This window comes from Streptomyces sp. NPDC051740 (assembly GCF_044453165.1).
Classification (GTDB): Bacteria; Actinomycetota; Actinomycetes; order Streptomycetales; family Streptomycetaceae; genus Streptomyces; species Streptomyces atrovirens.
Genome location: NZ_JBITCL010000012.1, coordinates 190,845 through 236,090 on the forward strand (window position 1 = coordinate 190,845; position 45,246 = coordinate 236,090).

Genomic DNA, 45,246 nt, shown 5'->3' on the forward strand with positions numbered 1-45,246 from the left:
GTTGACGCAGTCCACGACGAGTTTGCCGGCCAGTTCCTCGCGCAGGGACTCGAGCGTCTTGCCGTGGCCGTCCCACGGCACGGCGACGATCACGATGTCGCTGCGCCGGGCGGTCTCGGCGTTGTCGGCGCCCTCGACGCCGTGCCCGAGCTCCTCGGCGGCGTCCCGCGCGCGCTCGGCGGCGCGGGAGCCGATGATCACCTTCTGGCCGGCCTTGGCGAGCCGGTGGGCCAGGCCCTTGCCCTGCGGTCCGGTGCCGCCGAGCACGCCGACGACGAGCCCGGAGACGTCGGGCAGGTCCCAGGGGTCCTTGGCGGGGGCCTTCGCGGGCGGCTGTGCGCTGCCACTGTCACTGTCACTGGAGGTCATGGCCCGACTCTACGTCCGTGACGGCGCCGCACCCGGTGTACGTGAGCCCTGTCACGCGGTCCGGGGCCGTGTCCCCGGTTCGGGCTAATCCGGGCCGAACACCGGGACGGAGAGGCGTGGTTGGGGAAGGATGCGGCGGCATGGACGCGGTACGGGTCGCACTGCTGCGGGAAGTGCTCGCCGGGACGGAGTGGCTGGGCGCCACCCGGCACTTCGCGGGGACGCTGCGCGGGTCGGTGGTCTCGCACGGCGGCGGGCTGCTGCTCGTGGGCACACCGGAGTACGAGCCGTGGCATCTGGCGGCACACCTGTCGGACGAGGCCGCCTGGTCGGGCACCCCGGAGCTGACCCCCACGCTCGTACGGCACGACGCGCGCGCCTCGGACCCCGCGCATCTGGCGGTGGGGCTGGGGCGCCTGGAGGCGGCGCGGCGGGGTGAGACGCTGCTGGTGGTGGCGCCCGGGGAGACGTCCGGGGAGGCCGGGAAGACGCCCGGGGAGGTGTCCGCCCCGCTCCTGGAGCGGGTGTGCGACGCCCGCCGGGCCGGGGCGACGGTGTTGTCGCTGGGCCCCGGTGAGGGGGAGCTCCCGGCGATGGCCCACGAGGTCCTGCCCGTCCCCGACGGCTCCGAGCTGGACCTGGACACCGTGCAGCACCTGGTCAGCGCGGCGGCCGGCGAGAACGTGCTGCCGGCCCGCCGGGGCCCCCGCCGCTTCCGGGACCGCCTGTCGCGGCTGGCCGACCTGCTGACGGCCCCGCCGCCGACGCGCTGGTAGCGCGGGCCCGCGCCGGTGCGGAAGCTCCTGCTGTCCCCCGCTGTCAGTCGTCGCCCCGCTCGCCCGCGGGGGCGTCACGCCACCTGGAGTCGTTCTCCCACTGGAGGTTGCGCTCGCGGGCCGTCTCCATGGCGTGTTCGGCCTCGGCGCGGCCGGCGTACGGGCCGAAGCGGTCCTTGGCGGGGCAGTCGGGCCCCTCCTCGACCTTCTTGTGCTCCAGGCAGTAGTACCACTCGCCCGGCTTTCCGACCGTCCGCTTCTTGAACAGGGGCATGACCGGCTCTCCTCCCACCGTCTCGCCATCTCACCAGGAAGATGGTCCCCCGTCGCCGCTGAATTAGACTCGCCGGCATGTCTGGCCAGTCGCTGCTCGTCCCTGGGGAGCTGTCCCCCACCCGTTCCGTGCCCGGGAACATCCGTCGTCCCGAATACGTCGGCAAGCCCGCCCCGACGCCGTACACCGGTCCGGAGGTGCAGACGCCCGAGACGGTCGAGGCGATGCGCACCGCCGGCCGGATCGCCGCGCGGGCGATGGCGGAGGCCGCGAAGCTGATCGCGCCCGGCGTGACGACGGACGAACTGGACCGGGTGGCGCACGAGTACATGTGCGACCACGGCGCCTACCCGTCGACGCTCGGCTACCGCGGCTTCCCCAAGTCGCTGTGCACGTCCGTCAACGAGGTCATCTGCCACGGCATCCCGGACTCGACGGTGCTGCGCGACGGCGACATCGTCAACCTGGACGTGACGGCGTACATCGGCGGGGTGCACGGCGACAACAACGCGACGTACCTGGTCGGGGAGGTGGACGAGGAGAGCCGCCTGCTGGTGGAACGCACCCGCGAGTCCCTCAACCGTGCGATCAAGGCGGTCAGGCCGGGCCGGCAGATCAACATCATCGGCCGGGTGATCGAGTCGTACGCGAAGCGGTTCGGCTACGGCGTGGTCCGTGACTTCACCGGCCACGGCATCAACTCGTCCTTCCACTCGGGCCTGATCGTCCCGCACTACGACAGTCCGCACGCGACGACGGTGATCCAGCCGGGGATGACCTTCACCATCGAGCCGATGCTGACGCTGGGGACCCACGAGTACGACATGTGGGACGACGGCTGGACGGTCGTGACGAAGGACCGCAAGCGCACGGCGCAGTTCGAGCACACGCTGGTGGTGACGGACACCGGCGCGGACATCCTGACGCTGCCGTGACCGTCCCGCAGACCTGTGGCCCGCCTTCTTCGGAGGGCGGGCTTTCTCGGTACACGTTTGCCGCGACGGCTCCCGTCAGGCCGGCGTCTCGTTCTCCGCGTCGTCGGGGGTGATCGTCATGATCGCGACCGCCGGCGGGTGCGGCTGCGGTGTGTACACGTACACGACGGTCAGGCCCGGCGTCCCCTCGCGCGGTTCAAGTCGGGTTCGGTACACGGTCAAAGAGCCGCTGTCGTGCAGCGGGCCCCGCCGAATGCCGAGCTTGGGGTTGTCCTCCAGCTCCCGCCGCAGCTCTTCGACCGCCTGCCGGGCAACGGGACCGAGCATCTGGAGGCGTTTCGCTGCCGCGGTCGCGACCACGACAACGGCACGGCTCACGCTCGCCCGCCCTTCTTGATCTCGGCGATGAGATCGAGCCCCTCCTGAAGCGCGTCGTCGAACTCGGGGTCACTGTAGGCACGGATACTTCCGGCATACGTTTTGATGACCTCGGCGACCTGATGCAAGTCGGTCGCCGTGGAAGCGTCGAGGGCGCGAGCGAGATCGGCCTCGAAATCCTCCTTGTCGCCCGGGAAGCCGCGGCCCTCGCGCAGGGCGGCCCGGATGTCGGCCACGGTCTTGAGCGGAGGCAGTGGCATGTGCGGTGTCTCGGCGCGCTGCGCACCCATGAGGTCTCCTCGGGACGGGTATGCGATTACGGCCATTATCGCGTCCCCTGATCGATCACGAGCCGGATTGCCGTATTCATCCATCCCCACCCCGCCGTAGCACTCCCCTATCCCCTTGACCCGCCCTCCTTCCAGAGGGCGGGCCTTCCCTTGCCATGGCAGAGTGAGAGTTACCGACAGGTCGTCGGCAAGATATCGACTTAGGTAAGCCTAACCATAGAAGATCTGGATTCATGGACTCCTTCTCGACCCTCATCCGCACCGCCTCCCACGAGCAGCACACGGAGGCGGAGACGTCGACGTTCATGAGCGATCTGCTCGGCGGCCGGCTGGACGTGGACGCGTACGCGCGCTACACCGAGCAGTTGTGGTTCGTGTACGAGGCACTGGAGTCCAGCGCGCGGGACCTGGCGTCGGACCCGGTGGCGGGCCCGTTCGTCCGGCCGGAACTGTTCCGCCTGCCCTCCCTGGAACGCGACCTGGCCCATCTGCGCGGCCCCGACTGGCGCTCGACGCTGACCGCCCTCCCCGCCACGCAGACGTACGCGGCCCGTGTCGCCGAGTGCGCCCGCACCTGGCCGTCCGGCTACGTCGCCCACCACTACACCCGCTACCTGGGCGACCTCTCCGGCGGCCAGATCATCCGCGGCAAGGCGGAGAAGACGTGGGGCTTCGCGAGGAAGGGCGACGGCGTCCGCTTCTACGTCTTCGAGGACATATCCAACCCGGCCGCCTTCAAGCGGGGTTACCGCGAACTGCTGGACGCGGTCCCGGTGGACGACCTGGAGAGGCAGCGCGTCGTGGCGGAGTGCAAGCGGGCGTTCACCCTGAACACGGACGTCTTCCGGGCGCTGGGCGAGGAGTTCCCGCTGTCGGCGTGACCCTGCCGTCCGAACGGCCCGGTCACCGGCCGAGGGGAGCGAGCCCGCGGGGTTCGATGCGCTCCTCCACCGCCCTGCCGCCGACGTTCTCGACCAGGTAGGCGCCCTTGCCGGGGATCTCCGTCACCGCCTCCACCAACTCCGTTCTCCGGTACACCAGACCGACTCCGTCGTCCGTGCAGTGCGCGGTGGGCAGGGTGCCGTCCGCCACGAGCCGGTGGATCAACGGGCGCCGGCCCTCGTCCGAGTCGTAGTGCACGCCGTTGCCGTACGGCAGGAAACCGAGCGCGTCCGTGACCGGGCGCAGCTCCGGCCCGAACGAGTCGGTCGCGCCTCCCCGGAACCAGCACAGGGAACCCGCGCTGACCCCGCTCAGCACGACGCCGGCCTGCCAGGCGCGGTGCAGGACGCGGTCCAGGCCGTGCGCTCTCCACACCGCCAGCAGATTGACCACCGAGCCCCCCATGACCCAGACCACGTCCTGGTCGAGGACCGCGCCCTCGACGTCGTCGACATTGGGCATGGGGAACAGGTGCAGCGGCGTCAGGTCGAATCCCGCCACCCGCGCGGCCTCGGTCATCCGGGCCGTGAAGTGCTCGGCGTCCCCGATGGCGGTGCCGACGTACATGATGCGCGGGCGTCGGCCGTGCACCCCGGAGAGGTCGACCGCGTGGTGCACCAGGGCGTCGAACACGACCCTGGTCCGCCCCCCGACGCGATGTCCGCCGGAGGTCGCGAGGATGGTCGGTTCCGATGCCGTCATGGCGATGATCGTATCGATGGTGTGCCGGCGGGCTCGGCCGCCCCGGGTTCCCCCGCGGACGGGACGCACGGGGCGCCTTCCTCGCGCGGTGGAGCGGTCAGCGTTCCAGGTAGACGCGGCCGCCGATCTCCGTCCAGCCCTCGGGCTGGGGGGCGGTGAGGATCTGGGAGCCCGTGCCCTGGGTGATGTTCAGGGCGCGGCCCAGGCGGTCGGTGAGGAGGAGGGCCGCGGCGCCCGTCGCCTCGTCCTCGTCGATGCCGTCGTCGCGGCCGGGGAAGGCGCGGGCCCGGATGCGGCCGGCCGGCTCGTCCAGCCAGGCCCAGGCGTAGATCCACTCCCCCTTCGGCGGCACGGACAGGGCGTCGACCTCGGCGGCGTTCGCGTACTGGCGCAGGGTGCGCGGCGGCGCCCACTCCGCCCGCGCCTCGATCCAGCAGAACTCCCCGTCCTGCCGGGCGCCCACCACCCCGGCGGGGACGACCAGTTCGGGTACGTCGAGCAGCCAGGCCGCACCGACGCAGGGATGGCCGGCGAAGGGCAGGCGCAGGGTGGGGGTGTAGATGTCGATCACCCCGCGCTCGGGGTCGTCGACGAACACGGTCTCGCTGAACCCGAGCTTCGCGGCGAACTCCTGCCGGTCCTCCGGCTCGGGCATCACCGAACCCTCGCGCACGACACCGAGTTCATTGCCGTACCCGCCGCGAGGTCCGCAGAAGACACGCAGCACGTCGTAGTCAGTCACGAGGGCATTCAAGCACCGCGCGAACGGCGAGGTCGTCCCAGGCGGTGGCAGACCAGGAGTGTTCGCCCTGTCCCGGGCACCCGGCAGACGCCTGGTGCGGCGGCTACTCGTCGTCGACGATGCTCCAGCCGGCCGCGGTCATACGCGTGCGCAACCGCTCGACGACCTCCGGCGCGGGGGCCTTGACGGAGAGGGCCGCCGCTGCCTGGTTGCGTACGAGGTGACGATCGATACCGAACGCCGCCTCGACGACCACGCCCAGGTGTTCGTCGGAGAGCAGCGGGTCGAGGACCACCAGCAGCGGCAGGTAGTCGTCGTGCTCGTCCATACCGGACGGGAAGACGAGCCGGAGCTGCCGCACGACCTCGTGCAACTCCTCCGGGATGTTTCCGGACGGCTCCACACCCTTCACAGGTCCGATCAGCCTCCTATCCATGAGAGGGGCGGGTGGGCGACGGCATGGAAACCTGCTCCATGTGCCGGAGCGCCCTCGCGGACCGCCACCGCACCGCAGGCCGGGCAGCGCCGCTCCGACCGGTCGTCCGGGAAACGGCGTTCGCCCGCGAGCGCCTGGACGTGCCGAGGTCCGAACCGTCTCACGGCGCTTCTCCCCAGGGAGGGCAGGGAGCCCCTGAAGCCCATCTGGGTTCGAAGAACTCCTCGCGGAAGATGTCCACCGCCGCCCTGAGCAGGGTGATGTCGATGTCCGGCCGGATGGAACTCAGCCGTGCCGAGGTGTCGTCCATACGGAATTCGAGCAGTGTCCCACCGGGTGCGCCCTCGACCCACTCCACCACTTCCATGGCATCGAAGTCGTTGTGGTCGCTCAGGACGACGAGTGCGAAGTAGTCGCGCCCTTGTACGGAGAAACGCCTCACAGCCACCCCTCGAACCGCACTTGTCCACCTCGCGTGCCCAACGGCCCGGCAGCCCCGCCCCCAAGACCACCGCCGCCTCCGACTGTCACAGGTTTTCGACGAAGCGGCGGAGGCGCGCTTGATGATCGGCGATCCACCCCTCTTCCAGGGCGATCGGGACGCGGACGGTCACCATGGAGATGGATTCGTCCTCCACGACAACCTCCGGGCAGTCCCGTTCGCCTTCGAGCCGGACGCTCATCGTGGGGCCGCGATCCGACTGCATCCATGTGACGTCCTGCCCCAGGGACAGCGCCTCCAGAGCCTGGCCCCAGGCATCCAGCTTGGATCGGGAGAGGACGAGGAGAGTGCTGCCCTTGACGAACAGGCTGGTGATCCCGATCTCCGCTTCCCAGAAGGCGCCATCCACGGATGACCGCACAACGATCCTGACTTCGTTCTCGAAATCGGTCAGCCGTACGAGCTCGAACGGAAACACACCCGCCCCCCCTTGCCCTGTTCGCTGGATTTTACAGGTGCCGGCTCACCTCGGCTCGTCGTCCGGCCCGGCCCGGCGCTGACGGCCGGCCTCCGGGTCACGGTGTGGCCGCTGGTTCCGGTCCCGGCGCTCGCGCCGTTCCGCGCCCCGGTAGGGTTCGCCTCCGGGAAGGGGAAGGTGAGGGGAACCGGATGAGCAGGGATCTCGGCTCTCGTGGGCTCCGCGGACTCGACAGGTGGGTGCTCGTGGTCGCTCTGTCGGTCACGGCGAGCGGCTGTGTGGTGGTGCACGGTGAGCGCGAGGTGCTCCCGGCCACCACCCGCGCCGAAGCCGCCGAGGCACTGGAGGAGTTCACGGCCGCGTACAACGAGGCCGACAAGGCGTACGACAGTTCCCTGGACGCCGACCACACCACCGGTGCCCTCGCCGACATCGACGGGGCGCGGCTGAAGGCCGGGCAGGTCAACAGCCCGGAGGGCAACGCCTCGCACACGCCGCTGGAGCTGACGGACGCGAAGTTCACCATCCCCAAGAAGGCCGGCTGGCCGCGCTGGTTCCTCGCCGACGCGACCGGCAACAAGGGCGGCGAGTCGCGCTGGCTGCTGGTGTTCACCCGGAACGGGCTGGACGAGACCTGGGAAGCGGCGTATCTGACACTGGTCGCCCCGGACGACATACCGGAGTTCAGGACCGACAAGGACGGGTGGGCCGAGGCCGTACCCGCGAACTCGGCGGAACTGGCGGTGGCGCCGGGCGAGTTGAGCAAGAGCTACACCACGTATCTGAAGGACGGCGGGAACGCCTTCGCCGAGGGCCCGTACACCAGCGCGTGGCGGGCGCAGCGCGGGAAGAAGTCGTCGCGGCCGGGGCTGGCCACGCAGTACATCGACGAGCCGATGACGAACGGCGACTACGCGCCGCTGGCGCTGCGCACGAAGGACGGCGGGGCGCTGGTGTTCTTCACCACGCGCCACTTCGAGAAGCAGACCGCGGCGGCCGGGGCGTCGGTGCCGACGCCGAACAAGGACGTGCTGGCGCTGACGACCGGGGAGATACGGCAGTCGCTGACGATGGAGTTCATCTCCAACGAGGTGGTGCTGGATCCGGCCGGCGACGGTGCGGTGGAGGTGCTGGGGCGGATCCAGGGGCTGACGTCGGCGCAGGGCGAGTAGGCCCCGGCCCGGGTCAGCGGCGCAGGGCGAGTGGGTCCCCGGCCCGGGTCAGTGGCGCAGGGGCCAGGCCGTGGCCGCGTGGTCGGGCTGTTCGTCGGCGTGGCGGGCGCAGGAGTCGGTGAGGACCTCCAGCAGGCTCAGCGGGTCCGGGAGCGGATGCTCGGGGCCGCGTACCCAGCGCACCGACCGGCCGTCGCCGCCGGGGAGGCGGGCGGGCGGGACGAGGACGTAGGAGCCGCGGCAGTGCCAGCGCAGGCCGGGGTGCTCGTCCATGGTCTCCGGGTGGCAGTCCAGCTCGCACGGCCACCACTCGTCCTCGTCCTCGGGGGTGCCGCGGGTGAGGGTGAAGAACAGCAGGCGGCCGTCGTCGCTCTCGGCGACGGGACCGACCTCGACACCGGCGTCGAGGAGGCGGGTGAGCGCCTCGCGGCCGGCGTCGAAGGGGACGTCGAGGACGTCGTGCACCATGCCGGTGGCGGTGATGAAGTTGGCCTGCGGCTGGTGGCGGGCCCAGCGCTCGATCTGGGCGCGGTCGGTGGTGGACTGCGTCTGCCAGGCGAACGACACCGGGTGCCGGGCGGGGGTGGGACAGCCCACACGGTCGCAGGAGCAGCCGTAGCCGGCGGCGGGGTGGGCGGCGGGCGCGAGCGGCAGTCCCGCTCCGGCGGCGGCGAGCAGCAGGTCCTCACGGCCGCCCTCGTCGGCGGCCTGCTCCGGGTTCGGGCGGCGTCCGCGCAGCCACTGGGAGAGCCTGCCCTGTCGGCCGGTCCGGCCGCCGAACTCCGCGCTCATCTATCCCCTCGCCTCGCCGTCGTGCCCAACAGCATGCCCCATGGTCCCACGATCGTGCGCGCCGGGGGGCCGGAGCGCACAATCGGCGCAGGTGGGACGAGGGGTGGTGAAAGGTACACGCGCGGTGCGGGCGCGTACACCGGTTCGGGTGTCGTCGGGCGGTCTGCGGTGATCCACGGACCTACCGTGGTCGTCATGGTCACAAGTGTCGCGTCGACGGGCCTGGCGGCCGTGGCTTCCGTGGTCGCGCTGGCCCTCACGGGCCCTCCGGGGCCGCTGGAGTGGGGCGGCGGGCCGCTGACGGCGGACTCGCTGCCGCGCATCCCGTACGTCGCCCATCGGGGCGGGGCGCGCGAGGTGCCGGAGAACAGCATGTCGGGGCTGATGGCGGCGTTCCGGCGCGGCACGGCGCAGGTGCTGGACTTCGACACGCGGGTGCTGCGGGACGGCACGCCGGTGGTCTTCCACGACGCGACCCTGAACCGCACGACCTTCCTGGGCGGCGAGGTGCGCGGCCTCGACGCCGGGGAGTGGCGGGGCGTACGGCTGCGTCCGCGCGACCGGCTGCCGGGGAGCTGGCGCTCGGAGCGGCCGCCGACGGTCGCCGAGGTGCTGGACCGGTTCGGCGGGCGGATCGTGCTGATGCTGGAGGCGAAGGATCCGCGCGGTGTGGAGCGGCTGGCCGCGCTGATCCGCGCCCGCGGGCTGACCCGCTCGGTGTTCGTGAACACCAACGACCCCGGGGTCGCCCGCCGCGTCCACCGCCTGGGGCTGCTGACCCAGCTGTGGCGCTCGGCCCGCCAGCTGCGCACCGACCGGCCCGGGCGGTGGCGCTCCTACGTCGATCTGCTCGACGTCGACGTCAGGGCGCGGGACGTCGATCTGCGGCGCGCGGTGCGCTCCGGCATCCCCCGGGTGTGGGCCCACACGGTCGTCACCCCGAGCCAGCGCGACCGCGCCCTGGCCCTGGGCTGCAACGGCATCATCACGGACGTGCCGGGGCGGCTGGCCCGGCATCCGGCGCGGGTGCCGGGGAGGGTGAGCGCGGTGCTGGGGCGGTGAGGGCACCGGCCGCCCCGGTCCGGGGCGGTCCGGGGCGGTCAGCGGGGCGCGATGCCGTTGAGGGCGTAGTCGACGAGGGTGTCGGTGTAGTCGTAGGTGATCGGGGCCGTGTACTGGAGCCAGCGCTGGGCGAGGGGGGAGACGAAGAGTTCCAGGGCGATGCGCGGGTCGACGTCGGGGCGGACGTCCCCGGCGTCCTGGGCGGAGCGCAGGCGGTCGACGTAGAGCTGGAGCTGGGGTTCCAGCAGCCTGGTGACGAACTCGCGGCCGAGTTCCTCGTTGACGACGCCCTCGGCGGCCAGGGCGCGAGAAGGGGCCTCGAAGGCGGGGTCGCGCAGTTCGTCGACCGTGGCACGCAGGACGTGCTTGAGGTCGGCGGCGAGGTCACCCGTGTCCGGGAAGGCGTACGGGGCCTGGCCGGCGGCCTGTGCGGCCTGCTCGCCCATGTCGAGGAAGGCTTCCAGGAGTACGTCCGCCTTCGACGACCACCATCGGTAGATGGTCTGCTTGCCGACGCCGGCGCGGGCGGCGATGCCCTCGATGGTGGTCTTCGGGTAGCCGATCTCGGCGACCAGGGCGAGGGCGGCGTCGTAGATGGCCCGCCGGGAGCGCTCGCTGCGGCGGTTGGCGTCGGGGGCGGACTGGTTCGCGGACATGGGTCGAATTTACCAGTTGACAAGACGGTGCGTCTCGCCGGACAGTGGAGACACCCGAAAGCGAGACGATACGTCTCGTTCTGGTGAGAGGAGAGTGTCATGACCCGAGGTGGAGCCGGAAACATGCTGGGCGTCGGCGGCACCCGGCAGCACCTGGGCCGCAAGGCCCTGCGCGGGGGCGGACGCGGGGGCCGGATCAGGGGCGGGGCCGATCCCCGGGCCCAGAAGCGGGAACTGCTGCGCAAGCTGCAGGAGCAGCGGGAGGAGGAGGGCGGCGCGGCGCCGGGTCAGGCGCCGGGTCAGGCGCCGGCGGGCGGCCAGGGGTCGCCCCAGTCGGTGTCACGGGCCGCCCGGTAGAGGTCGCCGTGGCGTTTGGTGACGGTGGTGCGGCGCAGGGCCGGGTCCTTCTCGCACAGGTCGAGGAGGACCTGGCCCTTGCGGATCTGCGGCTTGCGGACGACGCGGGCCGGGGCCGGGGCGACCGGGAGACGGGTGGCGGCGACGTAGCTGAACTTCTCGTCCTCGTAGGCGAGGGAACCGCCCTTGATCTGGCGGTGCAGGGAGGAACGGCTGACCCGCGCGGAGAAGTGGCACCAGTCCGTGCCGGGGGCGATGGGGCAGGCGGCGCTGTGCGGGCAGGGGGCGGCGACGTGGAAGCCGGCGGAGATCAGGCGGTCGCGGGCCTCGATGACGCGGGCGTAGCCGTCGGGGGTGCCGGGTTCGACGATCACGACGGCCCGCGCGGCGTGGGCGGCGGCGTCGACGAGGGCGGCGCGGTCGGGGGCGGTGAGCTCGTTGAGGACGTACGAGACGGTGACGAGATCAGTGCTCTCGATAGTGAGCGCCGATCCGATACGAGAGCGGTGCCAGCGGGTGTCGCGCAGGGCGGGGTTGGCGGCGGCGAGTTCCCGGCCCAGGGCGAGGGCGGGCTCGGCCCAGTCGAGGACGGTCACGGGGCGCCGCCCGTCCCAGGTCGCGCTCACCGCCCAGGCCGCCGCACCGGTGCCGCCGCCGACGTCCACGTGGTCACCGGGCACCCACCCGGGCACGGCGTCCGCGAACGCCTCCAGCGCGGACCGCACCGCCTCGAAGGTCGCGGGCATCCGGTAGGCGGCGTACGCGGCCACGTCCGCCCGGTCCCGCAGAATCGGCGCCTCGGTCGGGGTCGCGCCCCGGTAATTGGCGATCAGCCGCTCGACGGCCTGCGCGGCCTGCCGCGCCGGAATCCCGCCGAGCAGCCCGGCGAGGGCGGTACGGAGGGTGTCGGCGGTGGGCAGCGGAGCGGGGGCGTTCACCCGGCGATTCTACGAGGACGAGAAGGGGACGGAGCACCGCTCGCTTGCGGAAGCACTGCTCACATGCGGAAGCGCCGCTCACATCGAGAGCACCGCTCGCAGGCAGGAGCACCGCTCACATCAAGAGCATTGCTCACATCAAGAGCACCGCTCACATCAAGAGCATTGCTCACCATTGAGAGCAACGCTCACATCCCCCGTACCGCCCGCGCCACCCGCGTCCCCGCCTGCGCCCTCGGCCCGCTGTCCGGTGACACCGGCCGCCGGGGGTGGACCGTGTTCGCCAGGAGGATCACGTACGTGTCCGTGACCCGGTCGAGGACCAGGGACGTACCCGTGAAACCCGTGTGGCCCGCGGCCCCCCGCCCCGCCAGTTCGCCCATGAACCACGGCTGGTCCAGGGCGAAGCCCAGGCCGGGCCGGGTGAACAGCAGGTCCACGTAGTCGGGACCGAGGATGCGGGCGGGACCGTACGAACCGCCCGCCAGCAGCGTGCGGCAGAAGACCGCCAGGTCCCCGGCCGTGGAGAACAGCCCCGCGTGGCCCGCCACCCCGCCCAGCGCCCACGCGTTCTCGTCGTGCACCTCGCCCCGCAGCATCCCCCGGTCCGCCTTGGCCCACGGCCGCCGCTGGTCCTCCGTCGCCGCCGCGGACGGGCACGGCCCGAAGCCGGTCGCCGTCATGCCCAGCGGCCGGGTGATGCCGTCGCGCACGAGGACGTCGAGCGTGCGGCCGGTGACGCGTTCCAGGACGTGCTGGAGCAGCAGCATGTTGAGGTCGGAGTAGCAGTACGTGCCGGGCGCCCCGACGGGCCGCTCCGCGCGCAGCAGCGCCAGCCGTTCCGCGTCGTCGGCGCAGTCGTACAGCGGGAGTTCGGGGCGCAGCCCGGAGGTGTGGGTGAGCAGCTGGCGGACGGTGATCCCGTGCCGTGCCGCCGCCGTGAAGTCCGGCAGGTACGCGCCCACGCGCGCGTCGATGCCCAGCGTGCGCCGCTCGATCTGCTGCACCGCCGCCACCGAGGTGAACAGTTTGGTCAGGGACGCCAGGTCGAAGGGGGTGTCCACGGTCATCGGGACGCGTTCGGCCGGCGGCAGTTCGACCGGGGTGTCCGTCTCCTCGTCGTACGCCGCGTAGCGCACGGCCCAGCCCGCCGCCTCCCGCACGGCGAGCACCGGGCCGCGCCCGACGACCACGACGGCGCCCGCCGCCCAGGGCCGCTCGCCACGGGTCCGGGCGTGGACCTCCCGGACCAGGTGACGGAGTTCCGGTGCGTCGAGCCCGGCCCGTTCCGGTGTGCCGTGGCGCAGTCTGGGCGCGCTCAGATGCCCCCGCCCTTCGCGCCGGCCCACCCGCTGCGCGGACGGCACATTCCCAGGAAGCAGGCCAGCGCCACGAGGGCGGCGACCAGCTGGACGACGGCCATCGGGACGGCGGTGTCCTCCCCGGCGATCCCGACCAGCGGGGAGGCGACCGCGCCGATGAGGAAGGACGTCGTACCGAGCAGCGCCGACGCGGAGCCGGCGGCGTGCTTGGTGCGCATCAGGGCGAGCGTCTGCGTGTTCGGCAGGGTGATGCCCATCGCGGACATCAGCACGAACAGCGCGGCGGCCATGGGCACCAGCCCGACCTCGCCGAACGCGCCCAGCGACATCAGCAGCAGCACGACCGCCGCGACGACCACGACGACGAGCCCCAGGCCGAGCACCTTGTCCAGCCGGACCCGGCCGACCAGCACCTTGCCGTTGACCTGCCCCATGATCATCAGGCCGATGGAGTTGAGCCCGAACAACAGGCTGAAGGTCTGCGGGGAGGCGCCGTAGATCTCCTGCATGACGAACGGGGAGGCCGCGACGTACGCGAAGAGCGACGCGAAGGCGAAACCGCCGGCGAGCATGTAGCCGGTGAAGGCGCGGTCGGCGAGCAGGCGGCGCATCGAGCCGAGCACGTCGCCGATCCCTCCGCCGTGCCGGTCGGCGGGCGCCAGCGTCTCCGGCAGCTTCGCCCAGACCACGGCCGTCAGCAGCGCCCCGACGACGGTCAGGACGACGAACACGCCCCGCCAGTCCGTCACCCGCAGGATCTGCCCGCCGATGAGCGGCGCCACGATCGGCGCGACCCCGGAGATCAGCATGAGGGTCGAGAAGAAGCGGGCCATGGCCACGCCGTCGTACAGGTCACGGGCGACCGCCCGCGCGATGACGATCCCGGCCGCGCCCGCGAGGCCCTGCGCCAGCCGGAAGGCGACGAGGAGTTCGACGGTCGGCGCGAAGGCGCACAGCGCGGTGGCGACGACGTAGACCGCGAGGCCGACGAGCAGCGGCCGGCGGCGGCCCCACCGGTCGCTCATCGGGCCGACCACCAGCTGCCCGAGCGCCATGCCGGCCAGGCAGGCGGTGAGCGTGAGCTGGACGGTGGCGGCGGGCGCGTGCAGGGACTGGGTGACCTCCGGCAGGGCGGGGAGGTACATGTCCATCGCCAGGGGTGGCGTGGCGGTCAGGCCGCCGAGTACGAGCGTGACCAGCAGGCTGGTACGGCGGCCGGTGGTCGCGGTCCTGGTCGCGCGGAGCGCCGCCTCGGCCGCCGTCAGGTCCGGGCCGGCGGCCCCCCGGGCCGGGTCCGGTACCGCCCTGCTTTCCGTGCTTTCCGTCGGGTTCGCTGCCGAGTTCGATATGGACGCCCCACCCTCGGGCATGTGGCCCCTCCCTTTTCATGCCATCGGCTCCCTATGCTCTCAGCTCGTACGGAGTGCTCGGCGTCAACGGCGATGTCATGGGAGCGCTTCCATCGACATTCGTTCACGATGTGACGAACGACACGAACAGGGTGGGACACATGGCAGAGCAGAAGGTGCGCTGGGGGATCCTGGCGACCGGGGGGATCGCCGCGCGGTTCACCGCGGACCTGGCGGACGTGGCGGACGCGGAGGTCGTGGCGGTGGCGTCGCGGTCGGTGGAGTCGGCGAAGGCGTTCGCCGAGCGGTTCGGGATACCGCGGGCGTACGGCGACTGGGAGTCCTTGGCGCTCGACGAGGAGGTCGACGTCGTCTACGTCGCCACTCCGCACACGGCGCACCGCACGGCGGCCGGGCTGATGCTGGAGTCCGGGCGGAACGTGCTGTGCGAGAAGCCGTTCACGCTGAACGTGCGGGAGGCGGAGGAGCTGGTCGCGCTGGCGCGGGACAACGGGCGCTTCCTGATGGAGGCCATGTGGACGTACTGCCATCCGATGGTGCGGCGGCTGAAGGCGCTGGTCGACGACGGCGCGATCGGCGAGGTGCGCCACGTGCAGGCGGACTTCGGCCTCTCGGGTCCGTTCCCGGCGTCGCACCGGCTGCGGGACCCGGCGCTGGGCGGGGGCGCACTGCTGGACCTGGGGGTGTACCCGGTGTCGTTCGCGCAGCTGCTGCTCGGGGAGCCGTCGGACGTCACGGCGCGAGCGATGCTCTCGGAGGAGGGCGTCGATCTCCAGACGGGGGCACTGCTCTCGTGGGAGAGCGGTGCTCTCGCTTCGGTGCACTGCTCCATCGTGGGCGGTACGGCGACCTACGCCTCGATCACCGGTTCGCAGGGCCGCATCGACATTCCGTCCGGCTTCTTCTTCCCGGAGCGGTTCGTGCTGCACCGGGACGGCCGTGACGCCGAGGAGTTCACGGCCGACCCGGTCGACGGCCCCCGCGACAGCCTCCGGCACGAGGCCGTCGAGGTGATGCGGGCCCTGCGGGCCGGCGAGACCGAGTCCCCGCTGGTCCCGCTCGACGGCACCCTCGCGGTGATGCGGACGCTCGACGCGATCCGGGACCGCGTCGGCGTCCGCTACCCCGGCGAGACCCGCTGAGCGGCACCCGCCACCCGGCAGCCGGGGTCCGGGCGGACCGCCCGGACCCCGGCTCGCCCCGCGGGCCGGGCTCCGGGCGCCTCCGGCGAACGGACCCCACAGGACCCCACAGGACCTCACAGGACCCCACACGAGCGAAATTTCAACTTCCGCACCCCTGCGGCCGGTGGCGGACTCATGCTCAACTCCTCCACACCAAAACTTCACATGTGGAGCAGAGGGCTTCCGCAGGCCATATCCAGGGGGAGGCGGCAGCCGTTCCACGCCACCGGGTCGGGGGTGGACCCGCGCGGGACCGCGGGTACGCGCCGGTGGGTGCAACGGCTGCCGCGTGAACCGGCCGACCGCCACCCCCACCACCCCACAGCCGCTCCCCCTACCGGCCGAGGATCCGCTCGACCTCGGCCATCTGCTCGCCGTTCAGCGCCCCCTTCCGAAGCGCCCCCGCGTTCTCCTCCGCCTGGGCGACCGACCGGAAACCGGGGATCGGCACCGTGCGCGGGCTGCGGGCCCACAGCCAGGCGAGGGCGCCCTGGGCGAGGGTGCGGCCGTCGCTGGTGAGGATGTCCCGGAGCGCGTCGACGCGCGCGAGCCACTCCGGGTCGGCGCCGGACCCGGCCCCGAAACCCCGTAGCCAGGCCGGCGGCCGGCTGCGGATGTCCCCCTCCTGCAACGGCGGCCGCCCGGCCTGCTTCCCGGTGAGCAGGCCCATGGCGAGCGGACTGCGGTTGACGGAGGCGAGGTCCGCCTCCTCGCACAGCCGGAGCATCTCGGGCGCGTCCGTGAGCACGTTGAGCGCGTGCTGTACGGCGGCGCAGTGCGGCCCCTTCGCGAACACGGCGGCGCGGGCCGGGTCGTCGGTGCTCCAGGCGTAGGCCCGGATCAGCCCCTCCGCCACCAACTCCTCGCAGGCGTCCCGCAGTCGGGCCGCTCGGTCAAGATCGGCGTCGGCGAGGTGGAGCTGGTAGAGGTCGACGCGGTCGGTGCCGAGACGACGCAGTGAAGCGGTCAGGGCACGGCGGAGGTGCTCCGGGGAGTCGTCGCTCGCGGTGAGGGTGCGGGTGTCCGGGTCGAAGACGTTGCCCCACTTGGTGGCGACGACGACCTCGTCCCGGCGCCGCCCGAGGGCCCGCCCGAGGACGTACTCGCTGTGTCCGGTCCCGTAGACGTCGGCGGTGTCGAAGAAGGTGACGCCCAGGTCGAGTGCGCGCCGGATCGCCCGCACCGACTCCTCGTCGTCGACCCTGCCCCACCCCAGGGGCTGTCCGGTGGCGTCCTGCCACTCACCGCCGATCGCCCAGCAGCCGAACCCGACGGCGCTGACCCCGATACCGCTGCGTCCCAGTGTCCGTGTGGTCTCCATGTCCGGGAAGGCTAGGAGTTGGAGCGCGCGCGAAGGCAAGCCGTCACCCGGCGCCGGGGCCTGTCAGTGCCCTGTGCCAGGCTCGACCCTCATGAGCGACCACCTGCCCCCGCCCCCTCCCCAGGCCGCCGACCTCTGGGACTCCATCGACGACCTGTGCGGCTGGCTGGACGCGAACCGTCCGGCCGACGGCCGGGAGGGCCTGCTGCTGCGGATCCTCAAACTGTCCGAGGAGGTCGGCGAGGTCGCCGAGGCGGTGATCGGGGTGACCGGCCAGAACCCGCGCAAGGGCACCACGCACACCTGGGACGACGTCCGGTCGGAGCTGTGCGACGTCGCCGTCACTGCTCTGATCGCCCTGCGCACCCTCACCCCCGACGCCCGCGAGGTCTTCACCGACCACCTGGCCCGGGTCACACGGCGCTCGTTGGGCGCCTGACGCCGACACCGGACGACCTGACGGTGCGGCCCGTCGACTGATCGGCCCAGTGACCGCGCCGCGCCACCCGATGTGACTTAGCGTGAATACTTGTCACATTATGCGTTCACCTCGGGAGGCGACACATGCGGCACATACGCCGCCGCGGTCTGGCTCTGCCCCTCATCAGCGGCCTGGCGGCCGTCTCGATGCTGTGGGCCACGAGTCAGGCGGCGGCCACGGAGGACCCGGCCCAGCGACACCGGCCGGCCGGGCACGCGAAGGACCGGACGACGCACCACGAGACCCACACCGTGGCGAGCGGGAACACCCTGTGGGAGATCGCCGAGGACCATTACGGCGACGGAACGGCATGGTGGGCCCTCTTCGGGGCCAACGCCGAGACGATCGGGAAGACCGCCCGGGACCACGGGCACGACGGCGGCGACATCGGCGACATCGGCCACTGGATCTTCCCCGGGACCGAGTTGGCCCTCCCGGACCCCGCCGCGATGAAGACCAACGCGCAGGCCGTCCAGGAAGCCCTGGAGCACGTCCTGACGCAGCATCCGCGACTGCTCGGCAGCACACTCTGTCCCGAAGCGCAGGCACCCGAGGACATCGGCGAGTGCTTCCTCGGACTGCTCGACCAGGCACCCCTGCTGCTGGACCGGCTCGACTTCCTGGAGGAGGTCTCCAGCGGCGGCCTCCTCGAACTGGTCGAGCCCCTCATCGCCTGCGTCATGGAAGGGGAGGACCCCGCCGCCTGCCTGACGGAGGCGCTCGCGGACCTGCCTGCCACGGGGTGACGCACTTCGTCGGGTCGCCTCCGTCGCGGTGACCCGACGAAGCCGATCAGTCGGCGGTACCGGTGGCGTCGCGCAGGGCGTGCAGGAGCACGGGCAGGGAGCTGCGGAACTCCCGTACCCAGTACGGCGGGTCGTGCGTGCCGGAGTAGAAGTGCGTCGTCACCGGGGTTCCGACGGACTCCAGGCGTGCGGCCAGGGCACGGGACTCGCGCTCCATGATCGTTTCGGTGGGTGAGACGGCGTCGTCGGGGAACGGGTCGGACGGGTCCTCAAGGCCGGGGACCTCCGGGTCGGGCTGCGTGCCCGGCGGGTCGAGCACGCCCACCCTGCCGTCGCCGCTGGAGAGATATACGGGAGTGTCGCGCAGCCGGTCGGCCAGGTGGTACGGGTCGTGGGCCTCCCAGTTCACGCGCTGGGCGACCGGGTCTCCCCACAGCGCCTTCCAGTCCAGGCCCAGGAAGGTCATCGCGGCCCGGACCGCGTGCGGATGCTGCAGGGGGTGGACGTAACCGCTGTAGCTCGCCACCGCCCGGAACAGCCCGGGGTGGCGGCCGGCGTAGGAGAGTCCGCCGAACCCGCCCTGCGACTCGCCCGCGGCCACGCGGCGGACGCCGGCGCCGTAGTGACGCTCCAGGAGGGGGCGCACCTCCCGGAGGTGGAAGGTCTCCACGGCGGGCGGGCCGCCCCGGCCGTCGTTGTACCAGTCGCTGTAGAAGCCGAACAGCGGCATCTCGGGCATCACCACGAGCACGTCCCGGAGTTCGGGCAGCTCCTGGAGGCGGGCGTCGTAGTCCTCCGTCCAGGCCTTGTGGTTGCCGTCACCGCCGACCAGGAGGTAGAGCACCGGCCAGCTCCGGTCCGGCCGCCGGTCCTCCCAGCCGTCCGGGGTCAGCAGCCGGACCTTCGCGGTGCGCCCCAGGGCGGGCGAGTCGACCGTGAGGTCGACCAGGCGCTCACCGACGTCCTCCTCGGCGACGACCCGGGCACCGTGGCGCGACGCCGGGACATCCCCGCCGGCGTACGCCACGGAACCCTCCGCGGGCAGCAGGAAACCCGAGATCACCAGGGGAAGCAGCAGTCGCAGCCGCAGCCGCGCAGAGCGCCAGGACATCCGACCTCCGTCACGTAGGGGACGTCAGCATTTTTACCCATTCGAACCTTTTGCGCACGGACAGTGATCCCGTGGCGCACCTGCCGTCGGCCGTCGCCCTTCGGGAGCGGGACTCCGGATGGATGCCTGGACGGTCCTGGGCCCCTTCCGGAACGTGGGCCCGCCGCGGGTCGCCGGACGTGGCGGAGCCCGGGAGTCGTATCCAGCTCCCGGGCCCCTGGGGATGCCACCCAATTGCGCACGCCGGCGGCGTTTAAGAGGACGGATCAGTCATCATGCCGTCGTGTTCTTCCTTTGAACTACCGCGCCGTGCAAGAGGCGCAGGCGAGAGTCGAACTCGCATCCGACGGCGTTCGTCCGTCCCCGGTCGATCCGGCGATCGGCGGCGATGCTGAGACTGGAGCGAGAGTCTGAGATTGACCGCGGCTGCCTCTGCCATGTTGGGCCACCCCGGCCCGGTGTCGGGCTGTTGTGCCGGGGGAAGGACTCGAACCTTCACTGTCACCGCTTCTTCAGGCTGAACTTCAGTGTCAGCTTGCGCTCCTCACGCGGGCCGGTCCTCATGTCCGGCCCGCGCTGTCGCGCACCCCCGCGCTCGCACGCGGGGGCGATCGTGGTGGCCACCTCGGCCGGCGTCAGCCGAACAGGTAGCCGAACACCGCGTCGCCGACCCGCTTGTCGGTGACCTCGGCGCCGTTGGCCTCCTCGCGGGCGAACTTCACGGCCTGCTGGAGCTTCTCGATCCGCTCCGCCAGCTCGTTCACCCGCCGCGCCGGAAGGGCGCCGGAGAACTTCACGGTGGTCCAGTACCCGATGGGCACGTCCTCGTAGTACACCTCGACCTGCGCCGGGTGCTTCTCGGTGGCCTCCGCCTTGACGTGGTTGCGCGGGACCTTCTTCGTACGGATCGTGCGGACCGGGTCGGTCTTCCACCAGTCCGTGGACGGGTCGTGGGACCAGGACTCGGCGGCGTCGAGGGTGGGCAGCTTCTTGACGAAGGTGTGCAGGTCGGTGAGCTGCTTCTCCAGGAAGAGCAGGTGGCCGACCGGGACGTCGGCGACGATCGTCCGCCCGTCGACGGTGACGTCCGCGCGGGCCGTGCAGTTCGCCCAGTCCTTCGTCGCGGTCACGTCGAACAGCCGCGTCAGCGAGGCGGCCATCTCCCGCAGTACGTCCTCGCCCTGCACCTGCACCCGGGTCGACTCGGGCGGCAGCTGCTCGCCCTCCTCGTCCTTCGGCTGGTACGTGCGCGAGATGCCGGCCAGCAGCGCCGGCTTCTGCACCTTGTGGTGCGCCGCGGTGATGTCCTGGAGCGACTTGCTCTTGACACCCTTCTCGACCGCGATGATCTGGTTCAACTTCGCCACGTCGGGCCCCCCTTCGAACAGGCAGAAACGTATCCCACCGGCTCGAACGCCCGCACTCCCTTTTTGTCGCCGCGGCGCCCCGGACATGCCTGTGCTCTGGGGCTCACCTCGAAGCCACAGGGCACACCTCTCCTACCGGCGCACGGCTGCACGGTCCCGGACGTGGCCCAGCGCCGCGTGCGCGGCCTGGTGCCCGACCTGTGTGCTGAGGAGGCAGTCGAGCTCGGCGAGGACCAGGGGGCTCACCACCAGGTGGGAGGCGTCCGCGACGGCCCTACGGTAGGCCGCGTGCTCGGGAGCGTCCGCGTCGAACAGGGAGAACAGACCCGAGGTGTCGGCGATCAACACGGTCATGCGCCGAACCCCTCCAGGTAGGAGCCGCGCCCCTCGGACCAGTCGATCCTGGAGCCGCTGCGGAACACGGGGATGTCGTCGTCGTCACCCATCGGGTCCGTGGGGTGATCGGGTACGGGATCCTCCGTGACCGGCGACAGTATGGCGACCGGCCGCCCGTTCTTGGTCACCGTGATCCGCTCGCCGCGCTCGGCCGCGGCAAGGATCCTCGAGGCGTTCTGGTTGAAGTCTCGCGCGGTCGTCTCCATGTACTACACGGTAGTACGCAGCTGCGGGCAGGCATCGGGAAGCGCGTACTCCGTCCAGACCGCCTTGTCGGGACCGTCCGGCCGTGGGTGCCAGTCCCAGCGGGTGGCGAGCGTTGCGACGAGGAGGAGGCCCCGGCCCGTTTCGTCGACGACCAGGACCTCGGGCCGGGAGTCGCCCGGCCGGGGCTGGACCCGTTCGCCCAGGGTGTCGTTGACCTCGACGCGGACGGTGGTGGAGCGGGGTCCGGTGGGGAGGAGCGCGAGGCGGAAGTGGAAGTCACGGCCGGGGACGTTGCCGTGCAGCACGGCGTTCGCCGTCGACTCGGCAACTCGGCGACTCGGCGACGATCAGCACGATCGCGTCGTGGTCGTTCGTGCCGTACGGAATGCCCCAGGCGTCCAGGCGGACGGCCACCAGGTGGCGGGCGAGGCGGGCTCCACGCGGTGTGGAAGTGAAGCGCATCTCGAAAGTGGGGGTCACCGGCGCGAGTTCTGTTGGAGTGGCGCTCAAGTGAGCGGTGCGGGTGGGGAGTCGGTCGGGGATAGTGGGGCCGGCAGGGGTGTTCGTCATGCCGATCACGGTCCCTCCGGTGGCGCAGAGTGACCAGCGGTGACGCGCCGACGCGATCCACTGTATGCACCGTGCCGGCGCGCGTAGGTGACGTGCGGCCCGACGCCGTCCCGACAGGCGCGTCGGGCGGCCGAGATGCGTGCCGCCCACGCGCACTTCCAGGCACGGCCGGACGCCGATGCCCCCGCAGGCCGCTGGACTCCGCCCGGGCCGGCGACCGTGAACGCCTGACCACCACACCGCCCCTGACACGCCTGTGCCCTGTGGCTTCTCTCGGAGCCACAGGGCACAGCAGCAAGGCGACGACTCAGCCGATCCGGTCGGCGGCGAACCCGATGAACGCGGCCCACGTCTCCGAACGGACCGCCAGACCAGGGCGGTTGGTGTCCTTCGAGTCCCGTACGTGCACGGTGTGCGGGCGGGTGGCCACCTCTACGCACGCTCCGCCCTCTTCACTGCTGTAGCTGCTCTTGCGCCAGGCCAGGGGATGGTCGGGCAACGCGCTGTAACGGGCGTTCATAGCTCTCCGTAAGTTGTTAGGTGGCCCGGGAGGGCCGGGTTTGGCTGATAGCTCTCTGCCGTGTTGTGGCTCGCTGGGAGTGGCCGCCCGGCTCTCCGGGGCGCCCTGGCTGCTGATTGAGATGTGCGCGCCTTGTGCGGTCGCTGTTTACGGAGACGACAGCGGGGTGTTCCTCGGGCCGACGACACGCTGTGCGGAACGAGGAGGGGCAAGTGAGCAAGCGGAAGGCCCAGGTGTGGGCCGGTGTCGATGCCGGTAAAGGCCACCACTGGGCGGCTGTGGTCGACGAGACCGGCGCGACGCTTTGGTCGAAGCAGGTCGACAACGACGAGTCGGCCATCCTGACCGCACTCGGTGAAATTCTGGAGCTGGCGGACCAGGTCCACTGGGCTGTGGACATCTCCGGCACGTCCTCCGCGCTGCTGCTGGCGCTTCTCGCGGCCCACGGCCAGCGGGCCGTCTACGTCCCCGGCCGCACCGTCAACCGCATGTCGGGCGCCTACCGGGGCGAGGCGAAGACCGATGCCCGTGACGCCTACGTCATCGCCGAGACCTCCCGCCAGCGACGGGACTTCGCCACCATCGACGTGCCCGCCCAGTTGGCCGCCGACCTCGCGCTGCTGACCGCCCACCGGTCGGATCTGGTGGCCGACCGAGTACGGATGATCAACCGCCTCCGCGACGTACTGACCGGCGTCTTCCCCGCCCTGGAAAGGGCCTTCGACTACAGCTCGCACAAGGGCACGCTGGTCCTGCTCACCGGATACCAGACGCCGGCCGCCATCCGGCGACGCGGTCGGGCCCGGCTCACCGCCTGGCTGGCCAACCGCACTGTCCGGGGCGCCGACACGGTCGCGGTCACCGCTCTCGAAGCGGCACAGGCTCAGCAGACCTCCCTGCCCGGCGAGGACGTCGCCGCGCAGATCGTGGCTGATCTGGCGACGCAGATCCTGGCCCTGGACGACCGGTTGAAGCGGGTCGACAAACAGATCCGTGAGACCTTCCGCGGCCATCCGCAGGCCGAGATCATCGAGTCCCTGCCCGGCATGGGACCGATACTCGGTGCCGAGTTCGTCGTCGCGGCAGGCGACCTGACGACCTACGCGGACGCCGGCCACCTGGCCTCGGCTGCCGGCCTGGTGCCCGTCCCGCGCGACTCCGGACGGCGCACCCCGGCAACCTGCACCGTCCCAAGCGCTACAGCCGCCGTCTGCGCCGGGTGTTCTACATGTCCGCACAGACCAGCATCATCCGCGACGGGCCGAACCGGGACTTCTACCTCAAGAAGCGCGGCGAGGGCTGCAAGCACGTCCAGGCCGTCATCGCCCTGGCTCGTCGGAGAGCCAGCGTTTTGTGGGCACTGCTGCGCGACAACCGGGTGTTCACCCCCACCCAACCCGTCCCGCAAACGGCTTGACACCGTCATTGAGACTCCCAACAGCTTCTCGATGTAGGCCAGCGACTCCTGGGGGCTGAGAGCCTGGGCGCGAAGAGTGCCGTACTTCGTTTCCAGTCTTCGGACGAGGTGGTGTTCCGCGTGGACGTGACTCACGTTCTGCACCTCGACGTACGCGATCCTGCGCCCCTCCTGAGTATCGAACAGCATGAAGGGGCCAGCAAGGCCCGCGTTCTGCTCCCGGCTCAACGGCAACACCTGGAGTTCGACCGTGCGTTTCTGGCCGGTAAGGAGCAGTTGCTCCAACTGCCCACGCAGCACGCCGCGCCCTCCGATCGGTCTCCGAAGTACCGACTCATCCATGATGAAGCTGACCAACGGCGTCGGCCGCCTGCCGAAGATCCGTTGCCTCGCCAGACGCGCAGCCACCCTCTGCTCGATGACTGCGTCCTCCAAGGGCGGGCGCATGGTCGAGAACACCGCTCGCGCATACTCCTCGGTCTGCAACAGCCCGTTCATGACCTGTGCGTCATAGGCGGACAACGCCAGGGCCTCTGATTCCAGCCGAGCCGCGTCCCGGAAGAACGCCGGGTACTGCGCCCGCGCGACCTCCTCCTTCATCTCCTGGAGAACCCCGCCCGCGTCCAGCAGTTCGTCCGCCAGGTCGATGAACCTCGGCGGAGGAATCCGCCGCCCCTGCTCGTACGACGCGATGGTCGACGCCGAATACCCCGTCCGCGCACCGACCTCCGACCGCTCCAGCCCCACCCGCAGCCGAAACCGCTTCATCTGCCGCCCGAACACCCGCAGGATCCCCGTCCCCGGCTCAGGAGAAGCCACCTCCGGCCCTCCCTCCCCGGCCATCGTCTCCTCCGGCTCACTCACCAGCTCGCTCATCGCCCGCTCACCTCCGGTCGGCCTCTCACCTGGCGTCAACGCTAGAGCTCGGCCCCCGGGGGAACCGGTGAACGACCACGGTTCACCAGATCGAGTGCCCGGCCTGCGGCCACGTGATGGTCTGCCCCTCGCGGGTTACGCAGACTTCGAACTCTTCGAGGCCGGGGGCGCCGGCCTCGCGCCAGCGGGTGACCTGTTCTTCCACGTCGTCCCAGAGGCGGGCCGGTCCGCCCTGCCGGACCAGCCACTGCCCGGAATCCTCGTGGAGCGCGGCCCATGCGCCGGTGTCCACGTCGAGAAGCACATGCTCGGTCCGTCCGTCGCGGTCCAGGCTGATGCACTGGGCGCGGGGGGCCGCGAGTTGGGCGACGAAGCGCGTGTTCCAGTCGTCCAGGACGTCGGTCGCGAGACGCGCGGGACGCTCATGCCCGCTGTCGAGGTCCGGGAGCATGCCGAGTGGGGGCGGGAGCTGGGGGCGGGCGAGCATGAAGGAGATCTGGCCGCCGAGGAACCGCCCACGGGCGGTGCCGTCCTCGCCGACGGTGAGGCGGGCGAGCTCGGAGGAGTACAGCCAGCCGCACAGGGTGGCGAGGATGATGCCACCGGGCCGGGTCTGCCGGACCCAGGCGTACGGCAGGTCGATCACACCGCAGGTCGCGACGGTGCGGTCGTAGGGGGCGGTCTCCTCGTGACCGGCGAGGCCGTCGCCGACGACCAGTTCGGGGAAGAAGCCGCAGGCGCCGAGTGCCACGCCGGTGGCCGCGGACACCTCCCGGTCGACCTCCACGGAGGTCACGCGGTCCTCGCCGAGCCGGTGGCACAGCAGCCCCGTGGAGTATCCGGATCCGATCTCCTGCACCCGGTTCCCGTCCTCCACCGAGAGGTCTTCGAGCATCCGCACCACGAGGGACGGCATGGTGCGCGAAGACGTCGGTGTACGCGTGATCTCGCCGCGGACATCGCGCGGCGCGACGGTGCCGGCGATCTGGGTCACCAGGGAGTCGTCGTCGTAGCAGCGCTCCAGCCACCGCGGATCGTCCGGCAGGACCGGCCGCCATGCGGTCGGGGCGGAGCCTTCCACCGGCTCGAAGAACCCGTCTCTCAGGAACTCGTGCCGGGGGACGGTCTCGACCGCCGCCCGCCAGGGCGCGGTGCGCAGGTGTCCCCCGGCGACGAGCCGTTCGGCGAGCCGAAGGCGTAGGGCCTCGTCATCGGTCACGTCGTCCTCCTTTCCAGCAGGTCGGCCATGGCCGCGACCATGGGCAGGCCCGTTTCCGGTTCCAGCCACGCCCACTGCCCGGACGGGTTGCACTCCAGGAACCACCATTGCCCCTCGCGTCCGATGGCGAAGTCGAAGCAGCCGAAGACCAGTCCGAAGTGCGCGAGGTAGCGGAGCATCGCGGTGGTCAGGCCGGGCGGGGGCTGTACGGGGGTGTAGGTGAGCCGGTCGTAGTCGGTGCGCCAGTCCAGCAGGTCCGAGTCGATCCGGACGCTGAACGCGCGGTCCCCGATGACGGTCACCCGTGCGTCCGCGACCTTGTCCACGCGCTGCTGGAACAGGTGGGCCGTTCCGGAGACCTCGTCGTCGATCTCGTCGGCCGCCACTTCGGCCACCTTCACCGTGCACGAGACACCGTCCACGTTCCGGTACAGGGGCGCGGACAGCGGCTTGTAGATCACCGGGCCGTGGGTCCTGACGAAGGCACGGGCCGCGGTGGGATCGGACGTGAGGAGTGTCGGCGGGAGCAGGAAGCCCGCGACAGCCGCGGTGGCCAGGCCGGAGGGCTTGAACTCGGCGTCGCCGATGCGGTGTGGATGGTTCACGTACAGACAGCCCGGCAGGGAGGCCAGGACGCCTCCGAGGCCGTAGCGGGCCTGGGTGACGGCGAAGCGGGCCGTCTGCTCGTCCAGGTGAGGGAAGACGAAGCCGGAGGGACGGCGGTAGTACAGCGATCGCACTCGCCCCAGCTCGGTGGTACGCGAGGGCGTGGAAAGGCTGCCGCTGACGCCCTCGCCGGTGATGGTGGCCGCGAACGACAAGGTGGCGGGGAAGTCCCCGGAGTCGAACCGCACGACCGGGACACCCCGGCCGTGCAGCTCGTCGATCACCAGGTCGGTCGTGGGGTCGTCCAGGTTGGTGACGACCAGAACCGGACCGGTGGAGGTCACTGGTCGTTGTCGTTCCCGGTGTCCTGGTCCCCGCCCCCGCTGCCACCGGGTCCGGAACCGTCTGACGGGTTCCCCGTGTTGGTGGGCGGGTTCGTGCCGGTACTGGTGCCGTGGCCCGGCATCATGACCGGCTTTCCGGCCGCGTCGAAGTAGCGGGCGGTCTGTGTCGCCGGGTCCAGTTCGGTGCGGGCGTAGCCGGGGGCGAACGCCGGGTAGGGGGCCATGCGCCGCAGTCCCCACGGCGCGGGAGCGAAGGCGCCGGACGGCAGCGGCGTTCCCATCGGGAGGCGGTCGGAGTGGACGAACACGGGTGACTCCTTCTTTTCGGGTTCCCCTGGTGCACAGGTCGGTCCGTCCAACTCCCCCGCCTCACCGAGGGGCACGGACCACCCCGCCTACACACGCCGCCCGAACGCGTACAACACCTCTGGTCGGCCTCTCACCCGACGTCGACGCCGGGTGTGTCACAGGTGGAAGGTCAAGGGGACCTCCAGCTCACAGACGCCTGGAGCGAGCATCTCCGTCGCCTCCTTCGGGCCGCGGACCGTCCCTGGACGCCGAGTCCGGTCGCGGCCTCCTCCTGGTGACCGCCCTCGCCGACCGCTGGGGCGTCGAGCCGTACCCGCCCGGCGGCAAGACGGTCTGGGCGCAGACCGGCGGCCTCCAGTCATAGGACCAGCCCTGTTCGACACCCTGGGCAGGCAGGCCCGCAGACCGTCCTCCGCTCCGCTTCCCGGGTGTTTCTCGCCTCGTACACAGGCCCGGCGCGGTGCACCAGCGAGGGGTCGAGATGGTCCTCGCGCCCCTCTCCCCTCGCGGACGGCACCTACGAGGGACGGTTTCCGGCCAATGACCGCGTACCGGGCCGGTCGGTGCCCCGGTCACCCTGTTGTAGTTGATAGTTGATCAATAACCTTGCCTGGTACACGAAATGACGAGCGCAGGGAGCTCCATGTCCACCGCCCAGCAGGTGCCCGACATCCTCTCGCCCGAGTTCGCGGCCGACCCCTATCCCGCCTACCGGGTGATGCGGGAGACCGCCCCCCTCATCTGGCACGAGGCGACGAAGAGCTACATCGTCTCGCGCTACGAGGACGTGGAGCGCGTCTTCAAGGACAAGGCCGGGGAGTTCACCACCGACAACTACGCCTGGCAGCTCGAACCCGTGCACGGCAAGACGATCCTGCAGCTCAGCGGGCGGGAGCACGCCGTGCGCCGGGCCCTCGTCGCGCCCGCCTTCCGCGGCGGCGACCTGGAGCGGAAGTTCCTGCCGGTCATCGAACGCAACTCCCGCGAGCTGATCGACGGTTTCCGGCACACCGGCTCCGCCGACCTGGTCGCCGACTACGCCACCCGCTTCCCGGTCAACGTCATCGCCGACATGCTGGGCCTGGACAAGGCCGACCACCCCCGCTTCCACCGCTGGTACACGGCCGTCATCGCCTTCCTCGGGAACCTGTCGGGCGACGCCGGGGTGACGGCGGCCGGCGAGCGGACCCGGGTGGAGTTCGCCGAGTACATGCTGCCGATCATCCGGGAGCGCCGCGAGAACCCGGGCGACGACCTGCTGTCCGTGCTGTGCGCCGCCGAGGTCGACGGGGTGCGGATGAGCGACGAGGACGTCAAGGCGTTCTGCAGCCTGCTGCTCGCCGCGGGCGGCGAGACCACCGACAAGGCCATCGCCGGCATCTTCGCGAACCTGCTGCGCCACCCCGACCAGCTCGCCGCCGTCCGCGCGGACCGCTCGCTGATCCCGCGCGCCTTCGCCGAGACCCTGCGGTTCACCCCGCCCGTCCACATGATCATGCGGCAGTCGGCGACGGAGGTGGAGCTCGGCGGCGGCACCGTGCCCGCGGGCGCCACCGTCACCTGTCTGATAGGCGCCGCCAACCGCGACGAGAGGCGTTACGCCGATCCCGACCGCTTCGACGTCTTCCGCGACGACCTGACCACCACGACGGCCTTCTCCGCCGCCGCAGACCACCTCGCGTTCGCGCTCGGCCGGCACTTCTGCGTCGGCGCGCTGCTGGCCAAGGCGGAGGTGGAGATCGGCGTCGGCCAGCTCCTCGACGCCATGCCCGACGTGCGTCTCGCCGACGGGTTCGAGCCGGCCGAGCAGGGCGTGTTCACCCGCGGACCGCAGAGCCTGCCGGTGCGGTTCACTCCCGTGAAGGGCTGACCCCCACGGGTGGGCCGCACGGGCGCGGGCCGTGCCGGTGCGGGCAGTGCCGGGCCGCGCTGGTTACGGCCGGTACGAGCCGGCCCGCTCCATGCCAGACCGGTACCGGCCGATACGGGTCAGACCGTGCCGGTGCGGGCCGTGCCAGGCCGTGCCGGTACGGGCCTGCCGCCGTACCGTTGCCGAGCCGGCCGGTCCGTACCGGCCCGCCCCTTCCCGGTCCCCGGCCCGCCGGTCCGCCGGTCCGCTCCGTGGTCCGGGCCCCGCCGAGGGGCCCGGACACCCGCGCTACCGCACCACCGGCGTGAACCGCACCGGAAGCGACGACAGCCCCCGCATCCAGATCGACGGCCGCCAGGTCAGTTCCTGCGGGTCCACCGCCAGCACCAGGTCGGGCAGCCGTTCCAGCAGCGTCTCGACCGCCGTGCGCGCCATCACGTCCGCCAGCAGCGGGGCCGGGTACGGGCAGCGGTGCTCGCCGTTGCTGAACGACAGGTGCGCGGCGTTCTCCGCGCCCACGTGCCCCTCCGGCCAGATCTGCGGGTCGGTGTTGGCCGCGGCCAGCCCCAGCACCAGGCAGTCGCCGGCCCGGATCTGCCGGCCGCCCAGCTGGACGTCCCGTACCGCCCACCGCCCGATGAAGTTCTGCGTCGGCGTGTCCAGCCACAGCACCTCGTTGAGCGCCTCGCCCACGCTGAGCCGGCCGCCCGAGACGTTCACGGCGAACCGCTCGTCCGTCAGCAGCAGGCGCAGCGTGTTGCAGATCCAGTTCGCCGTCGGCTGCTGCGCCGCCGCGATCACGGAGATCAGGTCCTGGACGACCTCCTCGTCCGTCAGACCGGCCGGGTGGGTCAGCATGCGCGAGGTGATGTCCGGGCCGGGAGCGGCCCGCTTGTCCTTCACCAGCTGCCGCAGCCGCTCGCCCACGCGCCCGTACGCCGCCACCGGGTCGTCGCCCTCCCCCGCGTCCAGGGAGATCCGCAGGTCGTCGACGAGCCGGCGGGTGTCCTCGCCCGAGGTCGGCATCCCGCACAGCTGCACCACGGTGCGCATCGGCAGGGCGTGCGCGTAGTCGGCCATCAGCTCCGCCTGGCCGCTGCCGGCGAACCGGGCGATGAGGTCGTCGGCGATCAGCAGGCAGTCGTGGGACAGCTCGAACTGGTCGACCCCCTCCAGCGCCTCGGTGATCACCCCGGCCCGCCGCCGGTGCTCCTCGCCCTCGGTGAACAGCACCGACGGCTGGTACCCGACGAAGGGCAGCAGCGGCCAGTCCTGCGGGATGTTCTCCCACTGGTTCCAGCGCCGCGAGTCCCGTGCGAACAGCTCGTCGTGGCCGGTCACGTAGGTGAGTTCGGAGTAGCCCAGCACCAGCCAGGCCGGGATGCCGCCGTCGAGCACCACGGGCGCGACGGGGCCGTGCTCCCTGCGCAGCGCGCGGTAGAGCTGTGACGGCGTCTGCTGGTACTCGAGCCCCGTCAGGCTCACCGCGCCGGCGTGGGCGGGACACCCCGGGGGCGCCGGGGATGCCGGGTGCGCGTAGGGGCCGCCTGGGTCGGTCACAGTGTCGCCTCCTCGGCGATGGCCATGGCGTGGAGGTGGTTCACGAGGGTGATCAGCACGTCCTTGCCGGAGTGCCGAACCCGTGCGTCGCAGTCGACCATCGGCACGTGGGCGGGCAGGGCGAGCGCCTGGCGGATCTCGTCCAGGGAGTACCGGTCGGCGTCGTCGTCGAAGCGGTTCACGGCCACCACGAAGGGGGTGCGGTGGTGCTCCAGCCGGTCGATCGCGTACCAGGAGTCGTCCATCCGGCGCGTGTCCACGAGCACCACGGCGCCCAGTGTTCCCGAGAACAGCCGGTCCCACAGGAACCAGAAGCGCTCCTGGCCGGGCGCCCCGAACAGGTACAGCACCATGCGGTCGTTGAGGCTGATCCGCCCGAAGTCGAACGCGACCGTCGTGGTGGTCTTCGACGTCACGGCACTGGTCTCGTCGACGCCCACGCCGGCCTGGGTCATCACCTCCTCGGTGTTGAGCGGCCGGATCTCGCTCACGGAGCGGACCAGGGTCGTCTTGCCGACGCCGAACCCGCCCACGACGACGATCTTCAGACCGGTCTCCGCGGTGTCGTTCAGCGGTGTGCGGTGGGAGGGCAGCTCAGAGGTTGCGGAGCCCATGGAGCACCTCTTGGAGTAGGGCGGAATCAGGCAGGGAGGCGACGGACGGCGCCGCGCGCGGATGGCGGGCGGTGATGCGGCCCGTGTCCAGCAGGTCGCCGAGCAGGATCCGCACCACCATGACCGGCAACCCGAGCTCCGCGGCGATCTCGACGACGGCGATGGGGTGCCGGCACAGCTCCAGGATCCGGGCGTGCTCCGACTGCATCCCCGGCACCGGCCCGCTCTCGCTGACGATGAGGGTGACCAGGTCGAAGGACTCGTCGGCGCGGCTCCGTCCACCGGTGACGGTGTAGAGCCGGTCCGGATCACCCGTGTCGACGGGTTTGCGCGTCACGACGTGCCGCTCCCCCTGGCCTGGCCCCGCGGCTCGGCCCGCAGGTGCTCGCCGAGCTGCTCGACCAGCTCCGTCATCTGGTGGCCGATCACTCCGGGATCGGCGTCCTCCCCGGCGACGACGGCGAGGTGCGCCCCCTCGCCGGCCTCCACGATGAACAGCAGGCCGCCGTGGAACTCGGTCATCGACTGCCGGACGCCGCCGGTGCCGTCGCCGAACTCCATGGAGGCCCCTTGGGCGAGGGCCTGGATGCCGGAGCAGATCGCCGACAGCTGGTCGGCCCGGTCGAGCGTCAGGTGCTCGCTCCAGCAGAGTTTCAGGCCGTCCCGGGACAGGACCAGGGCGTGACGTGCGCCGGGGGTCTGTTCCAGGAGGCCCTGCAGGAGCCAGGTGAGGCTGTTGTCGGTGGTCTGCATGGTGGGTGATGGGACGGTGGTGCCCGGCTGACCGGCCACCGGCCCGTTCCTCCTATCTCACGAGCTCGAGCGGGAAGGGGCGCCGTCGCCCCGGACTCCGTACGGGAAGAGGGGACCGGCGCCGCACGGGAAGGGGTGGGACTACGGAGCCGCGGGCGGCTGTGACCCGGGCCGGGCCCCCGGTCCGGCGGTGCCGTCTCCGGACTGCCGTGCGCGGTGGAAGGCGCCGAACCGCGAGCCCGCGTCGCGTGCCGGGCGCCGCGTCGACGCCGTGTCACCGGCCTGGGCGGACGCCGACTGGCGCTGTTCGCGTTCGCGCTCCGCCTCGGCCATGGTGCGGCCGGGGGCCCGGACCGGCAGACCGTTCGGCGTGGTGCCGTCGGGCCTCCGGTGCCGTCCCTGTTCGGGCAGCTCGGGCCGTGCGGTGGGGCGCCCGGTGGCCGGGGGCAGTGCCGCGACCGCGGGGCGGACGGGGGCGTCGGGCAGTTCGGGTGCGGCGGAGTGCTCGGGGGCCGGGGGCAGTGCCGCGGCCGCGGGGCGGACGGCGTCGTCGGGCGACGGGGCGGGCGCGAGCGCGGCGGGCATCGCATCGGGCCGGGGAGCCGTCTCGTGCGGGACCGCGTCGCGCTGCTGGGCGAGCAGGTCCAGGGGCAGCAGGACGACGACGCCGGTGCCGCCGCGGGAGGAGGGGCGGTAGTTGACGCTGATGCCGTACTTCGCCGCGATCCGTCCCACCACGGCCAGGCCGAGCCGGGTGCCCTGCAGCGACGCGAGGTCGGTGACGCGGCCGCTCACGGCCTCCTCGGCGCGGCGCATCGCCGCGTCGGCCATCTTCAGGCCGCTGTCCTCGATGGTGACGACGATGCCGGCGCTGCGGTCCTCGACGTAGACGTGCACCTCGTCGATGGGCGGGGAGAAGTTCGCGGCGTTGTCCATCAGCTCGGCGAGCAGGTGCATCACGCCCTCGGCGGCGAAGCCGGAGACCGCGGCGCGGGTGGAGCAGTGCAGGCGCACCCGCTGGTAGGCGGCGATGCGGCCGACGGCACCGCGCAGGATGCTCTCCATCACGATCGGCTTGTTCCAGGCGCGGCTGGACCTGCCGCCCATGAGCAGCGCCAGCCGGTCCGTCATCAGGCCGAGCTGGGAGGTGCTGTGGTCCAGCTTCAGCAGGTCGCCGAAGACCTCCTCGCCGTGCCGCTCCTGCATCTCCCGCAGGTCGGCGAGCATCCGCACGGCCTTGGCCTGGACGCGGCTGAGCGCCTTGGCGGAGGCGGCCTGTGCCGCGGCGGCGCGCCGCTCGCTGTGGGCGAGCTCGCGGACGAACGATTCGGCCGGGGCGCGCAGTCCCGGCAGCCGGGGCAGGTCGACCTCGGCGAGCACGGTGTCGGCGGACCGGCCGTCGCGCAGCCGGGCGACCGCGGCGGGCAGCGTCTCCGTCACGAAGCGCTCGTGCTCGGCCGCCGCCTGTTCCAGTTCGCCGCGCATCGTGCGGTATTCGCCGTCCAGGGCGACCGCCCGCCGCACGTCCTCCTCGACGGTGGTGGCGACGGTGTGCGCGAGCCGCCGCAGCTGCGGGTCGGACGGCGGCGGCACGCTGCCCAGCACGTCGGCCGCGCTCGCGCCCTCCCGCAGCCGCTGGGCCACGGCGGGCAGCGTCACACCGGCCAGGTGCGAGATCTCGGCCGAGAGCCGGGCCGCCTCCGCCTTGAGCCGGCTGTTCTCCGACTCCCGTTCGGCGGCCGCGCGGCGGGCCCGGTGGAGGAACCGGTGGTCGACGAGGACGGTGACGGCCACGCACACCCAGCCGGCCGCCACCACGGCCAGGGTCCACGTGGAGGAGCCGGACGGTGCCAGGGCGACCGCCGCGCCGCCGGCGGCGGCGCTCGTCACCAGCACGGCCGCCCGTGCGGCGAACGAGGTGCGCGGCGCCCCCGCCGACGGGTGCTGGCTGGACGAAGCAGGCACTGGCATGGAGCGGTCCCTCGGTCGGTGAGAGCAGGGGAATCGGGGCGGCGGCACGACGGCAGCCGCGGGCCGGGAAGGAGGTCAGCCAACAGGAGGGCGATCTTCCGACCACGTACGGATCATGCTAATCACCCTGGTGTGCGAGAAGGCCCCGCTTGTTGCATAGACCGTCAACAATCCGAGTTCGTCGTGAACCCGTCGCTCGTACGTCCCGCCGTGATATCCGGGACGACGTCGGACGGAACCGGCCGGAGGGCGGGAATACGCGCGGCAAGCCCCTTGACGCGGGGTCACCTTGCCTCCGTCGTCCGGGACCCACCCGCTCCCCCGCTCGCGCGAACTGTCGATTTTCGGCCAACTATACGTACACAGGGGCCTCTTCACGCTCGGTCCGTCGTGACGGTCGAGCCGCCGGGGTGTGGGAATGCCGCTGATCGTGAAAGTTCCGTGACGGCGGCCCGTGGGGGGCGGGGTACGGGGCGAGCCCTGCGCCGGGAAACCGTCACAGCGCCGTTGACCGGAACCTCACGGGTCCACTCGTCGTGGACGTACCGGACGCACCGGACGTACCCGCCGCCGGAGCGTCCGCGCACGATGCGCGGCCGGCGTCGGCCGCGGTGGAGGAGGGACCTGCCGGTTTCGGCGGCGGGTTCCGTCCGGCTCGTCCGGACGCGGCGAACCGGTGGCCGGGCGGAACGGCCCGCTCACCGTCGGCCGCCGCCAGGGGGTCCGGCCGGGTCCGGCCGTCCACCGCACGGCCCCCCTGCCGGCCGGAGGATCAGCCGCCGCCGAGCCAGGCGGTCGGGTCCGTGTACTGGCCGTCGAGGAGGACCTCGAAGTGGAGGTGCGGGCCGGTGGACAGGCCTGTCGAGCCGACGAGTCCGACGGCCTGGCCGGTGGTCACGCTCTGGCCGGTGGTCACCTGGAGCGCGGACAGGTGGCTGTAGGTGGTCTCCAGCCGTTTCCCGTCGACCGTGCCGTGGTCGACGACCACGCGGTAGCCGTAGGCCGAGGTCAGGCCGGCGAACTCGACCCGTCCCTCCCATGACGCGGACACCTGGGCTCCCTGCGGCGCGCCGAAGTCGACGCCCGTGTGGAGTTTGGTGACCCCGGTCAGCGGGTGCGCGCGCGAACCGAACGGCGAGGTGACGGTGACCGTGGTGACGGGCGGCGTCAGCAGCGCGCCGGCGACCCGGCCGTTCTCCTGCCCGGGGTTCTGCCGGACCAGGGCGTCGTACCGCGGCAGCCGCTTCTTGACCTCGGCGACGAACGTGCGGGCCGGGGCCGGGACCTTGCCGGCCTTCTCGACCTGGTCCGTCCCGGTCGCGTACGCGGCGAGCGTGAGGTCGGCGACGTCACCGTTGACGGTGCCCTCGGTGCGCAGCGCGGTCATCTTCTCCGCCAGGGAGCAGTCCTGCCGCCCCAGCGCCATGATCGCGTCCACCGCGTCGCGCGGCGAGGACGTGCCGTTGCCGTCGTCGTCCCGGCCCCAGGTCTTCCAGCCGGCGTCCGTGAAACGGGCGATGCCCTGCTCGGAGAGGCTCGCGGTGTCGTCCTGCCACCCGGAGAGCTGGTCGATGTGCGCGGCGAGGAGCGCGGGGGTGACGCCCGTGCAGTCCTCGGTCGCCTTGCGCAGCCAGGGGACGTAGGAGCCGTCCACGTTGCTGACGGCCGACCCGCCCTGCATCGGGTCCGCCGACGGGTCCGTGTCGAAGCCGCCGGCCAGGGAGACGAAGCCGAGGACCCCGGTGAGCGTCACCACGCCGGGCAGCACGATCAGGATGAAGGCGCCGGGACCGCGACGACGGCGACGGCGCGGCTCCGTGGCGGCCGACTCCGCGGTGGCCGGCTCCGCGGTGGCCGGCTCCGCGGTGGCCGGCTCCGCGGTGGCCGGCTCCGCGGTGGCCGGCCCTGTGGCGGGTGTCTGCGGTTCGGGCTGCGCCGTGTCGTCGTCCGCGGGCTCATCCTGTGCGGCTTCGTGCCCGGTCGTCCCTGCCGCGAAGGGGTACGCCGCGCCTTCCCTGTCCTCGGTCACGTGCCGGGCCGGCTCCAGGAGGGCGCCGCGGCGGGGCGTGATGTCGGCGGGATGTATCGGCTCACCCTGAGACGCTAACGAGCCCGTGATCACGATGTCACCGGTCGCGAGGACAGGCCGAACTGCCCGATGGGGCACCGCCGGTGCACGGCACGACAGCACCGGCCGGCCGCGGGAACGCGGCCCGCTCCCGCACCCCGGTTCCCGGAGGACCTCAGTCCCGGCAGCCGGTCTTCGCCCCGTCCGTCTCGGAGCCGACCTCGATGTGGAATCCGGAGCCCGGGTCGAACTCCGGCCCGGCCTCGTAGTCGTACTCGATCTCGAGTTGGCGGGCGGTCGTGAACCGCACGGTCGGCATCAGAGCGTCGCCGTCCCCGCCCTTGGTGAAGCACAGTCCGGCTTCCGTGTCGGCGACGTCCGGGTCCATGGGGTCGGACTGCAGGTGCCGGCCGCCCGCCTCGGCGGTGGTGCGGTGGAAGTCGACGACCTCCTGCCGGAAGCCGGGGAAGGCGTAGGTGCGCTCGGCGTACAACCAGGCGTCACCGCTGTCGTCGAGGCATGCCACGTCCACCCGGGCGAAGTCCTTCGGGACGGTCGCGCCGGGAGGGACGGAGGTCGATACGGGCTGCGCGCTCAGTTCCTTCACCCGTGCCTCGGTCCCCTCGCAGGTGTTGAACGGGGACAGGGAGGAGCAGCCGGTCAGGCCGACGGCGATGAGGGCGGTGGCCAGCAGCGGTGCGGTGGGCAGTGCGGCCGAACGGACTGGGCGCATCGGCGGACGCGGCGGCACGAGGGTCTCCCGGAGGGGCGTGGGTACGGGCGCGAAGGGCTGCTGCCGACGAAGGCGCGTGCCCGCCGGTTGTCGTACTGGTTCCTTGCGGGAGTCACGGCTGTGGTCTCCGTGCTCATGGGCGTCGCCGAGCCGCTTGGCGGCAGACGAGTCGGGCTGTACGCCGGGTTCTGTTCCGGCGGGTCCTCGCGGGCCCGCCGGCGACGGCCATCCATCTAGGGCCGGTGTTGCCACCGGCCTCGTGCGGTCTACCCGCGGACTCGGGCGGGCAGCCCTCGAACGTCCGCGCAGAGACGCCTTCTCTTCCGAGGAGGCGTCTCCTCTTGACCTTGCTCCGGGTGGGGTTTACCTAGCCGCCTGAGTCACCTCAGGCGCTGGTGGTCTCTTACACCACCGTTTCACCCTTACCGAGGACCGCCCTCTTCGAGAAGAGAACAGCCCCGGCGGTCTGTTTTCTGTGGCACTGTCCCGCGGGTCACCCCGGGTGGCCGTTAGCCACCACCCTGCCCTGTGGAGCCCGGACGTTCCTCGGGAAGTCCCGTGAGGGACTCCACGCGGCCGCCCGCCCGGCTCGTCTGCCGTGCCGACCATGGTACCGGGCGCGGACGGGGTCCCGGTGCGGCGGCCGTCGCCAGGACCGGGCCGCGCCCTGGTCCGGCGGGCTTGTTCCCGTACGTCCGTCACCTTCCACCCCGCCCGCAGGGGATCAGAGGAAGTCGGCTGTGTCCAGGTCGAACCCGAAGGGGGCAGGAAGGGTGATCGGTTTGCCGAAGGGGCGGGTGCGCCGCTCGCGGTACTCGTCCTTCTCCGGGTCGCTGAACAGCGTGACCGAAGAGGCTTCGCGGTCGACGAGGAGGTAAAGGGGGATGCCTCCGCGGGCGTAGCAGCGTGGCTTGGTCTCGCGGTCGATTTCGGGTCTGGCATCGGTCACTTCCACCACCATGGTGACGCCCGCACAGGGCATCCAGGGATCGGCTCCCCTGTAGAGCCGTAGGTCCCCGGGGACGAGGGTGCCGTCCGGGATCACATGGTCCGGTGGGCAGGCGTGCGCGCTCTTCAGCTTCAAGCCCTTGTTCCCGGAGAAGGCCATGGCGGTGCGGGAGCCGGTGTGGATCCGGCTCGCGACCCGGCTGAGGCAGTGCTCGTGCGACCCGTCCGGCAGTGGCCTGAGGAGGAACTCCCCTTCGACGAGTTCTGCCCGGAAGCCCTCCGGGGTGTTCAGTGCGACGAACCAGTCCAGGAGGAGGTTTTCGGAGATCGGGTCGTATGTGATCACGACGCTGTGCCTCGCTTTCGGTCGTCGGACAGACTGGCGTAGGGACAGCTCGCTTCGGGGGACAGACGGGACCTTTCACTCGACTGGGTTCGCTTGACCCTGCCGCAGCGTCAACGTTTCTCCTGGGGCCATGCGGATCGGAGAACTCGCCGCGGCCGTCGGTGTCACCACGCGGGCCGTGCGGCACTACCACCGGTCGGGGCTGTTGCCGGAGCCGGAGCGGCTGGGCGACGGGTACCGGGACCACGGGCTGCGGCACGCCGTCGTGCCGGCGCGGATCAGACGGCTGACCGAGCTGGGGCTGGGCTCACCGAGGTGCGGGACGTGCTCGCGGACGACGCGGGGAAGGAACTCGTCGAGGTGCTGACGGAGCTGGACGAGGACCTGGCGCGGCAGGAGGCCGCGATCCGGGAACGGCGGGCGCGGCGGGCGCGGCGGGCGCGGCGGGCGCGGCGGGCGCGGCGGGCGCGGCGGGCGCGGCGGGCGCGGCGGGCGCGGCGGGCGCGGCGGGCGCGGCCGCGGACCCCGCCGCCCTGCGCCGTGCGCTGTCCTTCCGGGCCCGGCCGCACGGGGGGCTCTCCCTGGAACCGGCGGGGTACTTCACGGGCATGGGCATCGAGCCGGCCGTCCTCCACGGCGCCGGACCGGCCCGGCCGGCACACGCCGTACGCTGACTTCGAGTTCGATCGAAGGAGTACGTGTGCTTGTCCTGCTGCCGCCGTCCGAGGGAAAGGCCGCTTCCGGCCGCGGTGCCCCGCTGAAGCCCGAGTCGCTGTCGCTGCCGGGGCTGGCCGCCGCGCGGGAGGCCGCCCTGGCCGAGCTGGTGGACCTGTGCACCGGTGACGAGGACAAGGCGCGCGAGGTGCTCGGGCTGAGCGAGGGGCTGCGGGGCGAGGTCGCGAAGAACGCGGAGCTGCGGACCGCCGGGGCGCGGCCCGCCGGGGAGATCTACACCGGGGTGCTGTACGACGCCCTGGACCTGGCGTCCCTGGACGCGGCGGCGAAGCGGCGGGCGGCGGCGTCCCTGCTGGTCTTCTCCGGGCTGTGGGGCGCGGTCCGGGTCACCGACCGGATTCCCTCCTACCGCCTCTCGATGGGCGTGAGGCTGCCCGGCCTCGGCGCGCTGGGCGGGCACTGGCGTGCGCCGATGGCTCAGGTGCTGCCCGAGGCGGCCGGCAACGGGCTGGTGCTGGACCTGCGGTCGGCGGCGTACGCGGCGGCCTGGAAGCCGAAGGGCGAGGTGGCGGCGCGGACGGCGACCGTACGGGTGCTGCACGCGCCGACACGGAAGGTGGTCAGCCACTTCAACAAGGCGACCAAGGGGCGGATCGTACGGAGCCTGCTGACGGCCGGGGCCGCGCCGGAGGACCCCGCCGGGCTGGTGGAGGCGCTGCGGGACCTCCGGTACGAGGTGGAGGCGACGGCGACGGCGCCGGCCAGGGCGGGGGCGGCGTGGGCGCTGGACGTGCTGGTGGACGAGGTGCACTGACCCGTCCATTGCATCATGTGCAATGAGCTTTGCGCAGTGCGCATCGTGGCGGGCAGGATGACGCCATGCGCTCTCCCCTGCCCTCCTCGGATTCCTCCTCCGTGCTGGATCTCGCCCCCGTCGTGCCCGTCGTCGTCGTCGAGGACGCCGCCGACGCCGTACCGCTGGCGCGGGCGCTGGTGGCCGGGGGCCTGCCCGCGATCGAGGTGACCCTGCGGACGCCCGCCGCGCTCGACGCGATCCGGGCGATCGCCGGTGAGGTGCCGGACGCCGTGGTCGGCGCCGGGACGGTGATCACGCCGGAACAGGTGGGCGAGGCGGTGGCGGCCGGGGCGCGGTTCCTGGTCAGCCCGGGGTGGACGGACGTACTGCTGGACGCCATGCGGGCGTCCGGGGTGCCGTTCCTGCCGGGGGTGTCGACCACCTCGGAGGTGGTGGCGCTCCTTGAGCGGGGGGTGCGGGAGATGAAGTTCTTCCCGGCGCAGGCGGCGGGCGGCACGGCGTACCTGAAGTCGCTGGCCGGTCCGCTTCCGCAGGCCCGCTTCTGCCCGACCGGGGGCATCGGACCCGACTCCGCGCCGGACTATCTCGCGCTGCCCAACGTGGGGTGCGTGGGCGGGAGCTGGATGCTTCCGGCGGACGCGGTGGCCGCCCGGGACTGGGGGCGGGTCGAGGCGCTGGCGCGTGCGGCGGCGGGGCTCAGTCCTGGCGCAGGTGCGAGGTGTCGTTGAACAGGCGGACACTGGCGTTGCCGTCGGCGTAGTACGCCACGGCGGAGAGGGACGCCGCCGAGAGCTCCATGCGGAACAGGGCCTCGGGCGGTGCGCCCAGGGCGAGGCGTACGAAGGTCTTGATCGGTGTCACGTGGGTGACGAGCAGGACCGTACGGCCCCGGTACTCGGCGGTCAGCCGGTCGCGGGTGGCGGCGACCCGGGCGGCGGTGGCCGCGAAGCTCTCGCCGCCGCCGGTGGGTTCGGCGTCCGGGGAGGACAGCCAGGCGTTCAGGTCGTCGGGGTGGCGTTCGCGGACCTCGCCGAAGGTGAGGCCCTCCCACGCGCCGAAGTCCGTCTCGCGCAGCCCGTCCTCCACGGCCACGTCGAGCCCGAGACGGACGGCGACGATGCCGGCGGTCTCGCGCGTACGGGCGAGGGGCGAGGCGACGACCGCCTGGACGGTCCCGCGCCGGGCGAGGAACTCGGCGACCTTCTCGGCCTGCTCCCGGCCGACGGAGGAGAGGGAGGGGTCGCTGCCGCCACTGCCCGAGAAACGCTTCTGCGGGGTCAGCGGGGTCTCACCGTGCCGCAGCAGTACGAAGGTGGCGGGCGGCCCCAGATCGGCGGGCGCCCACCCGGCACGGGGCGTGGCGACCGCTTGCGCGGCGCGGAGGCCGGCGTCGGCTTTGGCTTCGGCGCCGGCGACCTCGGGTGCGGCACCGGTCCCGGTCGCGCCGGAGGCGGCATCGATGGCCTCGGCGACGGTGCCGCCCTCGGGTGCGACGCCGGTTCCGGTCGCCCGCGCGGCTCGCACACCCGCGTCGGCACCGGAGGCGGGTGCGGCACCGGTTCCGATTGCCCGCGCGGCCTGCACATCCGCGTCGGCTCTCACGCCGTCGGGCCCGGAAACGGTGGCACCTCCGGACGCGGCTTCGGTACCGGCGGTCTCGCCAGGCGTGGGGGCCGCCTCCGCGGGCCGCCCGTCGGTGGGGGGAGCCTCGGGTGCCGATGCCAGTGCCGCCCGGGCGCGGGCCGCGCCCGCTGCCGCGTCGCCCGGTGGGCCCGACGGTTCGAGGCGGGGGAGGTCGAGGGCGGCCCGGGAGGTCGCCGCCGACCACGCCTCGCCCCGTTTGCCCGCGTCCATCGCCTCGTTGGCCAGGCGGTCGGCGTGCTTGTTCCGGGCGCGCGGGATCCACTCGTAGGTGACCCGTTCCGGCGGGAAGACCCGTGCCGCCTCCGCCGCGAGCGGCTTCATCACCGGGTGCTTGATCTTCCAGCGGCCCGTCATCTGCTCGATGACGAGCTTGGAGTCCATCCGGACGTGGACCCGTGCCTCCGGGTCCAGCTCGCGGGCGGCGCGCAGGCCGGCCAGCAGGCCCCGGTACTCGGCGACGTTGTTCGTGGCGACACCGAGGTACTCGGCCGCCTCCACCAGGGTCTCCCCCGTCGCCGCGTCACCCACCACGGCCCCGTAGCCCGCGGGCCCCGGGTTGCCCCGCGACCCGCCGTCCGCCTCGACGATGAACTCCCGCACCGCCGGGACCCCTTACAGCCCCGACTCGGACGTGCGCACCAGGATGCGCCGGCAGTTCTCGCAGCGCACCACCGTGTCGGGGGCGGCGGAGCGGATCTCGTTCAGCTCCGTGATGGCGAGCTCCTGGCGGCAGCCCTGGCAGGTGCGGGCGTACAGCTTCGCCGCGCCGACGCCGCCCTGCTGCCCGCGCAGCTTCTCGTACAGGCTCAGCAGCGGGGCGGGCACGGAACCCGCGACGACCTCGCGCTCCTTCGTCACCGAGGCCGCCTCGCCGTCGATCTCCTCGACGGCCGCGTCCCGGCGCGCGGTGGCGTCGTCGATCCTGCCCTGTACGGAGCCGACCCGCTCGGTCAGCTCGGCGACGCGCTCCTGCGCGGACTCGCGGCGCTCCATGACCTCCAGGACGACGTCCTCCAGGTCGCCCTGCCGCTTGGCGAGGGAGGTGATCTCGCGCTGGAGGTTCTCCAGGTCCTTGGGCGAGGAGACGGCACCGGAGTCGAGGCGCTTCTGATCGCGGGCGGCGCGCTGGCGCACCTGGTCGACGTCCTGCTCGGCCTTGGTCTGCTCGCGGGCGCAGTCGCTCTCCTCGGTCTGCGCGGCGACGAGCAGGTCGCGCAGCTGGGTGAGGTCCCGGCTCAGCGACTCGATCTCGGCGTGCTCGGGCAGCGACCTCCGCTTGTGCGCGAGCTGCTGGAGGCGGACGTCGAGGTCCTGGACGTCGAGGAGTCGGATCTGGTCGGCGGGCGCGGCGTTCAGTTGGGGGCTCCAGATGTGTCGGTGGTGGCGGAAGAGGCCGCGTGGGCGGTCCAGGGGTCGGTGACCGTCTTCGAGACGTGGACCCGCAGGTCCCATCCGTGACGGTCGGAGATCTCGTCGAGCTGGGCTGCCGCCAGCTCGCACCAGGGCCACTCGGTGGCCCAGTGCGCCGCGTCGAGCAGCACCAGGGGACTGTGGGCGCGGGCCTCGGAGGCCGGGTGGTGGCGCAGGTCCGCGGTGAGGAAGGCGTCCACGCCGGCCGCCCGGACGTGGTCGAAGAGGCTGTCGCCGGAACCGCCGCTGACGGCGACCGTACGCACGGGCGCGTCGGGGTCGCCGGCGACGCGGATGCCCTGCGCGGTGGCGGGGAGGCGTTCGGCGGCGCGGGCGGCGAGGTCGCGGACGGTCAGCGGGTGGTCGAGTTCGCACACGCGGCCCAGGCCCCGACGGCCGTCCGGGTCGGACGGGTCCGGCACCAGGGGTCGTACGACCCTGAGGTCCAGCGCGCCGGCGAGGGCGTCCGAGACTCCCGGGTCGGCGGTGTCGGCGTTGGTGTGGGCGACGTGCAGCGCGATGTCGTTCTTGATGAGCGTGTGCACCACGCGGCCCTTGAAGGTGGAGGCCGCGACCGTGGTCGTACCGCGCAGATAGAGCGGGTGGTGGGTGACCAGCAGGTCGGCGCCCAGCTTCACCGCCTCGTCGACGATCTCCTGGACCGGGTCGACGGCGAACAGGACCCGCGTGACCTCCTGGTCGGGCTCGCCCACGACGGTGCCGACCGCGTCCCAGGACTCGGCCCGCTCGGCGGGCCACAGGTTCTCCAGCGCGGCGATGACTTCTGACAGACGGGGCACGCTGCCAAGGCTACCTGGGCGGCCTTGTGCGCCCGAACCGACGCCGCTCTCGCCGGCCGGCGCCACGGCCGGCGTCACGGCCGGCGTCACGACCCATGGAGCACACGTCCGCTTCTTCCTCAGGCGAATCGTTCCTGGAGCACCCTTACGTGTGAAGTGAGGGCCCACCGCTCCACCGTCCGTGCGCGCGCGACCTACTTTCGTCACCGGAGGTGACCGAACGATGACGGTCTGTGCCATCGAACCTGCGGCGGGACACGAGGAGGGAGCCGGACGGGCGGGCTGCGCCATCACCACCGACGGTTCCTACGCCGCACGCCTCGCCCTCGCCGGCGACTCCTTCTTCCCGGAGCGCTGGACCCTGGACGGCCCCGAGCCCTACGCGGTGCCGCTGCCCGGCAACCAGCCCGAGGAACCCGGCACCGAGGTGCAGCCCCTGAGCGACGGGCGGGTCCTCATCCACCGGCCGGCGGGCGGGCGGCACGTTTTCTCCCTGCTGTACCCGACCGGCCCCGGCACCGGTGAGCTGCCGCTGGGCACGGTCGAGTGCCCGGACGAGGGCACCCGGCTGCGGCTGCTGCCGCCCGCGCCGGGCGGGGAGCGGGCGTACGCCCTCGCCGTGGGCCGGCGGTCCACGGTGGTGTGGCTGGTGGCGGGCGGCATGTTCGGGCCCGAGCAGCTCGCGGAGGTTCCGGGGCGCTGCTCGGGCGGGGTGTGGCTGGACCGCGAGGGGCGGATGCTGGCACTGGACCGGGAGACCGGCGGGCGCACCAAGGCGGTCGTGGTGGACCTGGAGCGCGGCGGCGAGATGTCCCCGCTGCTGCAGATCGCCGACGGGAGCGACGACCGGGTACTGCTCGCCGACCCGGACAGCGGGCTGCTGCTGGTCCGCTCGGACGCGCCGTCACCCGGGCGGGACCGGCTGGGCTGGGGGGTGCTGGGCAGCACGCTGCCGGTGCGTTTCCCGGAGTGCCTGCGGCTGGCGGACTGCACGGTCACGCCGTTCGCGATCCAGCCGGGGCAGATGCTGACGCCGGAGGGCTGCGCGGTGGCGCTGCGCGTCGACGGCGCGTTCGGCAGCTGGGTCGGGGTGTGGCGGCCGGCGGAGCGGCGGGTGCATCATTTTCCGGCGCCGGCGGGGTGGTTGGCCGGGGCGGGGCTGTGGACCGCGGACGGGGTGCTGCGGCTGCCGTACGCCACCGGGGCGGTGCCGTGCGGTGTGGCCGGGCTGCGGGCGCCCGGGCAGGAGCGGCGGCGGGAGGGGTTGGACGTCCGTCCACCGGTGGGCCGTCCGGAGGTTCCGGGTTCCGGTGAAGGCCCGGTGCGTACCGGGTCCGGGTCCGGGTCCGGGCCGGTGGCGGACGGCCGGGTGCCTTCCCCCGACGACCCCGCGAACGAGGACCTTCCGTCCCAGCTCCCGTACTGCTCGGGAGACATGACCGCCTGTCTGCTCCCGCCCCACGCCGAGCCCGACACCCCCTCCACGACCCGTCCCGTTCCCCTGCAGCAGGCGCCTTTGGGGCAGCTTGTAACGAAGTAGTGGCGGTCGGCGTGGCCGCCTGGATCCGGGTGGTGGTGTGCCGGTTACACTCGCCCGGCTGTAGGAAAGATCATGTTTACGGGGTGAGTTCCTTCCGATGAACGACATCAGCACGAACGAGTCGCAGTCCGCCGAGGGCGGACAGGCCGCTGCCGGACACGGCAAGCACCGGGGGCCGGTCTCCACGCAGGACGCGGAAGCGTCCCCGCGCGGCCGGCACCGCAGGCCGGAACAGGCGAACGAGTACGCGGGGTCGGCCGCCTGACATCACGTCGGACACCGGTCCGCAACCGAGCCGGGGGGGGGGGGGGGGGGGGGGGGGGGGGGGGGGGGGGGGGGGGGGGGGGGGGGGGGGGGGGGGGGGGGGGGGGGGGGGGGGGGGGGGGGGGG

At 72.4% G+C, this 45,246-nt stretch carries 51 protein-coding genes, 1 other RNA gene and 4 pseudogenes (1 of these 56 cut by a window edge); 17 read left to right on the forward strand and 39 right to left on the reverse strand.

The features are described 5' to 3' along the window. On the reverse strand, positions 1 to 369 hold the 5' portion of the coding sequence (npdG, locus tag ACIA6T_RS21550) for an NADPH-dependent F420 reductase (RefSeq protein ID WP_399448075.1). Its footprint begins 357 nt before the window's first position; the window shows 369 of its 726 coding nt (coding positions 1-369); its start codon is at positions 367 to 369; the stop codon falls past the left edge of the window. Positions 370 to 509: 140 nt separating this feature from the next. On the opposite strand from npdG, the gene ACIA6T_RS21555 reads away from it, so the two are divergent. Continuing rightward, entirely contained in the window at positions 510 to 1,145 is a 636-nt protein-coding gene (locus ACIA6T_RS21555; protein WP_399448076.1) for a hypothetical protein, read from the forward strand. A gap of 43 nt (positions 1,146 to 1,188) precedes the next feature. Here ACIA6T_RS21555 and ACIA6T_RS21560 read toward each other — a convergent pair whose 3' ends face one another. Next, a complete protein-coding gene (locus ACIA6T_RS21560) occupies positions 1,189 to 1,419 on the reverse strand; it encodes a hypothetical protein (protein ID WP_399448077.1) in 231 nt (76 codons plus the stop codon). A 77-nt stretch (positions 1,420 to 1,496) separates the two neighbouring features. Here ACIA6T_RS21560 and map point away from each other — a divergent pair, with 77 nt between their 5' ends. Further along, positions 1,497 to 2,354: a type I methionyl aminopeptidase gene (gene map, locus ACIA6T_RS21565; protein ID WP_399448078.1), complete on the forward strand. Its 858-nt coding sequence runs from the start codon at positions 1,497 to 1,499 to the stop codon at positions 2,352 to 2,354. 75 nt (positions 2,355 to 2,429) lie between these two features. Here the strand turns inward: map and ACIA6T_RS21570 are convergent, their stop codons facing one another. Together ACIA6T_RS21570 and ACIA6T_RS21575 are read right to left on the reverse strand one after the other, a co-directional pair. After that, positions 2,430 to 2,732: a hypothetical protein gene (locus ACIA6T_RS21570; protein ID WP_399448079.1), complete on the reverse strand. Its 303-nt coding sequence runs from the start codon at positions 2,730 to 2,732 to the stop codon at positions 2,430 to 2,432. Then, on the reverse strand, positions 2,729 to 3,022 hold the full coding sequence (locus tag ACIA6T_RS21575; RefSeq protein WP_399448080.1) for a DUF6247 family protein: 294 nt from the start codon (positions 3,020 to 3,022) through the stop codon (positions 2,729 to 2,731). The genes ACIA6T_RS21570 and ACIA6T_RS21575 overlap by 4 nt, the downstream gene beginning before the upstream one ends. Positions 3,023 to 3,255: 233 nt before the next feature. Here ACIA6T_RS21575 and ACIA6T_RS21580 point away from each other — a divergent pair, with 233 nt between their 5' ends. After that, on the forward strand, positions 3,256 to 3,903 hold the full coding sequence (locus ACIA6T_RS21580; protein ID WP_399448081.1) for a heme oxygenase (biliverdin-producing): 648 nt from the start codon (positions 3,256 to 3,258) through the stop codon (positions 3,901 to 3,903). 22 nt (positions 3,904 to 3,925) lie between these two features. Here ACIA6T_RS21580 and ACIA6T_RS21585 read toward each other — a convergent pair whose 3' ends face one another. The 5 genes from ACIA6T_RS21585 to ACIA6T_RS21605 all read right to left on the reverse strand — a co-directional run bounded on the left by ACIA6T_RS21585 (position 3,926) and on the right by ACIA6T_RS21605 (position 6,764). Further along, on the reverse strand, positions 3,926 to 4,666 hold the full coding sequence (locus ACIA6T_RS21585) for a Type 1 glutamine amidotransferase-like domain-containing protein (RefSeq protein ID WP_399448082.1): 741 nt from the start codon (positions 4,664 to 4,666) through the stop codon (positions 3,926 to 3,928). Between the two features lie 97 nt (positions 4,667 to 4,763). Continuing rightward, positions 4,764 to 5,408, reverse strand: coding sequence for a PhzF family phenazine biosynthesis protein (locus ACIA6T_RS21590; protein WP_399448083.1), 645 nt, complete (start codon positions 5,406 to 5,408; stop codon positions 4,764 to 4,766). Between the two features lie 103 nt (positions 5,409 to 5,511). Continuing rightward, a complete protein-coding gene (locus ACIA6T_RS21595; RefSeq protein ID WP_399448084.1) occupies positions 5,512 to 5,820 on the reverse strand; it encodes a DUF3349 domain-containing protein in 309 nt (102 codons plus the stop codon). Between the two features lie 184 nt (positions 5,821 to 6,004). Then, complete coding sequence (locus tag ACIA6T_RS21600) at positions 6,005 to 6,286, reverse strand: hypothetical protein (protein ID WP_399448085.1); 282 nt, start codon at positions 6,284 to 6,286, stop codon at positions 6,005 to 6,007. Between the two features lie 85 nt (positions 6,287 to 6,371). Continuing rightward, complete coding sequence (locus ACIA6T_RS21605) at positions 6,372 to 6,764, reverse strand: DUF5959 family protein (protein ID WP_399448086.1); 393 nt, start codon at positions 6,762 to 6,764, stop codon at positions 6,372 to 6,374. 90 nt (positions 6,765 to 6,854) lie between these two features. On the opposite strand from ACIA6T_RS21605, the pseudogene ACIA6T_RS21610 reads away from it, so the two are divergent. Together ACIA6T_RS21610 and ACIA6T_RS21615 are read left to right on the forward strand one after the other, a co-directional pair. Beyond that, positions 6,855 to 7,059, forward strand: a pseudogene (locus ACIA6T_RS21610) (hypothetical protein); the annotation flags it as partial. After that, positions 7,043 to 7,936 (forward strand): hypothetical protein, encoded by an 894-nt coding sequence (locus tag ACIA6T_RS21615; protein WP_399448128.1) that lies wholly within the window; start codon positions 7,043 to 7,045, stop codon positions 7,934 to 7,936. The pseudogene ACIA6T_RS21610 and the gene ACIA6T_RS21615, both read left to right, overlap by 17 nt. Before the next feature lie 48 nt (positions 7,937 to 7,984). On the opposite strand, the gene ACIA6T_RS21620 is transcribed toward ACIA6T_RS21615, so the two are convergent. Beyond that, on the reverse strand, positions 7,985 to 8,728 hold the full coding sequence (locus ACIA6T_RS21620; RefSeq protein ID WP_399448087.1) for a bifunctional DNA primase/polymerase: 744 nt from the start codon (positions 8,726 to 8,728) through the stop codon (positions 7,985 to 7,987). Between the two features lie 195 nt (positions 8,729 to 8,923). Here ACIA6T_RS21620 and ACIA6T_RS21625 point away from each other — a divergent pair, with 195 nt between their 5' ends. Then, positions 8,924 to 9,790 (forward strand): glycerophosphodiester phosphodiesterase, encoded by an 867-nt coding sequence (locus ACIA6T_RS21625; protein WP_399448088.1) that lies wholly within the window; start codon positions 8,924 to 8,926, stop codon positions 9,788 to 9,790. Positions 9,791 to 9,828: 38 nt separating this feature from the next. Here ACIA6T_RS21625 and ACIA6T_RS21630 read toward each other — a convergent pair whose 3' ends face one another. Beyond that, positions 9,829 to 10,446: a TetR/AcrR family transcriptional regulator gene (locus tag ACIA6T_RS21630; protein WP_399448089.1), complete on the reverse strand. Its 618-nt coding sequence runs from the start codon at positions 10,444 to 10,446 to the stop codon at positions 9,829 to 9,831. Positions 10,447 to 10,545: 99 nt separating this feature from the next. Here ACIA6T_RS21630 and ACIA6T_RS21635 point away from each other — a divergent pair, with 99 nt between their 5' ends. Further along, on the forward strand, positions 10,546 to 10,803 hold the full coding sequence (locus ACIA6T_RS21635) for a DUF6243 family protein (protein ID WP_399448090.1): 258 nt from the start codon (positions 10,546 to 10,548) through the stop codon (positions 10,801 to 10,803). Here the strand turns inward: ACIA6T_RS21635 and ACIA6T_RS21640 are convergent. The 3 genes from ACIA6T_RS21640 to ACIA6T_RS21650 all read right to left on the reverse strand — a co-directional run bounded on the left by ACIA6T_RS21640 (position 10,746) and on the right by ACIA6T_RS21650 (position 14,433). Next, the gene (locus tag ACIA6T_RS21640) at positions 10,746 to 11,741 is read right to left on the reverse strand and encodes a small ribosomal subunit Rsm22 family protein (protein ID WP_399448091.1); all 996 of its coding nucleotides are present in this window, start codon (positions 11,739 to 11,741) and stop codon (positions 10,746 to 10,748) included. The genes ACIA6T_RS21635 and ACIA6T_RS21640 overlap by 58 nt on opposite strands. 188 nt (positions 11,742 to 11,929) lie before the next feature. Continuing rightward, positions 11,930 to 13,108 (reverse strand): serine hydrolase domain-containing protein, encoded by a 1,179-nt coding sequence (locus ACIA6T_RS21645; protein WP_399448092.1) that lies wholly within the window; start codon positions 13,106 to 13,108, stop codon positions 11,930 to 11,932. Continuing rightward, a complete protein-coding gene (locus tag ACIA6T_RS21650) occupies positions 13,060 to 14,433 on the reverse strand; it encodes a multidrug effflux MFS transporter (protein ID WP_399448093.1) in 1,374 nt (457 codons plus the stop codon). Before ACIA6T_RS21650 ends, ACIA6T_RS21645 begins: the two co-directional genes overlap by 49 nt. Before the next feature lie 140 nt (positions 14,434 to 14,573). Between ACIA6T_RS21650 and ACIA6T_RS21655 the strand changes: the two genes are divergently transcribed. After that, a complete protein-coding gene (locus ACIA6T_RS21655; RefSeq protein ID WP_399448094.1) occupies positions 14,574 to 15,575 on the forward strand; it encodes a Gfo/Idh/MocA family protein in 1,002 nt (333 codons plus the stop codon). 376 nt (positions 15,576 to 15,951) lie between these two features. Here the strand turns inward: ACIA6T_RS21655 and ACIA6T_RS21660 are convergent, their stop codons facing one another. Then, on the reverse strand, positions 15,952 to 16,938 hold the full coding sequence (locus ACIA6T_RS21660; protein WP_399448095.1) for an aldo/keto reductase: 987 nt from the start codon (positions 16,936 to 16,938) through the stop codon (positions 15,952 to 15,954). A gap of 91 nt (positions 16,939 to 17,029) precedes the next feature. Between ACIA6T_RS21660 and ACIA6T_RS21665 the strand changes: the two genes are divergently transcribed. Both ACIA6T_RS21665 and ACIA6T_RS21670 read left to right on the forward strand, forming a co-directional pair. Then, on the forward strand, positions 17,030 to 17,377 hold the full coding sequence (locus ACIA6T_RS21665; protein WP_399448096.1) for a MazG-like family protein: 348 nt from the start codon (positions 17,030 to 17,032) through the stop codon (positions 17,375 to 17,377). A 125-nt stretch (positions 17,378 to 17,502) separates the two neighbouring features. Beyond that, on the forward strand, positions 17,503 to 18,165 hold the full coding sequence (locus tag ACIA6T_RS21670; protein ID WP_399448097.1) for a LysM peptidoglycan-binding domain-containing protein: 663 nt from the start codon (positions 17,503 to 17,505) through the stop codon (positions 18,163 to 18,165). A gap of 46 nt (positions 18,166 to 18,211) precedes the next feature. Here ACIA6T_RS21670 and ACIA6T_RS21675 read toward each other — a convergent pair whose 3' ends face one another. From ACIA6T_RS21675 to ACIA6T_RS21710, 8 genes are all read right to left on the reverse strand, one after another. After that, on the reverse strand, positions 18,212 to 19,276 hold the full coding sequence (locus ACIA6T_RS21675; RefSeq protein WP_399448098.1) for an alpha/beta hydrolase: 1,065 nt from the start codon (positions 19,274 to 19,276) through the stop codon (positions 18,212 to 18,214). A 501-nt stretch (positions 19,277 to 19,777) separates the two neighbouring features. Continuing rightward, the gene (locus tag ACIA6T_RS21680; RefSeq protein ID WP_399448099.1) at positions 19,778 to 19,900 is read right to left on the reverse strand and encodes a hypothetical protein; all 123 of its coding nucleotides are present in this window, start codon (positions 19,898 to 19,900) and stop codon (positions 19,778 to 19,780) included. Positions 19,901 to 19,911: 11 nt separating this feature from the next. Continuing rightward, the gene (locus ACIA6T_RS21685) at positions 19,912 to 20,643 is read right to left on the reverse strand and encodes a hypothetical protein (protein ID WP_399448100.1); all 732 of its coding nucleotides are present in this window, start codon (positions 20,641 to 20,643) and stop codon (positions 19,912 to 19,914) included. 132 nt (positions 20,644 to 20,775) lie between these two features. Continuing rightward, a complete protein-coding gene (locus ACIA6T_RS21690) occupies positions 20,776 to 20,997 on the reverse strand; it encodes a PIN domain-containing protein (RefSeq protein ID WP_399448101.1) in 222 nt (73 codons plus the stop codon). Beyond that, a complete protein-coding gene (locus ACIA6T_RS21695) occupies positions 20,994 to 21,245 on the reverse strand; it encodes a type II toxin-antitoxin system Phd/YefM family antitoxin (protein ID WP_399448102.1) in 252 nt (83 codons plus the stop codon). Before ACIA6T_RS21695 ends, ACIA6T_RS21690 begins: the two co-directional genes overlap by 4 nt. A gap of 3 nt (positions 21,246 to 21,248) precedes the next feature. Next, positions 21,249 to 21,551 (reverse strand): ATP-binding protein, encoded by a 303-nt coding sequence (locus ACIA6T_RS21700; protein ID WP_399448103.1) that lies wholly within the window; start codon positions 21,549 to 21,551, stop codon positions 21,249 to 21,251. Continuing rightward, positions 21,523 to 21,708, reverse strand: coding sequence for a hypothetical protein (locus tag ACIA6T_RS21705; RefSeq protein ID WP_399448104.1), 186 nt, complete (start codon positions 21,706 to 21,708; stop codon positions 21,523 to 21,525). The genes ACIA6T_RS21700 and ACIA6T_RS21705 overlap by 29 nt, the downstream gene beginning before the upstream one ends. A 415-nt stretch (positions 21,709 to 22,123) precedes the next feature. Then, complete coding sequence (locus ACIA6T_RS21710; protein ID WP_399448105.1) at positions 22,124 to 22,336, reverse strand: DUF397 domain-containing protein; 213 nt, start codon at positions 22,334 to 22,336, stop codon at positions 22,124 to 22,126. A 212-nt stretch (positions 22,337 to 22,548) separates the two neighbouring features. Between ACIA6T_RS21710 and ACIA6T_RS21715 the strand changes: the two are divergent. Continuing rightward, positions 22,549 to 23,753 (forward strand): annotated as a pseudogene (locus ACIA6T_RS21715) (IS110 family transposase). A 15-nt stretch (positions 23,754 to 23,768) separates the two neighbouring features. Here the strand turns inward: ACIA6T_RS21715 and ACIA6T_RS21720 are convergent. From ACIA6T_RS21720 to tgmA, 4 genes and pseudogenes are all read right to left on the reverse strand, one after another. After that, positions 23,769 to 24,629 (reverse strand): annotated as a pseudogene (locus ACIA6T_RS21720) (helix-turn-helix domain-containing protein); the annotation flags it as partial. Between the two features lie 82 nt (positions 24,630 to 24,711). Next, positions 24,712 to 25,848: an ATP-grasp peptide maturase system methyltransferase gene (tgmC, locus tag ACIA6T_RS21725; protein WP_399448106.1), complete on the reverse strand. Its 1,137-nt coding sequence runs from the start codon at positions 25,846 to 25,848 to the stop codon at positions 24,712 to 24,714. Beyond that, on the reverse strand, positions 25,845 to 26,798 hold the full coding sequence (gene tgmB, locus ACIA6T_RS21730; RefSeq protein ID WP_399448107.1) for an ATP-grasp ribosomal peptide maturase: 954 nt from the start codon (positions 26,796 to 26,798) through the stop codon (positions 25,845 to 25,847). The genes tgmC and tgmB overlap by 4 nt, the downstream gene beginning before the upstream one ends. Next, a complete protein-coding gene (gene tgmA / locus ACIA6T_RS21735) occupies positions 26,795 to 27,106 on the reverse strand; it encodes a putative ATP-grasp-modified RiPP (protein WP_399448108.1) in 312 nt (103 codons plus the stop codon). Before tgmA ends, tgmB begins: the two co-directional genes overlap by 4 nt. Positions 27,107 to 27,750: 644 nt before the next feature. Between tgmA and ACIA6T_RS21740 the strand changes: the two genes are divergently transcribed. After that, positions 27,751 to 28,977, forward strand: coding sequence for a cytochrome P450 (locus tag ACIA6T_RS21740; protein ID WP_399448109.1), 1,227 nt, complete (start codon positions 27,751 to 27,753; stop codon positions 28,975 to 28,977). 288 nt (positions 28,978 to 29,265) lie between these two features. Here ACIA6T_RS21740 and ACIA6T_RS21745 read toward each other — a convergent pair whose 3' ends face one another. From ACIA6T_RS21745 to ACIA6T_RS21785, 9 genes are all read right to left on the reverse strand, one after another. Then, positions 29,266 to 30,537 (reverse strand): cytochrome P450, encoded by a 1,272-nt coding sequence (locus tag ACIA6T_RS21745; RefSeq protein WP_399448110.1) that lies wholly within the window; start codon positions 30,535 to 30,537, stop codon positions 29,266 to 29,268. Then, on the reverse strand, positions 30,534 to 31,151 hold the full coding sequence (locus tag ACIA6T_RS21750) for a GTP-binding protein (RefSeq protein ID WP_399448111.1): 618 nt from the start codon (positions 31,149 to 31,151) through the stop codon (positions 30,534 to 30,536). Before ACIA6T_RS21750 ends, ACIA6T_RS21745 begins: the two co-directional genes overlap by 4 nt. Continuing rightward, entirely contained in the window at positions 31,132 to 31,488 is a 357-nt protein-coding gene (locus ACIA6T_RS21755; protein ID WP_399448112.1) for a DUF742 domain-containing protein, read from the reverse strand. The genes ACIA6T_RS21750 and ACIA6T_RS21755 overlap by 20 nt, the downstream gene beginning before the upstream one ends. Continuing rightward, complete coding sequence (locus ACIA6T_RS21760) at positions 31,485 to 31,904, reverse strand: roadblock/LC7 domain-containing protein (protein WP_399448113.1); 420 nt, start codon at positions 31,902 to 31,904, stop codon at positions 31,485 to 31,487. The genes ACIA6T_RS21755 and ACIA6T_RS21760 overlap by 4 nt, the downstream gene beginning before the upstream one ends. 141 nt (positions 31,905 to 32,045) lie before the next feature. After that, entirely contained in the window at positions 32,046 to 33,875 is a 1,830-nt protein-coding gene (locus ACIA6T_RS21765; RefSeq protein ID WP_399448114.1) for an ATP-binding protein, read from the reverse strand. Positions 33,876 to 34,647: 772 nt separating this feature from the next. Continuing rightward, positions 34,648 to 35,904, reverse strand: a complete 1,257-nt coding sequence (locus tag ACIA6T_RS21770) for a peptidoglycan DD-metalloendopeptidase family protein (RefSeq protein WP_399448115.1) — start codon at positions 35,902 to 35,904, stop codon at positions 34,648 to 34,650. A gap of 214 nt (positions 35,905 to 36,118) precedes the next feature. Then, complete coding sequence (locus ACIA6T_RS21775) at positions 36,119 to 36,676, reverse strand: hypothetical protein (RefSeq protein ID WP_399448116.1); 558 nt, start codon at positions 36,674 to 36,676, stop codon at positions 36,119 to 36,121. A 161-nt stretch (positions 36,677 to 36,837) separates the two neighbouring features. Next, positions 36,838 to 37,268: RNase P RNA component class A (gene rnpB / locus ACIA6T_RS21780), an RNA gene on the reverse strand. A 132-nt stretch (positions 37,269 to 37,400) separates the two neighbouring features. After that, positions 37,401 to 37,967: a Uma2 family endonuclease gene (locus tag ACIA6T_RS21785; RefSeq protein ID WP_399448129.1), complete on the reverse strand. Its 567-nt coding sequence runs from the start codon at positions 37,965 to 37,967 to the stop codon at positions 37,401 to 37,403. A 133-nt stretch (positions 37,968 to 38,100) separates the two neighbouring features. On the opposite strand from ACIA6T_RS21785, the pseudogene ACIA6T_RS21790 reads away from it, so the two are divergent. From ACIA6T_RS21790 to eda, 3 genes and pseudogenes are all read left to right on the forward strand, one after another. Then, positions 38,101 to 38,396 (forward strand): annotated as a pseudogene (locus tag ACIA6T_RS21790) (MerR family transcriptional regulator); the annotation flags it as partial. 274 nt (positions 38,397 to 38,670) lie between these two features. Next, the gene (yaaA, locus tag ACIA6T_RS21795) at positions 38,671 to 39,459 is read left to right on the forward strand and encodes a peroxide stress protein YaaA (RefSeq protein WP_399448117.1); all 789 of its coding nucleotides are present in this window, start codon (positions 38,671 to 38,673) and stop codon (positions 39,457 to 39,459) included. Positions 39,460 to 39,524: 65 nt separating this feature from the next. Further along, positions 39,525 to 40,190: a bifunctional 4-hydroxy-2-oxoglutarate aldolase/2-dehydro-3-deoxy-phosphogluconate aldolase gene (gene eda / locus ACIA6T_RS21800; protein WP_399448118.1), complete on the forward strand. Its 666-nt coding sequence runs from the start codon at positions 39,525 to 39,527 to the stop codon at positions 40,188 to 40,190. On the opposite strand, the gene ACIA6T_RS21805 is transcribed toward eda, so the two are convergent. From ACIA6T_RS21805 to ACIA6T_RS21815, 3 genes are read right to left on the reverse strand one after another with little or no spacing between them, the layout of a single operon-like run. Then, positions 40,159 to 41,706, reverse strand: coding sequence for a bifunctional RNase H/acid phosphatase (locus tag ACIA6T_RS21805; protein ID WP_399448119.1), 1,548 nt, complete (start codon positions 41,704 to 41,706; stop codon positions 40,159 to 40,161). The two genes, eda and ACIA6T_RS21805, sit on opposite strands and share 32 nt — an antisense overlap. Positions 41,707 to 41,718: 12 nt before the next feature. Next, positions 41,719 to 42,462 (reverse strand): zinc ribbon domain-containing protein, encoded by a 744-nt coding sequence (locus tag ACIA6T_RS21810; RefSeq protein WP_399448130.1) that lies wholly within the window; start codon positions 42,460 to 42,462, stop codon positions 41,719 to 41,721. Beyond that, positions 42,459 to 43,316, reverse strand: coding sequence for a Nif3-like dinuclear metal center hexameric protein (locus tag ACIA6T_RS21815; RefSeq protein ID WP_399448120.1), 858 nt, complete (start codon positions 43,314 to 43,316; stop codon positions 42,459 to 42,461). The genes ACIA6T_RS21810 and ACIA6T_RS21815 overlap by 4 nt, the downstream gene beginning before the upstream one ends. 223 nt (positions 43,317 to 43,539) lie before the next feature. On the opposite strand from ACIA6T_RS21815, the gene ACIA6T_RS21820 reads away from it, so the two are divergent. Together ACIA6T_RS21820 and ACIA6T_RS21825 are read left to right on the forward strand one after the other, a co-directional pair. Then, the gene (locus tag ACIA6T_RS21820) at positions 43,540 to 44,856 is read left to right on the forward strand and encodes a hypothetical protein (protein ID WP_399448121.1); all 1,317 of its coding nucleotides are present in this window, start codon (positions 43,540 to 43,542) and stop codon (positions 44,854 to 44,856) included. Positions 44,857 to 44,953: 97 nt separating this feature from the next. Further along, on the forward strand, positions 44,954 to 45,121 hold the full coding sequence (locus ACIA6T_RS21825; RefSeq protein ID WP_399448122.1) for a hypothetical protein: 168 nt from the start codon (positions 44,954 to 44,956) through the stop codon (positions 45,119 to 45,121). Positions 45,122 to 45,246 lie beyond the last annotated feature (125 nt).

Excerpts from the sequence above, each read along its gene's own strand:
- ACIA6T_RS21775 (WP_399448116.1), bottom strand. The coding sequence starts at position 36,676 with ATGCGCCCAGTCCGTTCGGCCGCACTGCCCACCGCACCGCTGCTGGCC.
- ACIA6T_RS21740 (WP_399448109.1), top strand. The coding sequence starts at position 27,751 with ATGTCCACCGCCCAGCAGGTGCCCGACATCCTCTCGCCCGAGTTCGCG.
- ACIA6T_RS21555 (WP_399448076.1), top strand. The coding sequence starts at position 510 with ATGGACGCGGTACGGGTCGCACTGCTGCGGGAAGTGCTCGCCGGGACG.
- eda (WP_399448118.1), top strand. The coding sequence starts at position 39,525 with ATGCGCTCTCCCCTGCCCTCCTCGGATTCCTCCTCCGTGCTGGATCTC.
- ACIA6T_RS21675 (WP_399448098.1), bottom strand. The coding sequence starts at position 19,276 with ATGTCCTGGCGCTCTGCGCGGCTGCGGCTGCGACTGCTGCTTCCCCTG.
- ACIA6T_RS21690 (WP_399448101.1), bottom strand. The coding sequence starts at position 20,997 with ATGACCGTGTTGATCGCCGACACCTCGGGTCTGTTCTCCCTGTTCGAC.
- ACIA6T_RS21670 (WP_399448097.1), top strand. The coding sequence starts at position 17,503 with ATGCGGCACATACGCCGCCGCGGTCTGGCTCTGCCCCTCATCAGCGGC.
- ACIA6T_RS21660 (WP_399448095.1), bottom strand. The coding sequence starts at position 16,938 with ATGGAGACCACACGGACACTGGGACGCAGCGGTATCGGGGTCAGCGCC.
- ACIA6T_RS21655 (WP_399448094.1), top strand. The coding sequence starts at position 14,574 with ATGGCAGAGCAGAAGGTGCGCTGGGGGATCCTGGCGACCGGGGGGATC.
- ACIA6T_RS21620 (WP_399448087.1), bottom strand. The coding sequence starts at position 8,728 with ATGAGCGCGGAGTTCGGCGGCCGGACCGGCCGACAGGGCAGGCTCTCC.
- ACIA6T_RS21695 (WP_399448102.1), bottom strand. The coding sequence starts at position 21,245 with ATGGAGACGACCGCGCGAGACTTCAACCAGAACGCCTCGAGGATCCTT.
- ACIA6T_RS21705 (WP_399448104.1), bottom strand. The coding sequence starts at position 21,708 with ATGCGCTTCACTTCCACACCGCGTGGAGCCCGCCTCGCCCGCCACCTG.
- ACIA6T_RS21710 (WP_399448105.1), bottom strand. The coding sequence starts at position 22,336 with ATGAACGCCCGTTACAGCGCGTTGCCCGACCATCCCCTGGCCTGGCGC.
- ACIA6T_RS21630 (WP_399448089.1), bottom strand. The coding sequence starts at position 10,446 with ATGTCCGCGAACCAGTCCGCCCCCGACGCCAACCGCCGCAGCGAGCGC.
- ACIA6T_RS21580 (WP_399448081.1), top strand. The coding sequence starts at position 3,256 with ATGGACTCCTTCTCGACCCTCATCCGCACCGCCTCCCACGAGCAGCAC.
- ACIA6T_RS21575 (WP_399448080.1), bottom strand. The coding sequence starts at position 3,022 with ATGGGTGCGCAGCGCGCCGAGACACCGCACATGCCACTGCCTCCGCTC.
- ACIA6T_RS21560 (WP_399448077.1), bottom strand. The coding sequence starts at position 1,419 with ATGCCCCTGTTCAAGAAGCGGACGGTCGGAAAGCCGGGCGAGTGGTAC.
- ACIA6T_RS21750 (WP_399448111.1), bottom strand. The coding sequence starts at position 31,151 with ATGGGCTCCGCAACCTCTGAGCTGCCCTCCCACCGCACACCGCTGAAC.
- ACIA6T_RS21825 (WP_399448122.1), top strand. The coding sequence starts at position 44,954 with ATGAACGACATCAGCACGAACGAGTCGCAGTCCGCCGAGGGCGGACAG.
- ACIA6T_RS21760 (WP_399448113.1), bottom strand. The coding sequence starts at position 31,904 with ATGCAGACCACCGACAACAGCCTCACCTGGCTCCTGCAGGGCCTCCTG.
- map (WP_399448078.1), top strand. The coding sequence starts at position 1,497 with ATGTCTGGCCAGTCGCTGCTCGTCCCTGGGGAGCTGTCCCCCACCCGT.
- ACIA6T_RS21585 (WP_399448082.1), bottom strand. The coding sequence starts at position 4,666 with ATGACGGCATCGGAACCGACCATCCTCGCGACCTCCGGCGGACATCGC.
- ACIA6T_RS21625 (WP_399448088.1), top strand. The coding sequence starts at position 8,924 with ATGGTCACAAGTGTCGCGTCGACGGGCCTGGCGGCCGTGGCTTCCGTG.
- ACIA6T_RS21650 (WP_399448093.1), bottom strand. The coding sequence starts at position 14,433 with ATGCCCGAGGGTGGGGCGTCCATATCGAACTCGGCAGCGAACCCGACG.
- ACIA6T_RS21765 (WP_399448114.1), bottom strand. The coding sequence starts at position 33,875 with ATGCCAGTGCCTGCTTCGTCCAGCCAGCACCCGTCGGCGGGGGCGCCG.
- ACIA6T_RS21665 (WP_399448096.1), top strand. The coding sequence starts at position 17,030 with ATGAGCGACCACCTGCCCCCGCCCCCTCCCCAGGCCGCCGACCTCTGG.
- ACIA6T_RS21635 (WP_399448090.1), top strand. The coding sequence starts at position 10,546 with ATGACCCGAGGTGGAGCCGGAAACATGCTGGGCGTCGGCGGCACCCGG.
- ACIA6T_RS21820 (WP_399448121.1), top strand. The coding sequence starts at position 43,540 with ATGACGGTCTGTGCCATCGAACCTGCGGCGGGACACGAGGAGGGAGCC.